The 55,646-nt window shown below is 68.0% G+C and carries 57 protein-coding genes and 2 pseudogenes (1 of these 59 running past the window's edge); 27 read left to right on the top strand and 32 right to left on the bottom strand.

Translation table 11 applies throughout. The annotated features are described in order from the left end of the window. A protein-coding gene (locus ACWDTD_RS19745; protein WP_449748828.1) for a hypothetical protein crosses the window boundary here: on the top strand, positions 1-114 show its 3' end. The gene continues 1,680 nt to the left of window position 1, outside the view; the window shows 114 of its 1,794 coding nt (coding positions 1,681-1,794); the start codon falls outside the window, past its left edge; the stop codon is at positions 112-114. 84 nt (positions 115-198) lie between these two features. Next, the gene (locus tag ACWDTD_RS19740) at positions 199-474 is read left to right on the top strand and encodes a hypothetical protein (RefSeq protein ID WP_449748827.1); all 276 of its coding nucleotides are present in this window, start codon (positions 199-201) and stop codon (positions 472-474) included. 32 nt (positions 475-506) lie between these two features. On the opposite strand, the gene dnaB is transcribed toward ACWDTD_RS19740, so the two are convergent. Further along, positions 507-2,741, bottom strand: a complete 2,235-nt coding sequence (dnaB, locus tag ACWDTD_RS19735; protein WP_449748826.1) for a replicative DNA helicase — start codon at positions 2,739-2,741, stop codon at positions 507-509. A gap of 683 nt (positions 2,742-3,424) precedes the next feature. On the opposite strand from dnaB, the gene ACWDTD_RS19730 reads away from it, so the two are divergent. Then, positions 3,425-3,991, top strand: coding sequence for a hypothetical protein (locus tag ACWDTD_RS19730; protein ID WP_449748829.1), 567 nt, complete (start codon positions 3,425-3,427; stop codon positions 3,989-3,991). 123 nt (positions 3,992-4,114) lie between these two features. Here ACWDTD_RS19730 and ACWDTD_RS19725 read toward each other — a convergent pair whose 3' ends face one another. From ACWDTD_RS19725 to rpsF, 6 genes are all read right to left on the bottom strand, one after another. After that, positions 4,115-4,720 carry a universal stress protein gene (locus ACWDTD_RS19725; RefSeq protein ID WP_449748825.1) on the bottom strand — a complete coding sequence of 202 codons (606 nt, stop codon included), beginning with the start codon at positions 4,718-4,720 and terminating at the stop codon, positions 4,115-4,117. Between the two features lie 17 nt (positions 4,721-4,737). Next, positions 4,738-4,896 (bottom strand): hypothetical protein, encoded by a 159-nt coding sequence (locus ACWDTD_RS19720; RefSeq protein ID WP_449748824.1) that lies wholly within the window; start codon positions 4,894-4,896, stop codon positions 4,738-4,740. Between the two features lie 290 nt (positions 4,897-5,186). After that, positions 5,187-5,639, bottom strand: coding sequence for a 50S ribosomal protein L9 (gene rplI / locus ACWDTD_RS19715; protein ID WP_449748823.1), 453 nt, complete (start codon positions 5,637-5,639; stop codon positions 5,187-5,189). 17 nt (positions 5,640-5,656) lie between these two features. After that, entirely contained in the window at positions 5,657-5,911 is a 255-nt protein-coding gene (gene rpsR / locus ACWDTD_RS19710; protein WP_449748822.1) for a 30S ribosomal protein S18, read from the bottom strand. A 48-nt stretch (positions 5,912-5,959) separates the two neighbouring features. Beyond that, a complete protein-coding gene (locus ACWDTD_RS19705; RefSeq protein ID WP_449748821.1) occupies positions 5,960-6,469 on the bottom strand; it encodes a single-stranded DNA-binding protein in 510 nt (169 codons plus the stop codon). Between the two features lie 131 nt (positions 6,470-6,600). Continuing rightward, positions 6,601-6,882, bottom strand: a complete 282-nt coding sequence (gene rpsF / locus ACWDTD_RS19700; protein WP_449748820.1) for a 30S ribosomal protein S6 — start codon at positions 6,880-6,882, stop codon at positions 6,601-6,603. Positions 6,883-7,113: 231 nt separating this feature from the next. Between rpsF and ACWDTD_RS19695 the strand changes: the two genes are divergently transcribed. The 3 genes from ACWDTD_RS19695 (at position 7,114) to ACWDTD_RS19685 (ending at position 9,610) form a co-directional block, all read left to right on the top strand. Beyond that, a complete protein-coding gene (locus tag ACWDTD_RS19695; RefSeq protein WP_449748819.1) occupies positions 7,114-7,512 on the top strand; it encodes a VOC family protein in 399 nt (132 codons plus the stop codon). Positions 7,513-7,581: 69 nt separating this feature from the next. Next, on the top strand, positions 7,582-9,015 hold the full coding sequence (locus ACWDTD_RS19690; protein ID WP_449748818.1) for a hypothetical protein: 1,434 nt from the start codon (positions 7,582-7,584) through the stop codon (positions 9,013-9,015). Between the two features lie 46 nt (positions 9,016-9,061). After that, entirely contained in the window at positions 9,062-9,610 is a 549-nt protein-coding gene (locus ACWDTD_RS19685; protein ID WP_449748817.1) for a GNAT family N-acetyltransferase, read from the top strand. A gap of 19 nt (positions 9,611-9,629) precedes the next feature. On the opposite strand, the gene ACWDTD_RS19680 is transcribed toward ACWDTD_RS19685, so the two are convergent. From ACWDTD_RS19680 to ACWDTD_RS19670, 3 genes are all read right to left on the bottom strand, one after another. Beyond that, entirely contained in the window at positions 9,630-11,366 is a 1,737-nt protein-coding gene (locus ACWDTD_RS19680; RefSeq protein WP_449748816.1) for a glycosyltransferase family 87 protein, read from the bottom strand. Beyond that, the gene (locus ACWDTD_RS19675; RefSeq protein ID WP_449748815.1) at positions 11,263-13,626 is read right to left on the bottom strand and encodes a transglycosylase domain-containing protein; all 2,364 of its coding nucleotides are present in this window, start codon (positions 13,624-13,626) and stop codon (positions 11,263-11,265) included. The genes ACWDTD_RS19680 and ACWDTD_RS19675 overlap by 104 nt, the downstream gene beginning before the upstream one ends. 222 nt (positions 13,627-13,848) lie before the next feature. Then, entirely contained in the window at positions 13,849-14,235 is a 387-nt protein-coding gene (locus tag ACWDTD_RS19670) for a DUF5318 family protein (protein ID WP_449748814.1), read from the bottom strand. 291 nt (positions 14,236-14,526) lie between these two features. On the opposite strand from ACWDTD_RS19670, the gene ACWDTD_RS19665 reads away from it, so the two are divergent. Together ACWDTD_RS19665 and ACWDTD_RS19660 are read left to right on the top strand one after the other, a co-directional pair. Then, complete coding sequence (locus ACWDTD_RS19665) at positions 14,527-15,264, top strand: PadR family transcriptional regulator (protein WP_449748813.1); 738 nt, start codon at positions 14,527-14,529, stop codon at positions 15,262-15,264. After that, positions 15,257-16,345: an inositol-3-phosphate synthase gene (locus tag ACWDTD_RS19660; RefSeq protein ID WP_449748812.1), complete on the top strand. Its 1,089-nt coding sequence runs from the start codon at positions 15,257-15,259 to the stop codon at positions 16,343-16,345. Before ACWDTD_RS19665 ends, ACWDTD_RS19660 begins: the two co-directional genes overlap by 8 nt. Positions 16,346-16,533: 188 nt before the next feature. Here ACWDTD_RS19660 and ACWDTD_RS19655 read toward each other — a convergent pair whose 3' ends face one another. Continuing rightward, positions 16,534-17,265 (bottom strand): MSMEG_1198 family transcriptional regulator, encoded by a 732-nt coding sequence (locus tag ACWDTD_RS19655; protein ID WP_449748811.1) that lies wholly within the window; start codon positions 17,263-17,265, stop codon positions 16,534-16,536. Positions 17,266-17,489: 224 nt separating this feature from the next. On the opposite strand from ACWDTD_RS19655, the gene ACWDTD_RS19650 reads away from it, so the two are divergent. The 5 genes from ACWDTD_RS19650 (at position 17,490) to ACWDTD_RS19630 (ending at position 21,545) form a co-directional block, all read left to right on the top strand. Then, positions 17,490-18,104 (top strand): LuxR C-terminal-related transcriptional regulator, encoded by a 615-nt coding sequence (locus tag ACWDTD_RS19650; protein ID WP_449748810.1) that lies wholly within the window; start codon positions 17,490-17,492, stop codon positions 18,102-18,104. A 32-nt stretch (positions 18,105-18,136) separates the two neighbouring features. Then, the gene (locus tag ACWDTD_RS19645) at positions 18,137-19,066 is read left to right on the top strand and encodes a quinone oxidoreductase family protein (RefSeq protein ID WP_449748809.1); all 930 of its coding nucleotides are present in this window, start codon (positions 18,137-18,139) and stop codon (positions 19,064-19,066) included. After that, on the top strand, positions 19,063-19,491 hold the full coding sequence (locus ACWDTD_RS19640) for a hypothetical protein (protein WP_449748808.1): 429 nt from the start codon (positions 19,063-19,065) through the stop codon (positions 19,489-19,491). Before ACWDTD_RS19645 ends, ACWDTD_RS19640 begins: the two co-directional genes overlap by 4 nt. Positions 19,492-19,546: 55 nt before the next feature. After that, the gene (locus ACWDTD_RS19635) at positions 19,547-20,956 is read left to right on the top strand and encodes an acyl-CoA synthetase (RefSeq protein WP_449748807.1); all 1,410 of its coding nucleotides are present in this window, start codon (positions 19,547-19,549) and stop codon (positions 20,954-20,956) included. Between the two features lie 103 nt (positions 20,957-21,059). Then, a complete protein-coding gene (locus ACWDTD_RS19630) occupies positions 21,060-21,545 on the top strand; it encodes a cupin domain-containing protein (protein ID WP_449748806.1) in 486 nt (161 codons plus the stop codon). Between the two features lie 119 nt (positions 21,546-21,664). Here the strand turns inward: ACWDTD_RS19630 and ACWDTD_RS19625 are convergent, their stop codons facing one another. From ACWDTD_RS19625 to ACWDTD_RS19600, 6 genes and pseudogenes are all read right to left on the bottom strand, one after another. Continuing rightward, complete coding sequence (locus ACWDTD_RS19625; RefSeq protein WP_449748805.1) at positions 21,665-22,399, bottom strand: DUF429 domain-containing protein; 735 nt, start codon at positions 22,397-22,399, stop codon at positions 21,665-21,667. A 52-nt stretch (positions 22,400-22,451) separates the two neighbouring features. Beyond that, positions 22,452-23,753: a TrpB-like pyridoxal phosphate-dependent enzyme gene (locus ACWDTD_RS19620; protein ID WP_449748804.1), complete on the bottom strand. Its 1,302-nt coding sequence runs from the start codon at positions 23,751-23,753 to the stop codon at positions 22,452-22,454. A 66-nt stretch (positions 23,754-23,819) separates the two neighbouring features. Next, entirely contained in the window at positions 23,820-26,222 is a 2,403-nt protein-coding gene (locus ACWDTD_RS19615) for a phosphoketolase family protein (protein ID WP_449748803.1), read from the bottom strand. A gap of 151 nt (positions 26,223-26,373) precedes the next feature. Continuing rightward, positions 26,374-27,582: a DNA polymerase IV gene (dinB, locus tag ACWDTD_RS19610; protein ID WP_449748802.1), complete on the bottom strand. Its 1,209-nt coding sequence runs from the start codon at positions 27,580-27,582 to the stop codon at positions 26,374-26,376. 131 nt (positions 27,583-27,713) lie between these two features. Next, a complete protein-coding gene (locus tag ACWDTD_RS19605) occupies positions 27,714-28,412 on the bottom strand; it encodes a class I SAM-dependent methyltransferase (protein ID WP_449748801.1) in 699 nt (232 codons plus the stop codon). 67 nt (positions 28,413-28,479) lie between these two features. Beyond that, a pseudogene (locus ACWDTD_RS19600) lies at positions 28,480-29,367 on the bottom strand (aminotransferase class I/II-fold pyridoxal phosphate-dependent enzyme); the annotation flags it as partial. A 232-nt stretch (positions 29,368-29,599) separates the two neighbouring features. Here ACWDTD_RS19600 and ACWDTD_RS19595 point away from each other — a divergent pair. Next, complete coding sequence (locus tag ACWDTD_RS19595) at positions 29,600-30,808, top strand: IS110 family RNA-guided transposase (protein WP_005193666.1); 1,209 nt, start codon at positions 29,600-29,602, stop codon at positions 30,806-30,808. Between the two features lie 9 nt (positions 30,809-30,817). Here the strand turns inward: ACWDTD_RS19595 and ACWDTD_RS19590 are convergent, their stop codons facing one another. The 4 genes from ACWDTD_RS19590 to ACWDTD_RS19575 all read right to left on the bottom strand — a co-directional run bounded on the left by ACWDTD_RS19590 (position 30,818) and on the right by ACWDTD_RS19575 (position 34,648). Beyond that, complete coding sequence (locus tag ACWDTD_RS19590) at positions 30,818-31,471, bottom strand: DsbA family protein (protein WP_005193670.1); 654 nt, start codon at positions 31,469-31,471, stop codon at positions 30,818-30,820. A 266-nt stretch (positions 31,472-31,737) separates the two neighbouring features. Beyond that, a complete protein-coding gene (locus tag ACWDTD_RS19585) occupies positions 31,738-32,253 on the bottom strand; it encodes a signal peptidase II (RefSeq protein ID WP_005193672.1) in 516 nt (171 codons plus the stop codon). Then, positions 32,250-34,250 carry a heavy metal translocating P-type ATPase gene (locus tag ACWDTD_RS19580; RefSeq protein ID WP_005193676.1) on the bottom strand — a complete coding sequence of 667 codons (2,001 nt, stop codon included), beginning with the start codon at positions 34,248-34,250 and terminating at the stop codon, positions 32,250-32,252. The genes ACWDTD_RS19585 and ACWDTD_RS19580 overlap by 4 nt, the downstream gene beginning before the upstream one ends. Continuing rightward, on the bottom strand, positions 34,247-34,648 hold the full coding sequence (locus ACWDTD_RS19575; RefSeq protein WP_010844639.1) for an ArsR/SmtB family transcription factor: 402 nt from the start codon (positions 34,646-34,648) through the stop codon (positions 34,247-34,249). The genes ACWDTD_RS19580 and ACWDTD_RS19575 overlap by 4 nt, the downstream gene beginning before the upstream one ends. A 92-nt stretch (positions 34,649-34,740) precedes the next feature. On the opposite strand from ACWDTD_RS19575, the gene ACWDTD_RS19570 reads away from it, so the two are divergent. Beyond that, a complete protein-coding gene (locus tag ACWDTD_RS19570; RefSeq protein ID WP_005193680.1) occupies positions 34,741-35,337 on the top strand; it encodes a class I SAM-dependent methyltransferase in 597 nt (198 codons plus the stop codon). A 569-nt stretch (positions 35,338-35,906) separates the two neighbouring features. Here the strand turns inward: ACWDTD_RS19570 and ACWDTD_RS19565 are convergent. Then, on the bottom strand, positions 35,907-36,269 hold the full coding sequence (locus tag ACWDTD_RS19565; protein WP_005193682.1) for an Rv2640c family ArsR-like transcriptional regulator: 363 nt from the start codon (positions 36,267-36,269) through the stop codon (positions 35,907-35,909). A gap of 97 nt (positions 36,270-36,366) precedes the next feature. Between ACWDTD_RS19565 and ACWDTD_RS19560 the strand changes: the two genes are divergently transcribed. Then, on the top strand, positions 36,367-36,852 hold the full coding sequence (locus tag ACWDTD_RS19560) for an ArsI/CadI family heavy metal resistance metalloenzyme (protein WP_010844638.1): 486 nt from the start codon (positions 36,367-36,369) through the stop codon (positions 36,850-36,852). A gap of 23 nt (positions 36,853-36,875) precedes the next feature. Here ACWDTD_RS19560 and ACWDTD_RS19555 read toward each other — a convergent pair whose 3' ends face one another. The 6 genes and pseudogenes from ACWDTD_RS19555 to ACWDTD_RS19530 all read right to left on the bottom strand — a co-directional run. Then, complete coding sequence (locus ACWDTD_RS19555; protein WP_006902069.1) at positions 36,876-37,286, bottom strand: arsenate-mycothiol transferase ArsC; 411 nt, start codon at positions 37,284-37,286, stop codon at positions 36,876-36,878. Next, positions 37,283-37,708, bottom strand: a complete 426-nt coding sequence (locus ACWDTD_RS19550; RefSeq protein WP_006902068.1) for an arsenate reductase ArsC — start codon at positions 37,706-37,708, stop codon at positions 37,283-37,285. Before ACWDTD_RS19550 ends, ACWDTD_RS19555 begins: the two co-directional genes overlap by 4 nt. 41 nt (positions 37,709-37,749) lie before the next feature. After that, the gene (locus tag ACWDTD_RS19545) at positions 37,750-38,433 is read right to left on the bottom strand and encodes an arsenate reductase/protein-tyrosine-phosphatase family protein (protein ID WP_449748800.1); all 684 of its coding nucleotides are present in this window, start codon (positions 38,431-38,433) and stop codon (positions 37,750-37,752) included. After that, complete coding sequence (gene arsB / locus ACWDTD_RS19540; protein WP_449748799.1) at positions 38,426-39,526, bottom strand: ACR3 family arsenite efflux transporter; 1,101 nt, start codon at positions 39,524-39,526, stop codon at positions 38,426-38,428. Before arsB ends, ACWDTD_RS19545 begins: the two co-directional genes overlap by 8 nt. Then, positions 39,523-39,885 carry an ArsR/SmtB family transcription factor gene (locus ACWDTD_RS19535; RefSeq protein ID WP_020173050.1) on the bottom strand — a complete coding sequence of 121 codons (363 nt, stop codon included), beginning with the start codon at positions 39,883-39,885 and terminating at the stop codon, positions 39,523-39,525. Before ACWDTD_RS19535 ends, arsB begins: the two co-directional genes overlap by 4 nt. A gap of 31 nt (positions 39,886-39,916) precedes the next feature. Further along, positions 39,917-40,252, bottom strand: a pseudogene (locus ACWDTD_RS19530) (aspartate aminotransferase); the annotation flags it as partial. A 59-nt stretch (positions 40,253-40,311) separates the two neighbouring features. Here ACWDTD_RS19530 and ACWDTD_RS19525 point away from each other — a divergent pair. The 3 genes from ACWDTD_RS19525 to ACWDTD_RS19515 are packed head-to-tail and all read left to right on the top strand — an operon-like array spanning position 40,312 to position 44,002. Beyond that, positions 40,312-41,094: an LLM class F420-dependent oxidoreductase gene (locus tag ACWDTD_RS19525; protein ID WP_449748798.1), complete on the top strand. Its 783-nt coding sequence runs from the start codon at positions 40,312-40,314 to the stop codon at positions 41,092-41,094. 4 nt (positions 41,095-41,098) lie between these two features. After that, positions 41,099-41,896 (top strand): DUF1295 domain-containing protein, encoded by a 798-nt coding sequence (locus ACWDTD_RS19520; protein WP_449748797.1) that lies wholly within the window; start codon positions 41,099-41,101, stop codon positions 41,894-41,896. A 36-nt stretch (positions 41,897-41,932) separates the two neighbouring features. Further along, a complete protein-coding gene (locus tag ACWDTD_RS19515) occupies positions 41,933-44,002 on the top strand; it encodes a TPM domain-containing protein (protein ID WP_449748796.1) in 2,070 nt (689 codons plus the stop codon). Positions 44,003-44,018: 16 nt separating this feature from the next. Here ACWDTD_RS19515 and ACWDTD_RS19510 read toward each other — a convergent pair whose 3' ends face one another. Together ACWDTD_RS19510 and ACWDTD_RS19505 are read right to left on the bottom strand one after the other, a co-directional pair. Then, complete coding sequence (locus ACWDTD_RS19510) at positions 44,019-44,870, bottom strand: phytanoyl-CoA dioxygenase family protein (protein WP_449748795.1); 852 nt, start codon at positions 44,868-44,870, stop codon at positions 44,019-44,021. 40 nt (positions 44,871-44,910) lie between these two features. Then, positions 44,911-45,132 carry a PLDc N-terminal domain-containing protein gene (locus tag ACWDTD_RS19505; RefSeq protein ID WP_449748794.1) on the bottom strand — a complete coding sequence of 74 codons (222 nt, stop codon included), beginning with the start codon at positions 45,130-45,132 and terminating at the stop codon, positions 44,911-44,913. Positions 45,133-45,227: 95 nt separating this feature from the next. Here ACWDTD_RS19505 and ACWDTD_RS19500 point away from each other — a divergent pair, with 95 nt between their 5' ends. Continuing rightward, entirely contained in the window at positions 45,228-45,686 is a 459-nt protein-coding gene (locus tag ACWDTD_RS19500; protein WP_449748793.1) for a MarR family winged helix-turn-helix transcriptional regulator, read from the top strand. 48 nt (positions 45,687-45,734) lie between these two features. Beyond that, positions 45,735-47,018 carry an MFS transporter gene (locus tag ACWDTD_RS19495; protein ID WP_449748792.1) on the top strand — a complete coding sequence of 428 codons (1,284 nt, stop codon included), beginning with the start codon at positions 45,735-45,737 and terminating at the stop codon, positions 47,016-47,018. Between the two features lie 11 nt (positions 47,019-47,029). Here the strand turns inward: ACWDTD_RS19495 and ggh are convergent, their stop codons facing one another. Continuing rightward, positions 47,030-48,370: a glucosylglycerate hydrolase gene (gene ggh, locus ACWDTD_RS19490; RefSeq protein ID WP_449748791.1), complete on the bottom strand. Its 1,341-nt coding sequence runs from the start codon at positions 48,368-48,370 to the stop codon at positions 47,030-47,032. A 69-nt stretch (positions 48,371-48,439) separates the two neighbouring features. Here ggh and ACWDTD_RS19485 point away from each other — a divergent pair, with 69 nt between their 5' ends. Then, positions 48,440-49,120, top strand: coding sequence for an SDR family oxidoreductase (locus ACWDTD_RS19485; RefSeq protein ID WP_449748790.1), 681 nt, complete (start codon positions 48,440-48,442; stop codon positions 49,118-49,120). A gap of 44 nt (positions 49,121-49,164) precedes the next feature. Here the strand turns inward: ACWDTD_RS19485 and ACWDTD_RS19480 are convergent, their stop codons facing one another. Next, on the bottom strand, positions 49,165-49,560 hold the full coding sequence (locus tag ACWDTD_RS19480; RefSeq protein WP_449748789.1) for a nuclear transport factor 2 family protein: 396 nt from the start codon (positions 49,558-49,560) through the stop codon (positions 49,165-49,167). A gap of 284 nt (positions 49,561-49,844) precedes the next feature. Here ACWDTD_RS19480 and ACWDTD_RS19475 point away from each other — a divergent pair, with 284 nt between their 5' ends. The 5 genes from ACWDTD_RS19475 to ACWDTD_RS19455 are packed head-to-tail and all read left to right on the top strand — an operon-like array spanning position 49,845 to position 55,492. Next, the gene (locus tag ACWDTD_RS19475) at positions 49,845-51,140 is read left to right on the top strand and encodes a glycerophosphoryl diester phosphodiesterase membrane domain-containing protein (protein ID WP_449748788.1); all 1,296 of its coding nucleotides are present in this window, start codon (positions 49,845-49,847) and stop codon (positions 51,138-51,140) included. After that, positions 51,137-51,802 carry a DUF4129 domain-containing protein gene (locus ACWDTD_RS19470; RefSeq protein ID WP_449748787.1) on the top strand — a complete coding sequence of 222 codons (666 nt, stop codon included), beginning with the start codon at positions 51,137-51,139 and terminating at the stop codon, positions 51,800-51,802. The genes ACWDTD_RS19475 and ACWDTD_RS19470 overlap by 4 nt, the downstream gene beginning before the upstream one ends. Further along, positions 51,799-53,118 carry a DUF4350 domain-containing protein gene (locus ACWDTD_RS19465; RefSeq protein WP_449748786.1) on the top strand — a complete coding sequence of 440 codons (1,320 nt, stop codon included), beginning with the start codon at positions 51,799-51,801 and terminating at the stop codon, positions 53,116-53,118. The genes ACWDTD_RS19470 and ACWDTD_RS19465 overlap by 4 nt, the downstream gene beginning before the upstream one ends. After that, the gene (locus ACWDTD_RS19460) at positions 53,115-54,197 is read left to right on the top strand and encodes an AAA family ATPase (RefSeq protein ID WP_449748785.1); all 1,083 of its coding nucleotides are present in this window, start codon (positions 53,115-53,117) and stop codon (positions 54,195-54,197) included. Before ACWDTD_RS19465 ends, ACWDTD_RS19460 begins: the two co-directional genes overlap by 4 nt. Beyond that, the gene (locus tag ACWDTD_RS19455; protein ID WP_449748784.1) at positions 54,197-55,492 is read left to right on the top strand and encodes a DUF58 domain-containing protein; all 1,296 of its coding nucleotides are present in this window, start codon (positions 54,197-54,199) and stop codon (positions 55,490-55,492) included. Before ACWDTD_RS19460 ends, ACWDTD_RS19455 begins: the two co-directional genes overlap by 1 nt. The last annotated feature ends 154 nt before the right edge of the window (positions 55,493-55,646 follow it).

The raw sequence follows: 55,646 nt of genomic DNA, 5'->3' as shown, positions 1-55,646 counted from the left end.
GCAGCTACCTCCGCGCTTCGCCTGTGTCGCCTCGGACCCTCGGCTCAACGGGTCGCGCACAACCCATACATCGTCGAGAGGGCTCTCGCTATGTCGAGAAATTGGTCCAATTGAGATCTACGACGGCTACCTTGCAATTGCGGAATGACCTGGCCAGGAATCCCCACCACGCTCCACAATTCCGTAGAATCCGCGAGGGTGAATGGCCTCGAGATTCCCAATGCCCCAGGAACTCTCCGCGCCGATGCGCTCCGTGAGCTTCGAGTTCGCTTGGCACAGAAAGAGTCGAACGTCGTCGAGCTCAATCGCTTGGTGTGGCGGATCAGCAAGCGCGAGAATTGCGAACGCCGATTGCCGTATCTCGACCCGACCTATGGAGGGGTCAATGCCGACGTCGTTCTACTGCTGAAGGCTCCGCAGGCTGACGCGGATCCCGGCAACCACAGCGAGCAAGCGCGCGGGTCGAGCCCGTAGCCACGAACACCTACACTACCGCCACCACCCAACTACCCCCGCGCCATATCCACGAAGCGGGACAAATGCAGTTGGTGCGCAACGGTTATCGTGGCCGTCGGTCCGTTGCGGTGCTTGCCCAAAATGATGTCGGCCTCACCCGCGCGTGGGTCGTCGCGCTCGAAAGCGTCCGGGCGGTGCAACAATATAACCATATCCGCATCTTGTTCAAGCGATCCCGACTCGCGGAGATCCGACACCTGTGGCTTCTTGTCGGTGCGCTGCTCCGGCCCGCGGTTGAGCTGGCTGATCGCGACCACAGGAACCTCGAGTTCCTTTGCGAGCAGCTTCAATTGGCGGCTGAATTCCGACACCTCCTGCTGCCGGGACTCCACCTTCTTGCCCGACGTCATCAGCTGCATGTAGTCCACCACAACGAGTTTGAGGTCGTGGCGCTGTTTGAGTCGGCGCGCCTTGGCGCGGATTTCCATCATCGTGAGGTTGGGCGAGTCGTCGATGAACAGCGGCGCCTCGGAGATCTCCCCCATCCGCCGCGCCAGCCGCGTCCAGTCGTCGTCGCTCATCGAACCGCCGCGCATGTCGCCGAGTTTGATCTTGGCCTCCGCCGACAGCAGGCGCATCACGATCTCGGTCTTGCTCATCTCCAGCGAGAACATGGCCGCGGTCATCTGGTGGCCGATGGCGCACGACCGCAGGAAGTCCATGGCCAGCGTCGAATTGTGCGTGGGCACCATCGCCTCACCGGCCAGATACAGGCACTCGGGGTTGTCCACCTGCACACACCGCACCGGCACGCTGCGCACCGCGCGCACCGCCACCACGCGGCGCACCCCGGCCCGACCGCGAAGTTCCTTGTGCCGCACCGCCTTGTGATGAACGGTGAACACGTCGTCGTCGGCATCCACCCGCAGCCAGCCGGTGGCCGACCGCTTGTAGTTGTAGCCCAGACCCGCCACCAGATCGGCCACCACCTCGGTCATGTGGCGGGTGGCCGCCGGCACGATGATCCACCCGTCCTCGTCGACGCTGGCGCGCGCATCGAGCAACCCCGCGAGCAGTGCCCGACGCTGCGCGATCGAACCCCGCAGGTACTCGTAGGGAATGCGTCCACCGAGGTCGGCCATCACCGTCATCGCATCCACCGGCCCCTCGGCGTCGATGCGCATCGCGATCTCCGGATCGTCGAACGCCATCCCCGCCAACGCGGCCACCGTGTACGGACCGTAGGCAAAATGCTTGCGCGGCAACTCCAATGGCTTGGTGTTGCGCACCACCGCGCAGCCCACGTAGGTGCGCAGCTCGCGCGTGGTCAGCAGGCGCTGCTCGGCGTCCACGTCGGCCACCCATTGATGCTCCTCGTCGGCCACCAGCACCGCGCCGTCGTTGAACTCCACCTCGTAGCACGGGCGGTCGGTGAGGACGTCGGTTGCGGCGACCACCGTGGTGGGCCGACCTTGCGCATCGAGCAGCCGGTCACCCACCGACACCCGGCCCATCGTGGTCCACCCGCCGGGCGTGGGCAGCGGGGTGTCGAGGGCGAGCGCCTTCCCGACACCGGGCCGCGCGGCCACGATGATCATCTGACCGGGATGCAGTCCGTTGGTCACCTTGTCCAGATCGGCGAACCCGGTGGGCACGCCCAGCGAGATCCCGCCACGCGACGCGATCGAATCGATCTCGTCCATCGTCGGCTGCAGCAGCTCTTCGAGCGGAACGTAGTCTTCGGCGGTGCGGCGCTCGGTGACCTCGTACACCTCGGCCTGCGCACGATCGACCACCTCGGCCACGTCCTGGCCGTCGGCCCCGGAGTAGCCGAACTGCACGATGCGTGTCCCGGCCTCCACCAGCCGCCGCAGGATCGCGCGCTCGGCCACGATCTCGGCGTAGTAGCCGGCATTGGCGGCAGTGGGCACCGTGGAGATCAGGGTGTGCAGATACGGCGCCCCGCCCACCCGGCGCAGCTCCCCGGCCCGCTCGAGCTCCGCGGCGACGGTCACCGCGTCGGCGGGCTCACCGCGGCCATAGAGCTCCAGGATGGCGTCGTAGACGGCCTGGTGCGCCGGCCGGTAGAAGTCGTTGGACCGGATCTTCTCGATGACGTCGGCGATGGCGTCCTTGGACAGCATCATGCCGCCGAGCACCGACTGCTCGGCGGCCATGTCCTGCGGGGGCTGGCGACCGAACTCCTCCGCGGGAACATCGGGCAACGGCTCGGCACCACTGGTGTCGCGCGACCCGCCACGGCCGCGATCATCCACAACTGCCACGTCTCCCCGCCTCTCGATCCATCGATCGCTGACGACCGATATCCCCAACCGTCAGCACCGTCGACACGGCGTTAGTGGAGATCTCCACCCAGGCGTCGCCGGCCGGGCGACGAGGTGGTGATTCCGGTAGTACTCGCGGGCTCCGACAATCGGCTCGGTGGCTGAACCTGTTGCTACCCGGTGGCACTGCAGGACGACATTAGGAGGTGACGAACGTCCACTCAAACCCACTTGTGCGCCAACCTGTGGACGAGCTGTGGACGCGGCGCCGTCTTCGCACGAGGGCTTGTGCAGTGGATGTGGACAACGTGAGGAGTCAGCTTGTGCGTAATCGCGAATCCGCAGTTCAGGCGGTGTGAAAACTATCCACAGCTCCAAATTTTTCTGGGCTCGGCGTGTCGTCTTAAAGGTGGTCTCGGGCGTGTTGCTCAGACCGTGCAACCACTTCCCCGCAACATTGAAGTGAACGATTGGTGTGATCTGCATTACGACTGCTCGCAGGGTGTGCACTCACTTATTCCCGGCTGCTACGGAGTCGCGATCGTCCGGTTCTGCCCACGCGGCGTGCCCCCATGTGCTGAACTGGCGCAGTGTCGAACCCGGGACTCGCACGCACACTCCGCCGCGCCGGCGCCGCGGTGATCGCCGGGTCCGCTCTCGCGGCCGGCGGGATCGCGCCGACGATGTCAGCACCGGCCCAGGCGGCTCCCCCCGGATCCCCGACGCTGCCCGCCGCCTTCGACCTCGCCCGGTTCACCCCGGTGAACCCCACGCCTTACCAATCGGTGGCCTACGCCGACAACGGCCGATGGTTCTTCACCACCGGCCGCTGGATGTGCCAGCTGGGCCCGTCGGCTCGCTCCGTCGGCTGCCAGGGGCATCCGGCCACCGCGCCGCCCCGCGTCGACGGCGCGGCGATCACCGACGACGCGCAGGGGCCGTGGTGGGTGCCGTCGCAGGGGCAGATCAACGCCCCCACCTACCGGTTCGGGTCGGCCGCGGGATTCCGCCCGCCGCTGCTCGCCGTGGGCCGTCGGATCACCGTCGGAGGCGTCACCTGCACCGTGCCGTCGCCCACCCAGGTGGCGTGCCGCACCGGCGAACGCGCACTGATCTTCACTCCCGCGTGGCACAAGTTCTACTTCCCGTCCGGTGACACCGCGCACGCGGGCAACCCGGCACCGCGATACCTGCCGCCGCCCCTGCAGTACTGGAATCAACTGCCGGCCGCTCCGCCCGCGCCGTGGTGATTCGCACCCGAGAGCGCGCGTGCCGCAGGTGAGTGGGCACGCTCGACCCGGATGTGGGCACGCTCGACCCGGATGTGGGCACGCTCGACCCGGATGTGGGCACGCTCGACCCACCAAAGTGGGTCAGCTCGCGGGAGCCCCTGTGGGAACGGTGATCCGCGCGCGTCGCAATCGCAAGTCGCCGAGCCGGCGCGGCCGTGTGGTCACCAGCGAGGCCGATGCCGCTCCGGGTGCCACCTGAACGACGGGGAGATCGGTTGTCGCGCAGAGCTTTCGGGCTAGCCAGTGCGCCGAGGGCCGGCCGCCGATCACCACGGCCCCGGCGCCGAGCTGCTGCGCCTCGCGGGCGAGCACCACGTGCGTGTCGCCGCTGCGCACCACACAGTGCACGTGCACAGCGCCCGCCGCTCGTGCCGCTTCGCGTGCGCAGCGCAGCACCTCGTCGACCATTGTCCGCTCCTCGAGCAGGTACGAATCGTCGCGCAGGGCGGTGCGCAGCATGACTTCGGAGGGCGAGTACTTCGGGCGGATCGGTGTACTGCCGACCGCGCCGACGAGGTGCAGAGCCACGGTGTCGCGGGCGCACTGGGCGGCATAGACGACGGCCCACCGCGACGACTCCGAATCGGTGACACCGACGACGACCGTCGGAAGCGCCGACGGCGGCTGGGTGTCACGCACGGGAATCGCGGTGACCGGAAGGTGTTCGATGTGCTGGCCGAGAAACATCGTGATACCTCCGGCCGTCAGTGAGCAGCCGCGTCGACTGCGCTGTTGCGCAACCGATTTCGGCGTTCACGGGCGAGCAGTTGGGAACGCTCGCCGTAGTCGAGGGAGGGCTGGCCGAACAACCCGAATGCGAGACAGAGGGTTGCGGCGAGGATGAGAAGGCAGATGGTGGGCATGGTGTACATCTCCGGGTTGAAATGACCTGCGGTGGTAGACGAATCTCTCCCCGCAGGCACCCCGATGTGACCTGCCGGATTCCGCCCCGACACAGAACAACTCGTGAGAGCAACGCTACGAACGCACACGGGAACCGTGATGCGTAGCGGACTACGCAACTTGTGTTCCGCCTGTCCCTCGTGTTGTGCGGACTACGCGATTGGCAAGTCGCCCAACGTAGACGTACGGACAACAAAGGCCGGACGGACCATGTCCGTCCGGCCTTTGCGACCAGTGATTGCGGCGAGCGTCAGTTCGCGACGACCGCCAGGTCGACGGTGGCGGTGACGTCGGGATGCAAGGTCACCACAACGGGGTACGTGCCGGTGGCCTTGATGTGACCCTTCGGCAGTTCGACGACACGCTTGTCGACGGCCGGGCCGCCGGCGGCCTTGATGGCGCCCGCGACGTCGGCTGCGGTGACCGAGCCGAACAGCTTGCCCGAATCGTGTGTCTTCACGGTCAGCGACACGTCGGTGAGCGCCTCGATGGCCTGCTTGACCTCGTTGGCGTGCTCGAGGCCGCGGATCTCGCGGGCCTCCTGCGAGCGGCGGATGCCCTCGACCTGCTTCTCGGCTCCGCGCGTGGCCTTGATGGCCAGGCCGCGGGGCAGCAGGTAGTTGCGGCCGTAGCCGTCCTTGACCTCGACGGTCTCGCCGGCCTCGCCGAGGTTCTCGACGGCGGCGGTGAGGATGAGCTTCATGTCAGTTCCCCTTCCGCTTATCGCGAGGTCGAGGTGAAGGGCAGCAGTGCCACCTCACGCGAGTTCTTGACGGCCACCGCGACGTCGCGCTGGTGCTGGACGCAGTTGCCGGTCACGCGACGCGACCGGATCTTGCCGCGGTCGGACAGGTAACGGCGCAGCAGCGCGGTGTCCTTGTAGTCGATCTGCGACTTCTTGTCTTTGCAGAAGGAGCACGCCTTGGTCTTGGTGACCTTTTCTACGCGGACCTTCCGTCCCTTCTTGTTTGCCATATGTGTTCTCCCAGAAAATGTGCGATGACGGGGCTACCGTCGTCGCGATCAGAATGGTGGTTCGTCGTCCCCGCCGCCGAAAGAGGATCCGCTGCTCGCCGGAGCGCTGCCCCACGGGTCGTCGGCCGCCTGCTGGCCCGCTCCGCCCCGGCTGCCGCCGGAGGAGGATCCGAACCCGCCGCCGCCCCCACCGCGCGAGGCCTTGTTGACCTTGGCGGTGGCGTACCGCAGCGAGGGGCCGATCTCGTCGACCTCGAGTTCCACAACCGTGCGCTTCTCACCCTCGCGGGTTTCGTAGGACCGCTGCTTGAGGCGGCCCTGCACGATGACCCGGGCTCCCTTGGTCAGGCTCTCGGTCACGTTCTCCGCAGCGTCACGCCAGATGTTGCAGCGCAAGAACAGCGCTTCGCCGTCCTTCCACTCGTTGGTCTGACGGTCGAAGGTGCGCGGCGTGGACGCCACCGTGAAGTTGGCCACCGCGGCTCCCGACGGCGTGAACCGGAGTTCCGGATCCGCGGTGAGATTGCCGATGACGGTGATGACCGTGTCGCCTGCCATGTGTGTCCCCTTGGTCGTGGTTGGGCACTCGTCGATCGATGTGCTCCGAGGTTGGTCGCGTGTGACCTCAACCCTAGGCGGGCCCACCGACGGGGTCGGTGTTTCTCGGCGTCGATCGGGGAATCTGTGGACTACTTCCGCAGGACCTTGGTGCGCAGCACCGACTCGTTCAGCTTCAGCTGACGGTCGAGCTCGGACACCGTCTTGGGCTCCGCGTTCAGATCGATGACCGCGTAGATGCCTTCGCTGTGCTTGGCGATCTCATACGCGAGTCGACGTCGGCCCCAGATGTCCACACCATCAACCTTGCCGCCATCATTGCGGACAACGTTGAGAAAGGTATCGAGTGAGGGTGCGACGGTGCGCTCGTCCAGATTCGGATCGAGGATGACCATCAATTCGTAGTGACGCATAAGACCACATCACCTCCTATGGGCTCATCGGCCACGGACTGTCCGTGGCAGGAGGGTCGCCTGCGTCGGCAACCTCTCCAAGATACACGAATGCCGCTGACCAGCGAAATCGCGATCGCTTGGGAAGAGGTCGGCCGCTTGCCCGCCGATACCGGACAGAACTTGTCCGCTATCGCTCTTAGCGTCGGTGACGACGGATAGCCGATCCGCCGAGCACCCCAGGAGGACACCATGAATCTCGCCGCCACGCGCATCTTCACCGACGACGTCGATGCTCTCGTCTCGTTCTACGAAAAGCTGACCGGCGTCGTCGCCAACCGTGTGCACCCGCTCTTCGCCGAGCTGAGCACCCCGACCGGCACACTCGCGATCTCCAGCACCCAGACCGTGCCGCTCCTCGGCGAGGACGCCGCGCGAGCACGCGACAATCACTCGATCACCCTCGACTTCCTCGTCGACGACGTCGATGCGCTCTATCCGACGTTGCGCCACACGGTCACCGAGTTCGTCAACGAACCGACGACGATGCCGTGGGGTAACCGGTCGCTGCTGCTGCGTGATCCCGATGGAAATCTGATCAACCTGTTTACCCCGCTCACCGATGCGGCGCGGGCACGCTTCGCGTCGTGATGCACCTTCGATGACTGCGCCGGGTACGTGGCGCGGACCACCCACCGGCCACCCCCTACCCTGTAGGCCATGCCCGCGCTGCGCTTCACTCCTGTTCTGAGCTTCGGGCAGTACTCACTCTCACGACGCGGCGACGCAGCCGTGGTGACGCTGACCTCGATGCTGCTGACGGCGGCGGCGCTGTACTGGTCGTACAAGTTCAAGATCAAGTGCGGCGGGGCGCCCTACTACCCGGACGGGCGTTCGCACCATTTCCCCGTCGGCGATCCCCACGCCCTGATCGCGTGCTACTCCGACCTGATGTACCTGTGGGTGGGGCGCGACATCAACAACCACGTGTTTCCCTACATCCACGGGGGCATGGGCGCCGACGGAAAACTCTTCGGCGGCGTCGTCGAGTACCCGGTGCTGTCGGGTCTGCTGATGTATCTCGGAGCGATCGGCGCTCACACCGACACCGAGTTCTTCCGACACTCCGCACTCCTTCTGGCGCCGTTCGCGTTCGCGATCACCATCATGCTGGCGTTGATGACCCGCTGGTGGGTGCTGCTGTGGGCGGCCACCCCGCCGCTGGTGCTCTACGCGTTTCACAACTGGGAACTGCCCGTGGTGGCCACCGCGGTGGGCGCGGTGGCGGTGATGGCGTGGGGATCGACGACCAGTCCCCGCACCGGTGAGCGCAGGTTGTCGGTGCGCACCGCGGCCGTGCTCGCCGCGATCGTCCTCGGCATCGGCTTCTGCCTCAAGCTCTATCCCGGCTTCTTCGTACTGCCGCTCGCGGCGTACGTGCTGACGCGCACCACCGATACCCACCCGGCGACCCGTGATCTCGACTGGGTGGGCGCGCTGCGGGTGGTCGGCGCCGCCGCGGTGACGGTGATCGCCATCCAGGCGCCCTTCATGATCGCCGGGTACGACGGGTGGAAGGCGGCGCTGACGTTCCAGGGCCGCCGCAAGTCCGATCTCGACACCAACTCCATCTGGTACTGGGGTCTGCGGCATTTCACCGGCGGCCAGAACGACACCTACAACTCTCTCGTCGGCCTGCTCTCACCCGTGCTGATCATGTGCGCCTTTGCCGCGGCGCTCTATCTCGGGTGGCGTCGCTACCGCGATATCGGCACGTATCCGTGGATCGGGGTGTCGGGGTCGATGCTCGCCGGGTTCATGCTGTTCCACAAGGTGCACTCGCCGCAGTACACGTTGTGGATTCTGCCGTTCTTCGTGCTGCTCAAGGTCCGCTGGCCGGTCATCGTCGCCTACCTGGTGGCCGATTTCATCCTCGACATCAGCATCTTCCGACTGTTCGGCATCTACACCTCCGGGTCGCCGATGCAGTGGTGGGTGATGGCCGGCGTCAACATCGGGGTGTGGGCCACCGCCGCCATCCACCTCTATCTGATCGCCGCGCTCGTGCGTGCGCCGCTGCGCGAGCCGCTGGCATCCATGTTGTCGCCGGGCCGACTCGACAAACCCGACATCGAGCTGGCGTGGTCGAAGTGAACGCGTGGTACACGTGAGAAGTGCGTGGCTGGGGGACGACCCGCTGGTGGGAGATCGTGTCACCCTGCGACCACTCACCCCCGACGACGCGCCCGACCTCGGTGCTGTGGTGACCGATCCGTCGAGGTTCCGCTGGGTGCCCGGCGTCCCCACCGACGACGAGTCGGCCCGCGCCTGGATCACCGCCGCCCGCAACGATCCCGACCATCGGGTGGCCTTCGCGGTCATCGACAACAACGACGGCCGTCTGGTCGGCACCACGAGCTACTACGACATCGATCCCGCGAACCTCGCGGTCGCCATCGGCTACACCTTCTACGGCGAAGACGTACAGGGCACCGCGGTGAATCCCACCGCCAAGTACCTGCTGCTACGGCACGCGTTCGAGGAGTGCGGGGCGGTACGGGCGGTCTGGCACACCCACGAGCGCAACACGCAATCACGCGCGGCGATCCTCAAGCTGGGCGCCACCTTCGAGGGGCTGCTGCGCAAGCATCGCCGCTTCGGTGACGGCTGGCGCACCACGGCGCAGTACGCGATGACCGACAACGACTGGCCCGCAGCGAAACCCGCGCTCTTCAAACGACTTTCGTGACTCACGTGCGCCTCGCGACTCACGTGCCCTTCGCGACGAACGCGCCGGAAGTCTCCAATTTCTCGTACGACGGCGACGCGGCGGGCACGTCACCGCGGTAGGCGCCGGGTCCGCCGTCGAGTACACCGCCCGCGGGATCGTCGAGCGGCGTGCCGATGCGATCGTGACGGACCAGGTCGTCACGCGGATGATAGATCTGCCAGATCACCACCACGCACATCGCGATCACCATCACGCCCCGTATCGCCACCGCGAGGATGAACCAGCCCTCGGGCAGCCAGCGGCGCTCGGGGTCGAGGAACAACGACATCCGCGGGATCCACACCAGCGCATCGATCACCATCCAGGTGAGCAGCAACCGCGTATGTGGAATGGCAAGCACCGCAAGCGGAACCAGCCACAACGAGTACTGCGGACTCCACACCTTGTTCACCAGCAGGAAGGCCGCCACCGCGAGGAAGGCGAGCTGCGCGAGCCGGGGTCGGGTGGGCACACGCAACGCCAGGAAGGCGATGCCGGCCAGTGCCGCGACCAACAGGCCCAGCGTCAGGGTGTTGAGAACCGTGATGTTCCAACGGAATCCGGCCGCTTCGGCGATGATGTGGAACACGGTGTCGGAGTCGGCGTTGCGTTCGGCGTTGTACCGGAAGAACTCCAGCCAGCCGTTGGGGTACAGGACGGCGATCGGAAGGTTCACCACGACCCAGGTCAGTACCGCCGCCGCCGCGGCGGCGGCGAAGTTCCACATCCTGCGGCCCCGCAGGCACAGGACCAGCAATACCACCAGCAGCAACACCGGATACCACTTGGACGCCACCCCGAGTCCGATGAAAAGTCCCGCCAGCCAGGGTTTCTCGCGTGCCCACGCGAGGATGGCCAACGCGACCATGGCGACCGCGATGGCATCGAAGTTGGTGAAGGCGTGCACCACCACCAGCGGTGAGAGTGCCACCAGCCACGCGGCCCAGATCCGCGTTCGTGCGGTCAGTGCGGTGGCCCACACGGTGACCAGCCAGAACAGCGCCAGGCCCAGTGCCACCAGGTTGAAGAACAGGACCACCGTCAATGCCGCAGGGACACCCCACTTGTCGTGGGCGCTCTGCCACGCGTCGGCGGTCTGCGCCGCGGCGTACATGTAGAGCCCGGTGAGGACCGGATACTCCATGTACCGCTTGATGGTGTTGCCGTCGGCATCCTTCTGGTACCAGTACGTCTTGTAAGGGAAGGCGCCGCGGTCGAGGCGTTCGGCTCCGAAGAGCGCGATCACGTCGGAGTAGCACAGATCGGTGAACTGCCGCTGGTTGTCCCAGTCGAGCCGAAGGCCCGCGCCGGTGTCGTTGGCCGCGCTGGTGGCAGGCGCCTGCTGCAGGCATCCCGCCTTGCCGAACCAGCCGAGTGCCAACGCGCACAGTGCGAATGCCAGCAGGATGCGCACCGGAGTCCAGCTGCGGCTGCGGCCGACTGCCGCGTGCGTACCCATCGGCCCGCCGACCACCCGGCTGGCCTCGCCGACCACCACGTCGGAGCGGCTCGGAATGATCCGCGCGCTGTCGCTACGCAGATCCTCGGCCAATGGTGCCGGACCGGTGGGCGTCGGAGTGTGGGGTGCCGGGGCAGACGTCACGGAATCGTCCGGAGCCGCAGCGCCGGTGTCATCCAATGGGCGGCTCGGGCGTGTTTTGGTTACCGCCGCCGGTGCCTCCGCCGGTGTCCCCGCCACCGGTGCCACCGCCGCCACCCCCGGTTCCGCCACCATTGCCGGTACCGCCGTTTCCGCCCGGCTCGGGCGCACCCGGCAGCGGAATGGTGACCCCCGGCGCCAGGGTGATCCCGCCGCCGCCACCGCCGCCATTGGGCAGATTGGGCGTGTTCGGGTTCTCCGGCGCCTGCCGCGTCCTGGTGCGGGTGTCGTAGTCGTTGTTGTACGACGTCTTGGGAGCTTCGTAGGGCACGCCTGCTTGTCCGCCCACTGCCGCAGGCTCGGGGAACTGCTCGATGGGTTGGCCGGCCAGGGCGTTGTCCATCGTGCGTCGCCAGATCTGGGCGGGCAGGCCGCTTCCGTAGACCGGCGAGCCGCCGTAGTTCGTCAGCGCGGTGCCCGAATCGGTGCCCACCCAGACCGCGGTGGACAGTTGCGGGGTGTACCCGACCATCCACGCGTCCTTGTTCTGGCCGGTGTCGCCGAGCTGTGCGGTACCGGTCTTGGCGGCCGACGGGCGCGCGCCGAGCTCGTCGTCGGAAAGCGAGTTGCCGTTGGAGTAGGCCGCGATCGGCTCCAGAGCCGCGGTCACGTTGTCGGCGACCTTCGCCGGGAACACGCGCTTGCCGTCGTTCTTGGGATGCTCGTAGAGCACGTCACCGCTGGCGGTTTCGACCTTCTGCACGAAGTAGGGGTCGCGGTAGATGCCCGACGCGGCGAGCGTCGCGTAGGCCGACGCCATGTCGATGACGCGCGACGGGTACTGGCCCAGCACCACACCGCCCTCGACGGAACCGTTCGGCTGCTGCAGGGTGTGTTCGGTGTTGCCGAACGACTCCGCGACGCCGGCGGCGTGCGCGGCGTCGGCCACCGCCTGCGCCTGCCCCTTGAGATCCATCATGAGTCGGTAGTAGACGGTGTTCAGCGACATCTTCATCGCGGTCGCGAGGTTGCACGATCCGCAGCTCTCGCCGTCGGAGTTCTCCACGGTGAGTCCGGTGGGCGATTGGTAGGGCGCCGAACTGTAGACCTTGGACAGCGGGACGCCCTGCTCGAGCGCGGCGATCAGCGCGAACACCTTGAACGACGAGCCAGTCTGCAGACCGGCCTGCGCGTAGTCCCAGCCCTGACCGTCGTCGCCGCCGTAATAGCCCTGAACACCGCCGGTCCGGGGATCGATCGACACCACCGCGGTACGCAACTTGGCCGGCTCACCGTTGAGAATCCCGTTGTCGCACGGATAGATCTTGTTTTGCCGGCAGGCCGCCTGGACGGCGGCGTTCTGCACCTGCGGATCGATCGTGGTGGTGATCTTGAGGCCTTCGGTGCGCACCTGCGCCTCGGAGATGTTCAGGTTGGCCAGCTCGGCCAGCACCTGACGCTTGATCAGGCCGTTGGGACCCGGGGTCTCGGCGGCCGCCGCGGGCTGCGGTGCCACCTTCGGGTACTGCATCTCGTCGAGCTCGGCCTTGGTGAGCGCCCCGATCTGCACCATGCCGTCGAGCACGTAGTTCCAGCGCGCGTACGCCGCGTCCTTGTCGACGGCCGGATCGTAGTAGGAGGGGGAGCGGATGGCCGCGGCCAGCACCGCCGACTCGGCGGGCGTCAGTTTGCTGACGTCCTTGCGGAAGTAGGCCTGCGAGGCCGCCGACACGCCGTAAGCACCACGCCCGAAGTAGATGGTGTTCAGGTAGGCGGACATGATGTCGTCCTTGGACCACTCGCCCGACATCTTGGTCGCGATCGCAAGCTCCTTGAACTTGCGCTGATAGCTGTGCTCGTCACCGACCAGCGCGTTCTTCACGTACTGCTGGGTGATCGTCGAACCGCCGCCCGCGTCGGCGTTGTTGGTGAACCGGCCGATCACGGCGCGGCCGATACCGGTGACGGAGAATCCCTCGTTGCTGCGGAACTGCCGATCCTCGGCGGCGATTACCGCATCCTGTAACGACTGCGGGATATCGGTGATCTTGACGTCGGTGCGATTGCCTTCGGGCGGAACGATTTTCGCGAGAGTCTTGCCACTGGAGTCGGTGATCGTCGCGACCTGGTTCTGCTTGATGTCGCCGGGCCCGGGCACCGTGGCCGTGAGATAGGTTGCCGCGAAAGCGATGATGCCCAGCAGCGCGATCGCCGGCACGATCGCCGCGAGGATGCCCAGCGTCCACGCCACCACGCGGTGGCGCGAGCGGGTCTTCTCGTCGGCGGATCGGGGAGCGCTGCCCCCGGCGCGCTTGGTTGCGCTGCCCGTGTTCTTGGTCCGCTTGTTCTGGGTGCTCTCGGCGCGCCCTGGCGACGACTTCTTCTCGTCGCTCATCGATTGCCCCTTTGCCACATCGTCGCGGCCATTGCCGCGGGGGTCGCAACCGCACTGGTGCTCGGTTGACCGCTCATCACTCTAAACTTCTCCATCGCCCCAGTTCCCGTCATCACTGACCACACCACTGTGACGCACGCCCCGGGCTTGGGCAAAACCTGGCAGACCGCTACGCGCACGTCGAAGCGTCGGCGGAAACCTCCGGGGCTCCGTCGACGACGCCTACTTGGCCACCCGGCGCGAACGGGTCGAGCGGGGCGGCAAACCCGCAACGTACGACTGGACGAGATGGTTCCAGCTGCAGGTCCGGCACACCTCCACGACGTGCACCGTGAACTCCTCGGCCGACGCGGCCAGGCGGGAGATCTCGTCGGCGGTGCGGGCCGAACCCGACACCTGACCCAGCCGATCGCCGAACACCCACGACACGAGCGTGACCTGTTCTTTGCGGCAGATCGGGCACAGAGTGGGCGATTGGCGGCCGTGGAACTTGGCGGCGCGCAGCAGGTAGGGACTGGCATCGCACACCTCGGCGACGGCTGTCCGCCCCGAGTGGACGTCGGACAGCCGTGAGCGTCGCTGCAAGGCGTAGTCGACGATCTGGCGCACGTTGTTCAGGGTACGTGGTCGGGTCCGGCGCCGTCGGCAGGACGTGGTCTCGACAAGCTCGACCAGCGGGAGGAAAGCCCCCGCCGCCGCGAGGACGTGGTCTCGACAATCTCGACCAGCGGGAGGAGAAGAGCCCCACCGCCGGGCTGAGGTGGCATGACCAGCCCGTGTCGACACGGTTATATCGGTGCGATACATTGGTGAACACATCGGATCGAGGTGTTGCGTTGTCAGCACATCCCGACATGTTGATTTAGTGTCCCGGCGAGTCCCGGCGAGGAGGTGTGCGCGGTGTTGGAGCTGGCGATTCTCGGTTTGCTGCTGGAATCCCCCATGCACGGCTACGAACTGCGCAAACGCCTCACCGGTCTGCTCGGCGCCTTTCGCGCGTTCTCCTACGGATCGCTGTATCCCACCCTGCGCCGCATGCAGGCCGACGGGCTGATCGACGAGACCAGTGCACCGTCGGGCGTCAAGGTGCGACGCGGGCGTCGGGTGTATCAGCTCACCGAGAAGGGGCGGGTGCGGTTCGCCGAACTCGTCGCCGACACCGGTCCGCAGAACTACACCGACGACGGTTTCGGCGTGCACCTGGCCTTTTTCAGCCGCACCCCGGCGGTGGCGCGTATGCGCATCCTGGAGGGCCGTCGGCGGCAGGTGGAGGAACGCCGCGAGGGACTGCGCGAACTCGTCGGGCGCGCCAGCCGCAGCTCGGACCGTTACACCCGCCAGCTACACGAACTCAGCCTGGAATCGAGCGAGCGTGAGGTGCGCTGGCTCAACGAACTCATCGCCGCGGAGGCGTCGGACACCGAGTCCGCCTCCCCCACCCCGACGCGGGGCGCCGACGCGCCCACCGTCGACACAGATCTCCCTCTCGCGGCACAGCCGAGCCGCGGCGGGATGCAGGAAACAACCGAGTCGCGAACCGACGCGCTCGGCCGTACACCGGTGCCACAGAGTTCACCGGCAATGCCCGGAGACAACCGAGGGCCGACAAAAGAAGAAGGAGAACCCGACCATGGGTGAGCCCAATAAGGTGCGCGTGGCCATTGTGGGCGTAGGAAACTGCGCTTCATCCTTGGTCCAGGGCGTGCAGTACTACAAGGACGCCGACGAGAACTCGACGGTTCCCGGCCTGATGCACGTGAAGTTCGGGCCGTACCACGTGCGTGACGTGCAGTTCGTCGCCGCCTTCGACGTCGACGCCAAGAAGGTCGGCTTCGACCTGTCCGACGCGATCTTCGCGAGCGAGAACAACACCATCAAGATCGCCGACGTGCCGCCGACCGGCGTCACTGTGGCGCGCGGTCACACCCTCGACGGTCTGGGCAAGTACTACCGCCAGACCATCACCGAGGCCGATGGCGACGGCGTCGATGTGGTGCAGGCGCTCAAGGACAACGAGGTGGACGTCCTGGTGAGCTACCTTCCGGTGGGCTCCGAGCAGGCCGACAAGTTCTACGCCCAGTGCGCCATCGACGCGGGCGTGGCGTTCGTCAACGCGCTGCCGGTGTTCATCGCGTCGGACCCCGAGTGGGCCGAGAAGTTCCGCGCGGCCGGTGTGCCGATCGTCGGCGACGACATCAAGAGCCAGGTGGGCGCCACCATCACCCACCGCGTGATGGCCAAGCTGTTCGAGGACCGCGGCGTGACCCTCGACCGCACCTACCAGCTCAATGTCGGCGGCAACATGGACTTCAAGAACATGCTCGAGCGTGAGCGCCTGGAGTCGAAGAAGGTGTCGAAGACCCAGGCCGTGACCAGCAACCTCAACGGCCCGCTGGCAGGCAAGATCGAGGACAAGAACGTTCACATCGGCCCGTCGGATCACGTGGCCTGGCTCGACGACCGCAAGTGGGCGTACGTGCGCCTCGAGGGTCGCGCCTTCGGCGACGTGCCGCTGAACCTGGAGTACAAGCTCGAGGTGTGGGACTCCCCCAACTCGGCCGGCATCATCATCGACGCCGTGCGTGCGGCGAAGATCGCCAAGGACCGCGGCATCGGCGGCCCGATCCTCCCGGCGTCGGCCTACCTGATGAAGAGCCCGCCCAAGCAGCTCGCCGACGACGTCGCGCGCGCCGAGCTCGAGGCATTCATCGAGGGCTGAGCGTCACCTCGCCGCACATACCCTGCGGCAGTTCCACCGGAAACCGCCCCTGAGGAGCGACCCGATCGCATTATGCGATCGCCGACCTCCTCAGGGGCGGTTTTCGGTTTGGGTGGATACGCGGTTTTCGTGGATACGCGGATTTTCGTTTGCGTGGATTCGCGGTTTTCGATTCCGTGAATCGGCACTCAGTCGCGGGTCAGCACGTCGGCGTGTCCGTGTCGGCGGCACCAGCTGGTGATGTAGCGCGCGTGGATTCCGCACCAGCGGAACACCGATGCCTGGGTGAGCGGGATGCGATCGTCGTGCTCGTTGCGCTCGCGGATGATGGGTCCGAGGTAGTGGCTGGTGAGTTTGTTGGTGGTGTTCGGTGACACCTTGGCGACGGCGGCGAGGGTGGTGTTGTCCGACGCGGTGCCGGCAGCGATGGCCCCGGCCAAGCGCGCCGCCGTGACGCCGCGTCGGCCGGTGAAAAGCTCGTAGAGCGGCGGTGCGCCGGACGGCGCGCTCCGCTCGGGGAGCCGCTGTCCCAGTGCGATATTGCGGAGTGCGGCGGCCAGCGGGCCGAATCCCTCGGATTTCGCGATCACCCCGAAGACGTCGGAACGTAGACGGGCCTCGTCGAGGTGGTCCGACTCCATCGAATGACCCTGTGCGGCGAGCAGCACGGGAGCGCTGCGGTCGGCCATCCGCAGCCCGTCGAGCACATCGAGGCCGTCGAAGAACGCCTCGGCCCTCGGGTTGTTCCAGATGAGGTCGGCGCACACCACGTCGTGGCGTACCCGACCGGAGATGGCACGCAGGAACTCGTCCTGGTCGCGCGCGACGGTCACTGTGACACCGTCGAGTGCCACGCGCAGCGGCTCGGCGACGACGTCTCCCAGCGGCCCCGCCAACAGAATCCGCAATTGGTCGGACATGACCGTACGTGGCCCCTTTTCATGCGTGATCTGACATCGGACCGAGCGTTTTGGCTCGATTCTCACCTGACACAGGGTACCGAGTGCGGAATGAGCCGCTGACTTTTGTCGGTATGGCCCGGCAAGATCAGTTCAGCAAGCGCCTCGGTCACGGAATTCGCAGCCGGCGCGCCTGCACCGTAACGTGTCCGTTTAGTTGCTTGTGCCCGTGTTCGAGGAGACCGATGACCGCTGACATCGACACCGAGCTCGACGTCGAGTTGTATCCGCTGACCACGGCCCCGGTCGCGGTGATCGCCGCCGAGCACGACGTCATCGATTCGGCCCTCGCCGCGCTGGCCGAGAGTCACGGCCTACGTCCGGTGATCATCGATCTGGACACCGCCACCGATACGTTGGGCGGCATCGAACCGCCGGTGATCGTCCTGGTGCGCAGCACGCTCAGGGTGGCGCAGGTCCGTGCGGTGCACGCGTTGCGGCACGCGGTGATCTGCGGGATCGGCATCGTGTTGACCGACCCGGACAGCATCGACATCACCGATTCCCCCGACGCCCTCGACACCCTGCGACGACGATTGGGCACCGGCACGATCGGCGTGCGCCGCTACCGACCGCGGGTACACCTCACCGAGCGTGAACGGGAGGTGCTCACGAGGTACGCGCTGGGCGCCACGCTGCGGGATACCGCGCGCGAATTCTTCATCGCGGAGAGCACCGCCCGCGAACACTACCGCCGGGTGCGGCAGCGCTACATCGATTCCGGTCGCCCCATCGCCAACAAGGCGGAGCTGCTGCTCGCGCTCATCTCCGACGGCTGGGTGCAGCCCGACCAGCTCTGATTCTGCTTCGCGCCCGCCATTAGGCTGAGGGTATGCGCGTGCAGCGATGGGTGGCCACCGGTCCCTCTGGACTCGACGATTTCGCGTTCATCGACGATCAGCTCCCCGCGCCGCGGTCGGGCGAGGTGGCCATCGAGGTGCTCGCCGCCGGGGTCAACCCGGCCGACCTCAAGCACGCACGGGCCGCCACCGACTTCCCGCTCCCCATCGGCTACGAGGTGGCCGGGGTGATCGCCGCGTTGGGCCCCGGCACCGAGATCGCGTCGGGTGCCGGCGCGGTGGGCGACGAGGTGCTCGCATTCCGCGTGCACGGGGGATACGCGACGGCGCTGACCGTGCCCGCCGAGAAGGTGTTCGCCAAACCCGCCGCGCTCGACTTCGCGGCGGCGTCGAACCTGCTGCTCGCCGGCACCACCGCCGCGGACATGTTGCGTGCCGCGAAGGTGGCAGACGGTGACACCGTCCTGCTGCACGCGGCGTCGGGCGCGGTTGGGGTGGCAGTGCTGCAACTCGCGCAGCTGCGCGGGATCACGGTGATCGGCACCGCGGGACCGCAGGGCCTCGAGCGGGTGCGCGAATTCGGTGGTGTGGCAATCGAATACGGCCCCGGACTGCTCGACCGGGTACGGGCCGCGGCACCGGAGGGCGTGGCCGCAGCCCTCGACGCCGCGGGCACCGACGAAGCCATCGACACCTCGCTGACCGTGGTCGAAGATCGCTCCCGGATCGTCACCATCGTCGCGCGAAAACGGGCGGAGACCGACGGATTCGTGGCCCTCGCGGGATCACAACCAGAAAGCGCCGCCTACCGCGACTCGGTGCGGGGCGATCTCATCGAATTGGCCGCCGACGGCAGGCTGGTGGTACCGATGGCCCGGACGTTCCACCTCCCGCAGGCGCGGGCGGCGCTGGAACTGGTGACCGGTGGGCACCCGGGCGGCAAGGTGGCGCTGATCCCATGACCGATCGGATGCGTCCCTGGCCGGCGTGGATACTCGCCGTGCTGGAGTTACTGGTGGCCTATCAGGCCGTCGACGGGGCGGCCGCACTGCTGGAGAACCGATGGGACATGCCCACCGAGTGGCTCTCCCGCACGCCCTTCGACACCTGGACCGGTCCCGGGTGGCTACTCCTGGCCCTGGTGGCCGTACCCCAGTTCGTCGCCGCGCTGACCATCATCGTGACCCCGCTGCCGGCGCGCATCGGCATCGGGTGTGGCGTCGGCGTGGGAGTGTGGCTGCTGGTGTGGATCGCGCTGCAACTGGTGCTGATGGGGCACTTCCTGTTTCTCCAGCCGGTGGTCGCCGCGATCGGACTCATCGAGGTGGGGCTGGCCCTGTGGTGGCGTAAAGCGCTCGCAGCCCGAGAGGGCGCGGCTGCCGATTGACCGATCGGGCACACGGCAGATCTGCGACTCTCCCCGAACATGGCACAGTGAGATCGTGTTGCTGCCTGATCTCACTGCCTCCGCGCCCGACCTGCCCGCGATCGTCACCATCGGCGACGAGGTGGCCTCCCGCGAGGACCTGGTGGGTGCGGCGACGGCGGTGGCCGAACGGATCGCGGGGGCGCGCACCCTGGCCGTGCTGGCCACCCCGAGCCTCGACACGATCCTCGGCGTGGTGGGCGGACTCATCGCCGGAGTGGCGATCGTGCCGGTGCCGCCCGATTCCGGGGCCGCCGAACTCGCGCACATCCTCACCGACTCCGGCGCCCAGGCGTGGCTGGGACCCGCCCACGCCGCATCGGCGTTGGGTGCCATTCCCATCCGCCGGTACGCGCGGTCGTGGCATACCCATCCGGAGCCGCCCGCCGACTCCACCGCGCTGATCCTCTACACATCGGGTACCACCGGCTTGCCGAAGGGCGTGCCCATCACCCGTCGCGCGATCGCCGCCGGACTCGACGCCCTCGCCGACGCGTGGGCATGGTCGTCCGAAGACGTTCTGGCGCACGGCCTTCCGCTGTTCCATGTGCACGGGCTGATCCTCGGCGTGTTGGGACCGTTGCGCCGCGGTGGCCGGCTGATCCACACCGTCCGACCGACCCCCGACACCTACGCGGCCGCCGCCGAACAGGGGGCGTCGATGTTCTTCGGCGTACCCACCGTGTGGACACGCGTGACCACACACGCTGCCGCCGCCCGCGCTCTGGCCCCGGCGCGGCTGCTGGTGTCGGGCAGCGCCCCGCTACCGGTGCCGGTGTTCGAACGGTTCCACGCGCTCACCGGGCATCAACTCGTCGAACGGTACGGCATGACCGAGACGATGATCACCGTGTCGACCAGATTCGACGGCGAGCGGCGCCCCGGGTGGGTGGGACTCCCGGTGCAGGGCGTGCAGACCCGGCTGCGTAGCCCCGACATCGATTCGGGTGCAACGGATCTGCCGCACGACGGGGAGAGCGTCGGTGATCTGCAGGTGCGCGGGCCGATGGTGGCGTCGGGGTACCTGAACCGGCCGGACGCCTCCGCCGAGAGCTGGTTGGGCGACGGCTGGTTCGACACCGGTGACGTGGCGGTGATCGGAGCGGACGGGATGCACCAGATCGTGGGTCGCGCCTCGACGGACCTGATCAAGTCGGGCGGCTTCCGCGTCGGGGCCGGCGAGATCGAGACGGTGCTGCTCGGGCACCCGTCGGTGGACGAGGTGGCGGTGATCGGGGTGCCCGACGACGATCTCGGCCAGCGCATCGTCGCATATGTGGTGGCCGACGGCGTCGACGACTCCGAACTGATCGACCTGGTGGCCACGCAGTTGTCGAATCACAAGCGGCCCCGCGAGATTCGTCGCGTCGAGAGCCTGCCGCGCAATGCCATGGGCAAGGTGCAGAAGAAGCTGCTGTCCCAGTGACTCTCCGGCCCGGTTCCGGTCGATCGCGACCACAGTGAGATGATCGTGACCGAGAAACGGTCATAACAGGCACGGTTTGCCGTCGTCATGTAATCCTGTACTGATGAAAACTCGGATGGCGGTCGCGGCGCTGGCAGGAGCGGTGCTCAGCCTGGCTGCGGTCATCGCGTTCGACGTCGGCCGGTTCGCCGTGCGAAGCGACGAACCCTCGACCATTGCGACGAATGTGCCGATGACACCCCAGACCATCGACCCCACCTGGATCCTCTCGGGCAACCCGACATTTCTGGCCGGCGAGATCAGTCGATCACCCGACGGCCGCTCGGACACGGGCCTGTGGTCGTGTCAGGGACCGACGACCTTCGTCTGGAAGTTCGGGATCGACGAGACGGTCCATCTCCTCGAGGGGGAGGTGAAGGTGAAGTACCTGGGGAAGAGCTTCACCCTGACGCCCGGCGACACCGCCCTGTTCCATGCCAAGACCGAAGCGGAGTGGACCATCGATCGCTACGCGAAGAAGGTCTACACGCACTACGACCCGGGACCGATCGGCCGTCAGGTGCGCAGGCACTTCCCCGCCGGGGGATGACCTCTCCCCGGTGAGGGCATCGCGATCCCCTGTGGATAGTTGTGCCGGGTTTGTGCGCGCCGACGGCGTCCGCGGCGGGGGCCGTCCTGCTATCGGAGGTCGCTCTACCGGAGGTCGCTCTACCGGAGGTCGCCGAGGTCGCCGGATGGCACATGAATCCAGCCCTCCCGCACCGCGACCGGTGTGTCGGCGAGGTCGGGCAGCCGGGTGTACCCGCGTTCGGCGGCACGCGCGACGAGTGCGGTGATGACGGCGTCGAAGGCATTGTCGTCGCGGGCCATCAGTTCGGCGTGCGCGCCGAGATCCAGCCACGGTGCCGCCACGCGGAGGGCGTCGCACAGCTCGGCCAGCGCGGCCCGGTTCACCGACCGCTTGTATCCGCGCGAGCGAAACCCCCATTGCGCCAACGCACCGGCCGGATAGGCCTCCACCGCCCAGCCGTTCACCCGGTCGGTGACGCCGAGATCGGCGAGCAGCCCGGCACAGCGGAACGCGACGTGGGCGATCTGGTCGGCCGACACGCTGAGCGGTCGGCCCAGCCCCTGCTCGACGAGGTACCGGTCGGTGCGACGGTAGGCCAGCGGCCGTCGGTGCTCGATGTGGTCGAGTGCCGCACCTGCCGGAGTCCGGCCACAGTGATGCGCGACAACGAAATCCACGAACGCGTCGGGCCAGCCGAACGGCGAGTCGATGCCGCAGCGTTGCGCGCCGGCGACGAGCTCACCGATCGTCGCGTCGTCGGCCGGGGTCACCAGCTCCGTGAGCGAAGCGCCGCCACCCGACCATTCGATACGCGCCACCGCGGTGTGCGTAGGCGCGGCCGCAAGATCCACCCCGGCAGTCGTCGAGAGCATCGGTCTCGCCGCCCCGTTCTGTCCAGAAACCCGCCGTTCAGAAACCCGCCGTTCAGAAGCCCCCGTCGAGGAACTCCGCGTAGGCGGGTAGATCGAGCTGACCGTGCCCGGAGAGCCCGATCACCACCACCTCGTCGCGGTCGCTGCCGGCGACGTGCGCGGCGCAGGCGGCGATCGCATGCGTGGACTCGGGCGCGGGCACGATGCCCTGCGTACGGGCGAACTGCACCCCGGCCGAGAACGCGTCGTGCTGGCTGATGGCCACTCCCTCCACCAGGCCGAGCTGCACGGTGTGGCTCAGCGCCGGCGCCATCCCGTGGTAGCGCAGGCCACCGGCGTGGATCGGGTCGGGCACGAAATCCATTCCGAGCGTGTGCATCTTGAGCAGCGGGGTGAGTCCGGCGACGTCGCCGTGATCGTAGCGGTACTCGCCGGCGGTGATCGACGGGCATGCGGCCGGTTCGGCCGCCACCACCCGCGGATCCGACCGGCCGTCCAGCTTCTCCCGCAAGAACGGGAAGGAGAGTCCGGCGAGATTGGAACCGCCACCGGCACAACCGAAGACGACGTCGGCGCCATCGGGTTCCACCGCCGCGAGCTGCTCCACGGCCTCCTGGCCGATCACGCTCTGATGCAACACCACGTGATTGAGCACGCTGCCCAACGCGTACCGGGTGTCGGGATCGCCCGCGGCAACCTCCACGGCCTCGCTGACCGCCATCCCCAGACTCCCTGTGGTGTCCGGATCCTTGGCGAGCATCGCCCGACCCGACGCGGTGAGCTCCGACGGACTCGAATGGATGGTGCCGCCGTAGGTGCGGATAAGATAGCCGCGGTAGGGCTTGGACTCGTAGGACGCACGCACCTGCCACACCTCGACGTCGATGCCGAACTGCGCGCCCGCGAACGCCAGGGCGCTGCCCCACTGGCCGGCCCCGGTTTCGGTGGTGAGCTTGCGGACGCCGTCGATGCTGTTGTAATACGCCTGCGCGACAGCCGAATTGGTCTTGTGGGAGCCCACCGGGCTGACACCCTCGTACTTGACGTAGATGCGGGCCTTGGTGTCGAGGGCCTGCTCGAAACGCCGCGCCCGGAACAGCGGGGACGGCCGCCACATCGCGTAGATCTCGCGGACCGGCTCGGGGATCTCGATGTAGGGTTCGGCCGACACCTCCTGGGCGATGAGTCCGCTGGGGAACAGCGCGGCGAGATCGTCGGGTCCCACCGGTTCCCTGGTGCCCGGATGCAGATGCGGCGGGATGGGCTCGGGCAACTCCGCGGCGAGGTTGTACCAGTGCGTCGGCACGTCCACCGTGATCAGATCCGGATTGGTCGCGTCCACATGCATCGTCATGCGACCCACTCTAGGGTCTGCGGGGACTCCGATCCGTGGGTACCGGCGAACCCCGTGCCTGTGGAGCTACGACCACGTCCAGTCGCGAACCTCGGGCATGTCCTCGAAGTGTTCCCGCACGTATTCGCGGTGCCGGGCGAGTTGCTGTGTGCAGTACTCGGCGAGCTCGCCGCCGCGCTCGGCGACGCGGCGCGCGCGCCGCAACGCCTCGAGCACCAGGTGGTAGCGACTCATCTTGTTGAGCACCACCATGTCGAACGGGGTGGTGGTGGTGCCCTGCTCGGAGAACCCGCGCACGTGGAAGCGGCCCGGTTCGGTACGGCCGTGCAGCAACTGGTGGACCGCGCGCGGATACCCGTGAAACGCGAACACCACGTCGGTGTCGGCGGTGAACAGGTGAGTGAACACGTCCTCGGCCAACCCGTGCGGGTGGTCGTTCTGCGGGAGCAAGACCATCAGATCGATCACATTGACAACCCGCACCCGCAGGTAGGGCACCCACTCGCGCAGCAACTGCGCGGCCCCGAGGATCTCCTGGGTCGGCACGTCGCCCGCGGCGGCGAGCACGATGTCGGGTTCGTCGCCCGGGGCATCCTCGGTGCCCGCCCAGTCCCAGATCGATGCGCCGGCCGCGGCCTGCTCGTTGGCCTCCTCCAGCGTGAGGTACTGCAGGTGGGGCTGTTTGTCGACGACGATCAGGTTCACGTGATCGCGGCTGCGGAAGCAGTGGTCGGCGATGGACAGCAGCGAGTTGGAATCCGGCGGAAGCCATACCCGCACCACCCCGGGCGAGAGCGGCAACACGAGGTCGATCAGCCCCGGTCCCTGGTGGGAGAACCCGTTGTGGTCGTTACGCCAGCACGTCGACGTGAGCAGGATGTTCAGCGATGCGACCGGTTCGCGCCACGCCAACTCGGCCGCGTGCTGCAGCCATTTGGTGTGTTGCACCACCATCGACGCCGACACCATCGCGAAGGCCTCGTAGGTGGCGAACAGTCCGTGCCGGCCGGACAGGGTGTAGCCCTCCAGCCAGCCCTGGCACAGGTGTTCGCTGAGCACCTCCATGACACGGCCCGACGCGGAAAGGCCGTCGTCGAGCGTGGTGGTGGGCAACTGCCAGGCGCGGTCGGTGACCTCGAAGACCGCGCCGAGCCGATTGCTGGTGGTCTCGTCGGGGCAGAACAGCCGGAAGATGCCGCCGCCGTCGGGGGTGGAGTTCTCGGTGTAGATGTCGCGCATGAATTCGCCGAGCACGCGGGTGGTCTCGTGTTGCACCACGCCGGGCAGATCGATGTCGAGGGCGTATTGGGCGATGGGCGGCAGGCGCAGCGGGGTGAGCAGTCGGCCACCGTTGGCGTACGGGGTGGCACCCATGCGGAGATCGCCGGTGGGCGCCAGTGCGGTGATCGACTCGACCACCGCGCCGGCCTCGTCGAAGAGTTCCTCGGGTCGGTAGGAGCGCATCCACTGCTCGAGCATCGCGAGGTGCTCCGGGTTGTCCTTGACCCCTGACAACGGCACCTGATGCGCCCAGTGTGTGCCCTCGATCCTGCGGCCGTCGACCTCTTTGGGGCCGGTCCAGCCCTTGGGGGTGCGCAGCACGATGGCCGGCCAGTGCGTGTCGGGCAGCGGACCGTCGCCGTCTGCTCCCCCGGCCCGGGCCTCGGATTGGATGTCGCCGATGCGGCGGCGCGCCTCCACGATCGCCGAGCGCAGTGCGGTGAACACCTCGCGCGGATCGTCGCCCTCGACGAACGTCGGCACCCATCCCTGCCCGCTGAGGTAGTCGGTGACCTCGGCGTCGGAGCTGCGTCCGAGGACGGTCGGCCCGGCGATCTTGGCGCCGTTGAGATGCAGGATCGGGAGTACCGCACCATCACGCGCGGGATTGAGGAAGGCGGGCAGCTTCCACGACGCCGAGAGTGGACCGGTCTCGGCTTCACCGTCGCCGACGACGCACGCCACCGTCAGCTCGGGATGGTCGTAGGCCGCGCCCGCCGCGTGGACCAGCGCGTATCCGAGTTCGCCGCCCTCGTGGATACTGCCCGGCGTCTGCACGCTGACGTGACTGGGGATGCCGCCGGGTGTGGAGAACTGCCGGCACAGGCGCCGCATGCCGTCAGCGTCACGCGAGATGTGCGGGTAGATCTCGGTGTAGGTGCCCTCGAGGTAGGTGTTGGCGACCAGAGCGGGTCCGCCGTGGCCCGGACCGGTGATGTAGAGCCACGGTGTCGCGGTCTCGGCGATGATGCGGTTGAGGACGGTGTAGATCGCCGACAGTCCCGGGCTGGTGCCCCAGTGACCGAGCAACCGCGGTTTGATGTGCTCGGGCTCGAGCGGCTCGCGGAGGAGCACGTTGTCTTGCAGGTAGATCTGGGCGACGGTGAGGTAGTTCGCCGCCGCCCACCACCGTAGGTCGGCGTCGAGGGCGGCCGGATCGTAGGTGCGGTGCTGGGTGGGGACCGTCATGTCGGTGGCCTTCCGGGTTCGGTGGCGACTGCGGACTACTCCTGGCGGCCTTCTCGAGGCGACGTTGCTCCTGCATTCCGTTCTACGCGGAGCCGGCCACCCTGGCCATCGCCTTCACCGAGTTGTTCCCTGCCGTCCTTGTTCCGTGCCGTCAATCCGGCAGCATCGGTGCGTCGTCGCCGTGGTGGCGGCCGATCAGTACCGCACGGGTCACGGCGTCGCGGCCGAACCGGTCGCGCAGGCTGTCCATCGCGGTGTCGAGTTCGATCGCGTGGCGGTCGTCGAAGGGCAACGTGAGTTGCACGGCGTCGTGGTTGTCGAGGTTGGTCAGCGAGAGGCCGACCAGGGTGCAGCCGCGTTCGCGGATGAGCGGCATCGCATCGGTGAGGAGTCCGCGCGCCGAACCCATGATGATGTCGGTGCGGTCGGTGGGTTCGACCAGCGACCGCGACCGGGTGGCGCGCGAGAAGTCGTCGAACCGCAGCCGCAGTACGACGGTGCGGCACAACCGTTCGGCGGTGCGCAGCCGCTTGCCGAGCCGTTCGACGATCGCGACGACGGTGGCCTCGATGTCGGCCTCGGATTTCGGGCGCCGCCCGAGCGCGCGCTGCGAGCCGATCGAACGTCGTCGCCGACCCGTCTCCACGCGACGCGGGTCGGTGGCCATCGACAGTGCGAACAGATGCCTCCCGGCACCCGGCCCGACGATGTGACGCAGCGACCGCTCACCGAGCTGGGCGATACCGCCCACGGTGGTGACGCCCGCGGCGTGCAGCTTGGCCTCGGTGACCGGTCCGACACCCCACAGCCTGCGCACGGGCAGCGGATGCAGAAAGGCGAGTTCGGTGCCGGGCGCCACCTCGAGCAGGCCGTCGGGTTTGCTCACCGCACTGGCCACCTTGGCCAGAAACTTTGTGCGGGCGAGGCCGACGGAGATCGGCAACCCGACCTCGACGCGGACGCGGGTGCGCAGCCGCTCGGCGATCTGCACCGGCGTGCCCGACACCCGGCGTAGGCCACCGACGTCGAGGAAGGCCTCGTCGACCGAGATGCCCTCGACGATCGGCGTGATGTCACCGAAGATGTCGAAGACGGCTCGGCTGGCGTCGGTGTACGCGTCGAAGCGTGGCGGCACCACGATCGCCTGGGGGCACAGAGCGCGCGCCTCCCGACCCGGCATGGGCGTGCGCACACCGAAGGCCTTGGCCTCGTAGCTCGCGGCGAGCACCACCCCGCCGCCGACGATCACCGGTTTGCCCCGCAACGTCGGATCGTCGCGTTGCTCGACCGACGCGTAGAAGGAGTCGAGGTCGGCGTGCAGGATGGACGCCTCCTGCCGGTCCTTCCGCTCGATGTGCATAGAACACATGTTCGCACGCGGGTGCGACAACGGCCAGGGGCCGAACCGTCGGGCTCTCGCGTACCGATTTCCTTCCCGCGGCACGAATTGGATGCGCGGGAAGGAAACGGGTGCGCGGGACCGTCCGGCGGTCAGCCGATCGGCAGACGATGCACGAGTAGCACCACGTCGTCGACGTGGTGGCCGCCACCGGCGGGGACGCCACGCGGCCGCGTCTCGTTGGTGATCACCCGCCAGCCGGGCCCGAGCAGCGGCAGGAAGTCGCCGGGCTGCACGTACTCGGCGGGGTCGATCCCGTGCGCACGCACACCTTCGAGGGCGTGGGCCACGACGAGCAGGTTGCCGCCCGGCCGCACCGCGTCGATCAGTTTGCGCGGTACGTCGACGTCGTCGGCCCGGATCGGGAAGTAGTGCGCGCTCACCAGCCCGAAATCGGTTCCCGGAATGTCGTCGACGGTGAGATCGGCCTGACACCACACGATCTCGGGACGTGTATCGGCGGCGCGGGCACGGTCGACGGCCACCTGCGAGATGTCGACGGCGGTCACCTGCCAACCGTGGTCGGCGAGCCAGCGCGCATCTGCTCCCTCGCCGCTGCCCACGTCGAGAGCGGTGGTCGCCGGGAGGTCGCTCATCTCGGTAACCAGCGCCGGATTGACATCCGACGTCCACAGCCGGTCGGCGCTGCGGTAGCGGTCGTCCCACTCGGCGGCCGAATGCGGGTGGGTGCCCTTGTGGTCGGGATCCTTGTTGTCGGTGTCCCGGTGGTCAGGCTCGTGCTGGTCTGGGTCGTCGTGGTCTGGGTCGTGGTGGTCTTGCGGCGTGCTCATGACATCGAGCGTGTCACGGGATCCCCGGGCCGTCGACAACGCGTGCGCCGCAGACCGGATCGGGCCGTCATCGGTCGACCACCCGGGCGATGCGTTCGATCGCCTCGGTGAGTATGTCCGGGGAGCAGGCCACGTTGAGCCGCGCGAACCCGTTGCCCTGCGCGCCGAACGCCGGTCCGCGGTGCAGCGCCACGCGACCGTCGGCGAGGATCGCATCGGCCGGGTCGTCGCCGAGGCCGGTCTCGCGGAAGTCGAGCCAGGCAAGATACGACGCCTCCGGACGCCGATAGCTGACCCGCGGAAGACGTTGGGCGACAAGCTGTTCAAGCAGATCGAAACTCTCGCCGATCACCTCGAGGGTGGCGTCGAGCCAGTCGTCGCCCGCGCGGTAGGCGGCTTCGGTGGCCGTGCGCCCGAGGATGCTGGTGCGAAAGGTCACCTCCTCGGGCTGGCGATCGATCAGCGCGCGCATCCGATTGGCGCCCACCACGGTGAGTGCGCACTTGGCGCCCGCCAGGTTGAAGGCCTTGCTCGCCGAGTGCGCGGCCACCCCCACCTCGCGTGCCGCGTCGGACACCGACAAGAACGGGACGAACCGCCTGCCGGGATGTGCCGGTGTGTCGGGATGTGTGAGGGGCGCGTGGATCTCGTCGCTGAGCACATACGCATCGTGTGCGGCGGCCAGCTCGGCGAGGGCGGCGAGGTCGGCGGGCGGATGGACCAGCCCCAGCGGGTTGTGCGGATGGCACAGCAGGATCGCGCGGGCACCGGCCGCAAAGGCCGCGCCGATCCCGTCGAGGTCGAGGGCGGGGCCGTCGGTTCCGGACCGCAGCGGAACCTCGACCACCCGTCCGCCCGCCTCGGGCACCAGGTCGAAGAACGGCGGATACACCGGTGGGGTGATGACCACGCCGTCGCCGGGTGCGATGAGCACCCGCAACGCCTCGACAATCACCTTTACGTTGGAGTACGTCCGGGGCGGTCGCCTCGGACGCTCGTCCGCGGTTCGGGGCGTGGCTCGACAATCACCTGTGTGCCCTCGGTGGCTCGGCGTGGAAGGCCACCCCGGACCGTGACGGGTCGTTTCGGCCGCTGATTGAGAAGTGTTCGCGAACTTGTCGCTGTGTAAAGGTGCGCCGGCGAAACAACCCCTGACGAGGTCAACAGGTTCGAGCAGAGAGGTTCATGTGGTCGAAACAATCTGGGTAGGAATCGATGTCGGCCGTCACGCACACCACGCCGCCGCTGTGGACGACGCGGGGACGGTGCTGTGGTCACGTCGGGTACCGAACGATCAGGCGGCCATCGAAGCGATTGTGGACCAGGCGTGCCGTGTCGAATCGGTGGTGTGGGCGATCGACATGACCGCGCCGGAATCGGCCCTCCTCCGAGGGGTGTTGTCCCGCCGCGGCCAACACATTCGCTATGTACCTGGTCGCGTTGTGCACAGCATGACCGGCGCTTTCGCCGGCGAAGGCAAAACCGACGCCCGCGACGCGGTGGTGATCGCCCAGACCGCGCGCCTGCGTGGTGATCTCGCGACGGTCGCGGTCCCTGATGACGTCGCGATCGAACTCGACCTGTTGACCGGGCATCGCCGCGACTTGGTCACCGAACGCACACGAGGCATCAATCGACTGCGCGGCCTGCTGACCCGCATCTTCCCCGGTCTCGAACGGTGCTTCGACTACTCGACGTTGACTGGTTTGGCGTTCGTCACCCGCTTCACCACACCGTCGGCGATTGATGGGGTCTCCGACGAGGAGATTTACGACCACCTACGCGGTCAAGGAGTCCGCCGGCCGACCATCCCGAAGATGATCAGCAAGGCGCGTGCCGCCGCGGCCGCGCAGACCGTCGCTCTGCCTGGTGAGGCGACCACGGCATTGCTGGTGCAGCAGGCGGCTACCTCGCTGATGGCGCTCACTCGCCAGATCACCTACCTGGATAAACAGATCGCCGAGGTGTTCCGCCGAGACCGCCACGCCCGGATTCTTGAATCCGTACCCGGTATCGGCACCCGAAGTGGTGCCGAACTCATCGCGTTCACTGGTGGCGACCTCACGTCGTTCGGCTCGGCTGCCAAACTGGCTGCCTACGCCGGTCTTGCTCCCGTCCCGCATGATTCAGGTAACCGGCGGGGCACATTGCGTAGACCGCAGCGCTACCACCGGGGTCTGCGGAAGGTGTTCTACATGGCCGCACTCAACAGCTCGCAACGCGACGGACCATCACGGGAGTTCTACCAGCGCAAACGACGCGAGAACCGCTCTCACGTGCATGCGCTCATCTCGCTGGCCAGACGGTTGATTGATGTTGTGTGGGCACTCATCCGTGATGGCCGAGAATGGACTCCGAGGGGCGCCGGCCCGCCCATCGCGGAGGCTGCCGCCTAGCCCCTGAGATCATTCAGACGCCGCTGCACGCACCGCCGCGGTGAGGTCGTCGATCGTGTTCGGTTGTAGCCGATTCTCGTCGAGGAAGAATGTGGGGGTGCCTTGGACCCCGAGAGCCAGACCGTCAGCGACGTCGGCGCGGATCCGTTCGAGCGTGGCCGGGCTGTTGTAGACCGTGTCGAAGGCCGCCATATCGAGATCGAGGTCGACGGCGAAGCTACGGAACAGGTCGTCAGCGGGGACTTGCTGTTCGCCCCAATGGGTTTGGGTGGTGAACATGCGCTGGTACATCTGCTCGAACCGCCCCTGCTGGGCGGCGGCTTCGACCGCGCGAGCAGCACGTTCGGCGTTGAAGTGTCCGGGCATCGGAAAGTAGCGGACGACGAACGTAACGCGGTCGCCGTAGGTTCGCCGCAGATCCTCGATGACCGGGTAGATGGCTCCGCAGGCTTCGCACTCGAAGTCCAGGAACTCGACGAATTGCGCCCGGCTCTGCGCAGGCGACGTCAGCCGATGACTGTCGGGCCGGGTCACCAGATCAGACACCGCGGCGGTATCGGACGGGGCGGGTGTGGAAGTGTCCTGATCGACGAGGACGGCGACTCCGATACCGACGATAATGGTTACGAAGAACGCCCACGCGAACTTGGTTGGTCTGGTCATACGTTCAACGTAGAGGCGATGTCGGCGGGAATGAGGATCGGTCTCATCAGGCCGGGGGTTGCCTTCGGGGTAGCGCCCGGAATGTATGAACCTGATGTCTGTTCTCAGTCTTCATGGGTGCGCGCTACAAGCGGATCAGATTCTGTATCCGGCAGCGAGGAGTCTCTGGCGTTTCCTCTGGGAGCGGACCATCGAGACTCCGGGCAGACGGTGAGCCGGGCAGTGACCAGCGCGGCCAGCCGGGCCCTGCGCCGGATCGGGGGGGGTCAGCGCTCGGGTGAATGCTGCGCTCGTTCGTCGGGACTCCTGAATGCGGTGAGGGTGATCAAGATGGCAGCGCCGCCGACGATGAATGTGTCAGCGAGGTTGAACGTTGGCCACCAACCGGTGTGGAGATAGTCAGTGACCACTCCGTCGGGGAACCGATCGATGAGATTGGCGCTTGCCCCGCCGAGGATCGCTGCTAACCCCAGCCGCCCGAGGTGCCCGGTGCCTGGCGCCATCCGCCAGGAGGTGACCGCGACGATGAAGGTGATGATTCCGGTGACTGTGGGCAGCACCCATGCCGGGGCATCGGCGGCGATCGAAAACGCCGCGCCCGGATTGAATGCCAGCCGCAGCTGCACCGGCCCCGTTCCGATGACTGCGCCGTCCGCGAGCGCGCTTGTGGCCCATGCCTTGACGGCCAGATCGGTGGCCGCGAGTCCGACAGCGACGGCCAGCAGCCCGCACCGCCGTGTGAGGCGTACGCGGCGGTGCGCCACCGGAACCGCGGTGATCACTGCCCGACCGTCACTACGGACGGAGTCCGCTGGCCAGTTCCGGTCCTCGCCCGGGCTAGCGCTTTGACCCGGCCGGCGCGGACTCCGTTGGCGATGACGACGATCTCGGCGAGTTCGTGGACGGCGACGACGGCGGCGAGGCCGAGTATCCCGAACAGCGCGAGAGGGATGAGGATCGCGATCAGGGCGAGGGACAGGCCGACGTTCTGCAGCATGATCTTCCGGGCGCGGCGGGCGTGATCGAGTGCCTGCGGGAGGGTGCGGAGGTCTTCGCCCATGAGGGCGACGTCGGCGGTTTCGATCGCTACGTCCGATCCCATTGCGCCCATGGCGATGCCGAGGTCGGCGGTGGCCAGGGCGGGAGCGTCGTTGATGCCGTCGCCGACCATCGCGGTGAACGAGTTCGTTCGGAGGTCGCCGATGATGCGGGCCTTGTCTTCGGGGCGGAGGTCGGCGTGTACGTCGTCGATGCCGGCGATCTTCGCCAGCGCGTTGGCGGTGGCGGTGTTGTCGCCGGTGAGCATCGCGACCGTGGCGCCGATGCGGTGCAGGTGCTCGATTACCGCGCCGGCTTCGGGGCGAAGCTCGTCACGGACGGCGACCGCGCCGATGACCTGACCGTCGTGTTCGATCAGGACGGCGGTGGCGCCGTCGGCCTGCATGGCCGCGACCCGCTCATCGAGCGGGCCGGGCTCGATCCAGTCGGGACGGCCCAGCCGCGCGGGCCGTCCGTCGACGAGGCCGGTCAGGCCGGCCCCGGGAACAGCCTGCACATCGCGCGCGGCGGTGGTCTCGCCGTGGGCGGCGAGGATCGCGCGGGCGAGCGGGTGTTCGCTGTGCGCTTCCAGCGCCGCGGCGACGGCGAGCACCCGCTCCTGGCCCGGAGTGCGGTCGCCCAGGCTGCTCCCGGTGCTAGGAGCAGCGGTGTCGGTGGGGGTGGTGGCGATGTCGACGACGGTGGGCCGGTTCGCGGTCAGAGTGCCGGTCTTGTCGAGGGCGACGGTGCGGACCCGGCCGAGGGCTTCGAGGGCGGCACCTCCTTTGACCAGGACGCCGATCTTGCTGGCGGCGCCGATCGCCGCGACCACGGTCACCGGCACAGAGATCGCCAGCGCACACGGCGACGCGGCGACGAGCACGACCAGGGCCCGTTCGATCCACGTGGCCGGGTCACCGAGCAGGGAGCCGAGGATCGCAATGGCGGCGGCGAAGATCATGATCGCCGGTACCAGGGGCTTGGCGATCCGGTCGGCGAGGCGTTGCGCGTCGCCCTTGCGGGACTGTTCGGCCTCGACGATCTGCACGATCTTGGCCAGCGAGTTGTTCTCCGCCGTGCTGGTGACATGCACGCTCAGGGCGCCGGTGCTGTTGATCGACCCGGCGTAGACCTGCGTGCCGGGTCCGGCTTCGACAGGCACGGATTCGCCGGTGATCGCCGAAACATCCAGTGCGGTGCGGCCTTCGGTGATGGTGCCGTCGGTGGCGATCCGCTCGCCGGGTTTGACCAACATCTGGTCCCCGACGGCCAATTCCGCCGGGGAGACGGTGACCGGGGTGCCGTCGCGGAGCACGGTCGCGGAGTCCGGGACCAGATTTAGTAGCGCCCGCAGCCCGCGGCGGGTGCGGGCGACGGCGTACTCCTCAAGGCCTTCGCTGATGGAGAACAGCACAGCGAGCATCGCGGCTTCGCCGACCTCGCCGAGGATCACCGCGCCGACCGCAGCAATCGTCATCAGGGTGCCGACGCCAATTTTGCCCTTCGCCAACCGGCTCAGGGTCGAGGGGACGAATGTCCACGCCCCGATCAGCAGCGCCACCCACTCCAGGGCGAGCGCGACCGGTTCGGGGCCGCCGGACCAGCTGGTGATGTACGCGGCGAGCAGGAACACCGCGGCCGCGGCGGCAGCCTGCAGCTCCCGCACCTGCCACCAGTGCTCCGGAGCCTGCTCGTCCTCACTGGCCGGTTCGTCGTGCCCGCATCCGCATGCGTCGCTCATCGCCGCACCCCCGCCTTCGTGTCGCCCGTTGTGCAGCAGGAGGTGGTGGCGTCGGTGCCGTAGTTCGGGCACAACACAACCGCGTTTCCGGTCGCTGCCAGGAGGGTTTCGGCGGCGGCGAGCACGTCCATCAGCTCCGGTCGGGCCAGGCTGTAGAACACCTGCCGCCCCTGCGGGCGGCCTTCGACGAGCCCACAGTCCCGTAAGCACGCCACGTGCGCGGAGACCGTCGATTGCGCCAACCCCAGCTCCGCCATCAGATCCGCCACCCGGGCCTCGCCACCGTGCGCGAGGCGGGTTGCGATTGCCAGACGGGTCCCATCGGAGAGGCTGTGGAACAACGCCACCGCGGGATCGAGGTCCGCCCCAGTCGCCACCGAGCACTCATTCATCGTCATATGACGATGATAGCGGCATTGTGTGCTGTAATCGAATCATCACGAAGAAGTGGCAGCAGGCGCGGCCGGGCGAGATGGTGGGAGCTGTTGGTATGCCGTCGATGTCGACGATCGAGTCTCTGTTCTGCCGCAGCGCACCGTGGCAGGCGGCCACCGGCAGGTGGGTACTCCCGTGGGCGCTGCAAGGCATCCATCCCCGAGGCCGGGTCCTTGAAATCGGTGGCGGCGCCGGCGCGATGACCGAACAGATCCTCACCACCAACCCCGACGAACTCGTGGATGTGACCGTCACCGACTTCGACCCGGTCATGGTCGCCGCCGCCAGCGATCGGCTGCAGGGTTTCGGGGCCCGCGCTCACGCCCAGGTCGCCGACGCCACAGCCCTGCCGTTCGAGGACGGAAGCTTCGACACCGTCGTCTCGTTCATCATGTTGCACCACGTCATCGACTGGGAACGCGCACTCGCCGAGGCCGCCCGAGTGCTCGCGCCCGGCGGAATGCTGGTCGGCTACGACCTGCTCGGCAGCGCACCGGCGCGGCTGCTGCACAACCTCGAAGGGGCACCGCACCGGTTCATCCCCCGTGGCGAACTCCGCCTGCGCCTGACGTCTTTGCCTCTGACCGACATCACGGTCCGCGAGAACCCTGCGCTCGCCCGGTTCCGTGCCCGCCGTGCCGGTGACCGATGACCACGCCACCACTGCACGGGCATCACCATGGCCCTCCCTCGGACGAGCTCGCCGAGCTCGAGCAGCGTGACGTCGCGGTGGCGTTCGTCGACCTCGCCGGATACAGCGTGTTCACCGAGTTCTGCGGCGACCAGGAAGCCGCAGAACTGGCCATACGGTTGGCCTCTCAGACCTGGCAGGCAGGCTCTACGACCGGGCACGCGGCTGGTCAAGGCCATCGGCGATGCGGTGATGCTCACCGCCGACGCCCCCCAAGTGATCCTCGCCACGATCACCGCCCCCGCGGCCGCGGCCGCCGGTCAAGACGGATTCATCGCCCTACGCGCCGGGATCGATCCACTACGGCAGCGCAGTCGTCCGCGACGGAGACCTGTTCGGGCACGCGGTCAGCGTCGCCGCCCGCATCACCGCCCTCGCTGGCGCCGGCCACGCCGTGATCACCGATCCGATCTGCCCGCCACCAGCCGAGCTGGATTGCTCGCCATGCTCGCTGACCTGCTGAAAGACACCGGAGTTGGCGTGCCAAAAGGACACCCGGATAAGGCTCGCTCAGTTCGTGCCGTCGCCGTTCAACAGCAACCCGTCGTAGCGCTGAGAACGTTGCGTAGTGCTTCCAACGAGTCCGGTTGCGCTCGGTAGTAGACGTTCATGCCGCGGCGCTCGGGGGTGACCATGCCGGCTTTGCGGAGCTGCCCCAGGTGGTGACTGGTGGTGGCTTCGGTGAGGCCGACCGCGGTCGCGAGGTCGCAGGTGCAGGTCCCGTCACCGGTGTCGGTAAGCAGGATTGAGACGAGCTTGATCCGAACGGGATCGGCAAGCGCCTTGAGCCGCAACGCGATCTGCAGCGCGGTGTCGTCATCGAGCGGTGCCGCCGATACCGGTGCGCAGCAGATCGGGGCGCTGATGTCGACCATCGGCAAGGGCTTCGGCATGACCAGATCGTACGCCTCTACTTGACATATGTCGAAAAGGTGGCACCCTGCATGTGTCAGTAGTTCGATATATGTCTCACAGGTGAAGGTGATGGTCATGTCCCGTATGCAGCTCGCGCTCAACGTCGATGATCTCGATACCGCGATCGAGTTCTACTCCAAGCTGTTCAACACCACCCCGGCCAAACGCAAGCCGGGATACGCCAACTTCGCGATCGTCGAGCCGCCCCTGAAACTGGTGCTGCTAGAGAACCCCGGCCAGGGCGGCACGATCAACCACCTCGGCGTCGAGGTCGAATCGAGCGAGAAGGTGCACGCCGAGATCGCCAGGCTGTCCGGGGAGGGCCTGTTCACCCAGGAGGAGATCAACTCCACCTGCTGTTTCGCAACCCAGGACAAGGTCTGGGTGACCGGACCGGCGAACGAGAAGTGGGAGGTCTACACCGTGCTCGCCGACTCCGACACGTTCGGGACCAGCCCGAAACTGTTGGAGCAGAACGCCAACGATGACGTCGAGCAGGGTTCGGTGTGCTGCGGTGGCAGCGCCGCCGAACCGGCTGAGGTGCGCACTGCTTGCTGCTGAGGGGTCGTGGCTTGCGCTCTCGCCTACCGCGCGATGCGGTCGGCGAGGGCGCGGATCCGGTTGGTGATGTCGTCGCGGATTAGTCGCATCCGTTCGATGCCGTCGATGCCCCGTTCGGAGGGTTCGTCGGTGTTCCACACTTCGAGGGCGACGCCGTCGGGTGGGGTGACGTCGGCGGTGCCGACCACCACGACGAGATCTGCAGTTTGCATCAGTTCGTCGGTGAGTTGCCGCGGCTGATGCCCGTCCACGGTGGCGCCGACTTCGGCGAGCGCCTGGGCGGACAGCTCGTTGACCTGGCCGCCGATTTTCGCGCTGGTGCCGGCCGAGGACGGGGTGATCCGGTCGGTGACTGTCGGTGTGAGGTGTTCGGCCATCACCGATTTGCCGCGGTTGGACACGCACACGAACAGCACCTGCGGTGGTGTGCTCACTGGCCGACCTGCTGGTTAGCGGGGAGCAGTTCGTCGAGGAGGTCCGCGACCAGTGCGCGGATCTGATCGCGGATCGGGCGGACCGCGTCGATGCCTTGGCCGGCGGGGTCGTCGAGGGCCCAGTCGCGGTAGCTGACGCCGGGGAATACTGGGCATGCATCGCCACAGCCCATGGTGATCACCACATCGGAGGATTCGACGGTGTCGGGGGTGAGGACCTTGGGTGACTGTGCCGAGATGTCGATACCGACTTCAGCCATCGCCTCGACCGCGGCTGGATTGATCGAGTCGGCGGGCGCAGATCCGGCGGAGCGGACCTCGACACTGCCCTGGCTGAGCGCGGTGAGGAACCCCGCAGCCATCTGTGAGCGGCCGGCATTGTGGACGCACACGAACAGCACGCTAGGTCGAGAGGAAGACATGAGACACAGTCCCTTTCAGCTGTGGAGGAATGCTCGGAAAGTCACACATGGTTGGCCGTGAGCTCGGCAAGGAGCTCACGAACCCGGGCGTCAAGGTCATCGCGGATCGCGCGAACCTCGCCAAGTGGACGGCCTTCAGGATCGGAGACCGTCCAATCGAGATACCGCTTGCCGGGATAGATCGGGCACGCGTCGCCGCAGCCCATCGACACCACCACGTCAGCGGCGGCGACCACATCGTCGGTGAGTGGTTTGGGGTACTCGGTACCCAGGTCGACGCCAATTTCTGACATCGCTTCGACGACGGTCGGGTTGATCGAATGAGCCGGCACCGATCCGGCCGAGCGCACATGTACCCGACCTGTGGCGTGGTGGGTCATCAATCCGGCAGCCATCTGCGAGCGGCCGGCGTTCTGCACGCAGATGAACAGGACTTCGGGCACATCCTTGGGTACCGCCCCCTCAGCCTGCGCTAGGGCGCGTAACCGATCAGCAGCGAACCGGCCCGCCAAGGTCGTCAGATGCGCATGCACCCGGGAGGTACGCCGTAACACGGTGTAGGACTCGAAAACACAGCGTTCCACCGTCTGTCGAGACACCACCCCCTCGTACTTGGCGGCCAAGTCATCTGCGGTACGGGCGAGCACGGTATGAGGCATCAACAGTTCGGGCTGCTCGCGGTGTTCACCGCGACTTAGCTGTTCGTCCAACACATTCTCAGACATCGCGAACAGGCTCCTTCGACACATCTAGGCTAGAAGCAGTGGGAGTTGTGAAGCGTTTCCGCAACGCCAGGGACACATAGACGAGGGCGACGAGAACCGGGACCTCGATCAGTGGCCCGATGACCCCGGCGAGAGCCTGGCCGGAGGTCGCACCATAGGTCGCGATCGCGACGGCGATGGCGAGTTCGAAGTTGTTGCCGGCGGCGGTGAACGCCAGCGTGGTGGTCCGTGCGTAACCCAGCCCCATCGCGGCGCCGAGGACGAATCCGCCACCCCACATCACCGCGAAGTAGATCAGCAGCGGCAGCGCGATCCGCACGACGTCCCACGGGTGAGAGGTGATCTGCTCCCCCTGCAAGGCGAACAGGATGACGATGGTGAACAGCAGACCGTAGAGGGCCCACGGCCCCAATCGCGGGAGGAACGAGGATTCGTACCATTCTCGGCCTCTGGCCCGTTCGCCGATGCGGCGGGTGAGATAGCCGGCGATCAACGGGATTCCGAGGAAGATCAGCACCGACTTCGCGATCTGCCACGGCGAGGTGTCGATGGTCGTCTGTTCCAGGCCGAGCCATCCGGGTAGCACCGAGAGGTAGAACCAGCCCAGCACGGCGAACATGATCACCTGGAACACCGAGTTCAGTGCGACGAGGACGGCAGCCGCCTCGCGGTCGCCGCACGCCAGGTCGTTCCAGATGATGACCATCGCGATACAGCGCGCCAGACCGACGATGATCAGTCCGGTCCGGTACTCCGGTAGGTCCGGGAGCAGAAGCCAGGCCAGCGCGAACATCAACGCGGGTCCGACGATCCAGTTCAGCAGCAGCGATCCCAGCAGCAGGCGACGATCGCCAGTGACCGAGTCGAGTCGGTCGTAGCGCACCTTCGCCAGCACCGGATACATCATGATCAGCAGTCCGAGAGCGATCGGCAGCGAGATGCCGTCGATCTCCACGGCCGCCAGGGCGTCACCCAGGCCGGGAACGGTGCGGCCCAGCATCAGGCCCGCGACCATTGCTGCGCCGATCCACACCGGCAGGAACCGGTCGAGCATCGACAACTTCGCCGCGACCGCGGTGTCGGTGGTGGTCACTGGTCGGCCTCGCACGAACGAGTTTCCCCCACAACCATGGCGAGATCGCCCAGCAGGACCGACAGTTGTTGCAGTGCTTCGGTGTTCACACGGTAGTACACCCAGGTCGCGCGGCGTTCGCTCGTCACCAGACCCGCCTGACGCAGCACCTTGAGATGATGCGAGATCGTCGGCTGCGACAGCTCGAACGGCCCGGAGATGTCGCACACGCACGCCTCACCTCCCGGATGCGCGGCGACCTCCGACAGCAACCGCAGCCGAACCGGATCCGCGAGCGCCTTCAGCAGCGGGGTAACCGCTCCGGTCTCGTCACCACTCAGGCCGCGGCCTGGCAAGAGAAGCAAGTTCTTATTCGACACCCGTCAATATTGACATACATCGATTCAACGGGACAAGGCCCTCCGATACCCGGGAGCGCACTTGCGTTCCCGCATTGAGATCCACGCTCACATCGGTGGTCAGATGCACGTCGTCGGGCGCCACCTCCCATCCCCACCGGCGCCGTGCGAAGCCGGCGAACGCGTCGCCGACACCTCCGGTATCGCCCGCATAGCCCAGGTCGGAGCGGGCGATCTGGTCGATCATCGTCTCCGCCACCACCGGCGCGAGCTGATAGTCCATCTCGGCGACGAAGAGCGGGAGCACGTCGTCGGGGTAGCTGCGCCATTTAGCGCTGGTGCGGGTGCGGAGTTCGTCGAGGTTCGGTGCGCTGGGTCGGTCGGCCACGCTTCCTGTTTACCCCCGGGTCATCGACGGATGGTGCGCGTGGGGGCAGACTGAAGTCCATGGCCTTTCCCATTCGCATCGGAGTTCAGCTCCAGCCCCAGCACGCCCCCGATTACTCCCTGATCCGCGACGCCGTGCTGCGCGCGGAGGACGCGGGCGTCGACATCGTCTTCAACTGGGATCACTTCTATCCGCTCTACGGCGATCCCGACGGCGCACACTTCGAATGCTGGACGATGCTGGGCGCCTGGGCCGAACAGACCGAACGCGTCGAGATCGGTGCGCTGGTGACCTGCAACTCGTACCGCAATCCGGAGTTGCTCGCCGACATGGCCCGCACCGTCGACCACATCAGCGGCGGGCGGCTGATCCTCGGCATCGGCGCCGGATGGTTCCAGAAGGACTACCACGAGTACGGCTACGACTTCGGTACCGCGGGCAGCAGGCTCGCCGACCTCGGGCAAGCGTTGCCGCGCATCGACTCCCGGCTGGCGAAGCTCAATCCGCCACCCACCCGGAAGCTGCCGGTGCTGATCGGCGGCAGCGGTGAGAAGAAGACCCTGCGACTCGTGGCCCAGTACGGCGACATCTGGCACGGCTTCAACGACGTGGAGACCTACCGGCACAAGGCGAAGGTGCTCGGCGAGCACTGCGCGGCAGTGGGGCGCGACCCCGACACCATCGAACGCTCGGCGGGACTGCAGTTCACCGGCGATGTGGACGAACTCCTGCGCACCGCCGACGCGGTGAGCGCCGAGGGTGTCTCGCTCATCACCGTCGGCACCGGGGGACCCGACTACGACCTCACCGCGGTCCAAGCCCTCTGCCGTTGGCGGGGATAGCGCCATGTCGGTACTGGTCGTCGTCGCGATCATCGCGGCAGTTATCTCGGCGCTGTGCTGGGTCGCGTCGCTGATCACCGGCGACACGTCGTGGGTGGATCGCATCTGGTCGGTCGCGCCGGTCATCTATCTCTGGGTGTTCGCGGTGGACAGCGACTTCGATACGCGCGTCACGCTGATGGCGGTGCTGGTGTCGGCGTGGGGTGCGCGCCTGACATTCAACTTCGCCCGCCGCGGCGGCTACACCGGCACCGAGGACTATCGCTGGGCGATCCTCCGTTCCCGGATGTCGGGGTGGCAGTTCGGGCTGTTCAATCTGTTCTTCATCGTCATCTACCAGAACCTGCTGCTGGTGCTGATCACGCTGCCCGCCTACACCGCGGCACAGCATCCGGGTGGCTTTGGCGTGCTCGACGTGCTGCTGGCGATCGCCTTCTGCGTGTTCCTGGCCGGGGAGACGCTCGCCGATCAGGAGCAGTGGGATTTCCACAAGCGCAAGGCGGTCGGCGCGGCGGGACAGAACAGATTCTGCACCGACGGGCTGTTCCGGTTCTCGCGTCATCCCAACTACTTCTTCGAGCAGGCGCAGTGGTGGGTGATCTTCCTGTTCGGTGCGGTCGCGGCCGGGTCGCTGCTGCAACCGACCGTTCTCGGGGCGCTGCTGTTGACGTTGCTGTTCGTCGGCTCGACGAAATTCACCGAGTCGATCACGCTGTCGAAGTATCCGGAGTACGCCGACTACCAGCAGGTGACGTCGGCGCAGATACCGCTGCCGCCACGACGGCAGGCGTCGGTGGCCTGAGCCACTCCGTCGGACGATACGGCTAGATTGGCTGTCATGTTCTCCGCGGGAGTGCCGGGGATGTTCCGGCATGTCAACCGGCCGATATCGGCTCTGGGCGCACTGCTTGCCTCCGTCGCGCTGGTGGCGTTGGTGGTGCTGCCCGGACTGTTCGCGTCCGGGCAGGCGCGCGCCGAGGCCCCGACCATGCTGCGCGAGCAGGTCACCGACCCGGCCGGCGTGCTCAGCAGCACGCAACGCAACAAGGTCCAGGGCGCCGTCGACGGTCTTTACAGCGCGCACGGCGTGCAGCTGTGGGTGGTGTACGTGAAGACGTTCAACGGGCTCGGTAGCCAGAGCTGGGCCGAGCAGACCATCAAGCTCAGCGATCTCGGTGAGCACGATGTACTGCTCGCCGTGGCCACCGACGACCGTGGCTATCGCCTCGACGCACCCCGCTCCGCCGACGGTCTGGACGCGTCGACCGTCGACTCGATCGCCCGCAACGACGTGGTGCCCGCGCTCAAGCGCTCCGACTGGTCGGGGGCGGCGATCGCCGCGGCCAACGGCATCGACGCGGCACTCACCCCGTCGCACACCGGGCTCATCACGGCCGGGGTGGTCGGCGGGATCGTGGTGATCGGCGGCAGCGGGGCGTACCTCTACACGCGTCGGCGCAGGCGCAACCGGGTGGAATCCGAACTCGAGGCGGTCCGCGAGCAGGAACTGACCGCCGACCAGCTCCTCGCCCAGCCGCTCGAGGTACTCGACCCCTGGTCGCGCGAGGTGCTCACCGACACCGACAACGCGATCCGCACCAGCGAGGAGGAGTTGCGGCTGGCCGTCGACGAGTTCGGGGCGGCGCAGACGGCCCCGTTCACCGCTGCTCTCGACGACGCCAAACGCGGTCTGGCCTCGTCGTTCGCGCTGCGGCAACGCCTCGATGACGACGTGCCGGAGACCGCCGACGAGCAACGGTCGATGCTGGTGCAGATCATCACCACCTGCACCGATGTGGACGCCGCGCTCGACGAGCAGGTGAGCGCGTTCGACGAGATGCGCAATCTGCTCATCAATGCCGACGACAGGTTCGGCCAGATCACCCAGCAGTTGGTGGCGCTGCGGGCCCGGCTGGCCGAGTCGGCGGGCAAGCTCACCGAGCTGACCGGGAAGCACGGCGCGGCGACGGTGGCCTCGATCGCGCACAACGTCGAGTTGGCCGAGCAGGAGGTCGGTTTTGCCGAGCGCAGCGCCGACCAGGGACGGGCCGCGATTGCGCAACCGGTGGGTAAACAGGGTGCGGCGGTCGCCGCGATCCGGTCGGCCGAGGGTGCGATCGCGCAGGCCGGCAAGCTGCTCGAGGCGATCGACAACGCCGACGAGAACATCAGCGCCGCGCACTCGCGGATGCCTGCGCTGATCGCGGAGGTCGAGGGCGAGTTGTCGGAGGCGGCGACGCTGTCCACCGACGGCGGACCGGCGCTGGCCACCGCGGTGAGCGCGGCGACGGCGGCGCTGGCCGCGGCCAAGACCGGTTTCGCCGACGATCCGCTCGGGGTGTTCACCGCCCTCGTCGACGCCGACGCCGACCTCGATGCCGCGCTGGCCGGTGCCCGCGACGCGTCGGCCGAACGGGCGCGGCGCACCGAGATGGTGACCGCCGCGTTGGCCGCCGCGCAGGCGAAGGTATCGGCGGCGTCGGATTTCATCGCCACCCGCCGCGGCGCGATCCAGTCGGTGGCCCGCACCAGGCTGGCCGAGGCCCAGCGGCTGCTGGATGCGGCCAACGCCGCTGCGGGCACCGACCCGGGGTCGGCGACCGACTCCGCGCGACGCGCCGGTGCGCTGGCCGATCAGGCGCTGATGGCGGCACAGGGCGACGTGGTGAGCTGGCAGCAGACGCAGCAACCGCGCTCCGGTGGTGGGTCGTCGGCGGGTGGCGCGGTGCTCACCGGCATCCTGGTGGACAGCTTTCTGCGCGGCGCGATGCGCGGTGGCGGATACCGCGGCGGGGGTGGCTACGGGGGCGGTTTCGGCGGGGGTGGCTACACCAGCGGAGGGCGCAGCCCCGGGTCGTTCGGCGGGTCGTCGAGTTCGGGGCGGATCGGGACCGGCGGGCGGTTCTGAGTTCGCCGGCCGGCGATTACCGGGCGGCGTTCTTGACGAACTCGTCCGGGGCGCCGGCGGGCGGTCGAGTGCCCGCGAAGAATCCGCCCCGCACGTGGCGGCGCGTGGTGTGGTCGTCGGTGGCCCGGGCCGCCGAATGCCAGAGGTAGGCGTCGTGCAGCAGAATGTCGCCACGTTCGAGGTACACCCCGATCTCACCGGGCACCTTCTCGAAGCCCAGCGGCATCGGGAACGGCGGTGGCTGGTCGGTCCAGCCGCCGGCCGGGCGGGCCGTGTCGGGGACGGGCACGTTGTTGGCATTGCGGTAGGGCGCCGGGGTGGCCCACCGGTGACTGCCCGGCACCACGCGGAGGAACCCGTTGGCCGGTGACGTGGCATCGAGGTGGATGGTGAACGCCGCCGACGGCCAGATGTCCATGCTGGGACTGGCCTGCCAGTCCGAATGCCAGCCGATCCGCGAATAGCCCGATTCGTGGCCGGGTCGCGCATCCTGGTAGACCACGCCGAACCCGTCGCTCTCCCGCAGCCAGGCGGTGTCACCGATCACGGCGCGCACAGCGGCGAGGAGCCGTTCGTCGGCGAGCGTCGCCCGCACCGTCGCCGACAACTCGTTGACGAATTCGACGTAGTTCGCGAAGGTGTCGGCCTTGGCGGCGTCGTCGAGAAACACCGTCGAGCCGTGGCGAGCGGGCAGCTCACCGGCGATCACCCGGCGCTGTGCGTCGACGCATTCCCGTTCGATGGCGGCGATGGTGCGGTCGGTGAGCAGGCCGCGCAGGGTGGCGAAGCCGTGGCGGCGGTAGAACTCGGCCAGTGCCCCGGTGTCGGCGGGGCCGAAGATCCCGGGTTCGGGGGGCCAGTCGGTCATACGCCCCGAGCGTAGTGCCCGGTGGCGGTGTCCGCGCGAATCACTGTCGGCGGCCGAGGGCCAGATAGGCGATCGGTCCGATGAAGTTCACGAAACTTGCTGCCACCCAAGCCTTCTTGGGGCCGCGGACCTGGCCGGCGGGGCGTCGCTTGAGATCCCGTAGCGCCAGGGCCTGCAGACCGAACTGCAGCACCGCACCGAAGATGATGACCGCCCGCGACCGTGCGGGCAGTTGCGAGAAGCGCTTCTTGTCGTGGGTCACGGGCACGAGCCTACTGAACGGTGCGGTGGCTCGAACTCGAGCTCGGTGAGGCTCGGACTTTTATTTCGTATCTCTAAGTATTAGACTTACGAACTGTGTCTGATGACAGTGCCGAGATCGCCCGCCGGTTACGCCCCGCGTTGACCCGGCTCTATCTCGCGCTGCGTCGGCACACACCGATCCCGGAATACAGCGCCGCGCAGGCCTCCGGACTGGCCGTGCTGCTCGACCACGGACCCATGCGAATGGGCGAGTTCGCCGAGCGCGAATCCATTCGTATGCCGACGGCCACCGCGCTCGTCGACGGTCTCCGCAAGAACGGACTCGTCGAAAGGCGCCCCGATCCCGACGACCGCCGAGCCGTGATCGTCGAGCTGACCGATCACGGGCGCGCAGTACTCACCCGGGTGCGCAACGAACGCGACGACGTGCTCGCCGCGGCCATCGCGCAACTCACCGACGCCGACCGGGACCGCCTCGCCGACGCCGCGCCCGCACTCCGGGCGCTTCACCAGCTCCTCGAAGGGGAGCCGACGGCGGCCCGTCAACGCTGACACAGCAACTCCCACACCACCACACGAGTTGGACCACAGAGGAAACACATGACCACAACCCAGGACACCGTCGCGGAACACACCGCCCCGGCACACACCGAAGACCACTCGCTGATGGACGCGTTCCGCGGCCAGCCGCGCACCGTCTGGGTGACCGCGTTCGCCGCCGTCATCGCCTTCATGGGCATCGGCCTCGTGGACCCCATCCTCAACAGCATCGCCGAGGCCCTCAACGCGCCGCCGGAAAAACTCACCCTGCTCTTCGGCGTCTACGTCGGCGTGCAGTGTGTGGCCATGCTGATCACCGGGTGGTCGGCCTACCGGTACGGCCCCAAACGCACCTTGACCGTCGGCCTGAGCCTGATCGTGGTGGCCGCCGGTGTGTCCACCCTGGCGTCCTACATCGACCAGCTCATCGCGTTGCGCGTGCTGTGGGGACTGGGCAACGCCCTGTTCATCGCGACCGCGCTGGCGTTCATCGTGAGCGCCGCCAAGGGCAGCCAGCACGGCGCCATCATGCTGTACGAGGCCGCGCTCGGTGTGGGTCTGGCCGTGGGCCCGCTACTCGGTGCGGTACTCGGTGAGTGGACCTGGCGGGCACCCTTCGGCGGCACCGCGCTGCTCATGCTGATCGGCGCCATCCTGTGTGCGGCGATGCTGCCGTCCGACGGCCCGCGCACTGACCGTCAGCCCGTCCGCATCGTCGACCCGCTCAAGGCGCTGCGCAACCGCACCCTGCTCATCACGTCGATCGGGTCGGCGTTCTACACCGGCGCCCTGTTCACGGTGATCGCCTGGGCACCGATCGCGATGGGTCTGCGTCCCATCTACGCCGGCATGGTGTTCTTCGGGTGGGGTCTGCTGACCGCGCTCGCCGGCGTGTTCCTGGCCCCCCGGCTGGCCCGGTGGATCGGTCAGCGCGGCGGTGTGATGGTGGCCATCGGTACCTACGCCGTGGTGATGGCGCTGGCCGGAGTGGGCACCGCGGAACACCAGGTGTGGCTGATCGGGCTGGCCGTGATCCTGTCGGGCATCCCGTCCGGTGTGCTCAACACGCTGTTCACCGGTGTCGCGATGTCGGCGGGCAACGCAGCCACGCCGCGGTCGGTCTCCAGCGCCGGCTACAGCTTCCTGCGCTGGGCGGGAGCCGCGGTGGCCGCGGTGCTGGTGGCCCACCTGGCCGAGTGGTTCTCGTCGCACGCCGCACCCTGGTGGTTCGCCGCCGGGTACTGCGTGATCGCGGTGATCGCGGTGTCGTTCGTGCAGACCACCGCCTCGGAGTCGCATGAGGTCGACGAGGATGCCGCCCTGATCGGCGCCGAAGAGTACTGAGCACCAGCGGCTCAGTCCAACCAGTCCAGCACCGACGCCGCTGTCCAGCTCTGCTGCATGCTGCCCAGCGCCTCCCCGGTGAAGGGTTCGTAGTATTCGGCGAACGCACCGTCGGTGGCCTGCCGCAGGCCCTCCTCGCGCAGCCGCGCCGACCGTTCCGGCCAGCCGCGCCGGGAGAACGCCCAGCTGAACAGCCAGGTCATCACCGGCCACACCGGACCACGCCAGTACTCGCGCGGTTTGAAGTCCATCGAGATCGGCGACGTCGACGGCGGTACCGCGTACCGCAGGTCGGGGTGCCCGCAGAACCGCGGCCCGTCGAACAGGCGCAGCAGCGCGCGTTCCCGCTCGCGGGAGAGCCCGCCGCACAGTAGCGGAGCGAACACCGCGATGGTCTCGGTGTTGACCCACTGTTTGGCGCGCAGGTCGTAGTCGCGGGCGGCGCCATTGCGTTCGTTGGCTGCGGCCACCACCCCGTTGCGGAACCGGTCGGCCCAGGCCCGCAGATCCCGCACGTCCGAGCGGGGCTTGGAATAGTCCTCGCCGATGGTGGCCAGCACGTCGCAGGCCAGCGCGAAGATGGCGCTGACGAAGACATCCTCCACCTCGAAGCTCATCACCTTGGGCAGGATGTCGTCGTCGTAGTTGGCGCGTTTCATCTCCTCGACCAGCCAGATGTAGCGGTCGTATTCGAGGTCGGTGGGGCGCATCGAGTTGTCGGAGACGTGGAGGAGGTCGGCGCGGGTGTAGGGCGGCAGGTCGTCGCCGGGCACCACCCGCGAGTACGGGCCGTCCCACCGGGGCGAGTTGTCCATCCCCGATTCCCAGCCGTGATAGATCGTGATGCGGCCGCGGCCGTTGGGGTCACGGGCATGCGCCAACCAGCGATGCCACCGCATCAGTGAACTCCACCGCCGGTCGATGAACTCGTTGGCCACCGCGCGGGTGGAGCGGCCGTGGCGGCGTGAATGGTCCAGAATGCGTTGCACCGCAATGGCATGCACCGGCGGCTGGGTGATGCCGGAGGTGTCCGGATAGTCCGGCGCACAGTCGGCGAGGCGCGCGCATTCCCAGCGTCGCGGCCCGGGAAAGTATCCGTCGCGGCCGTTGGCGAACACGATGTGCGGGATCATCCCGTTGCTCCACTGGGCGGAGAGCAAGGTGTCCATCTCGATCACCGCGCGTTCGACCGACAGCGGCGCCAGGCCCACCGTCACGAACGCCGCATCCCAGCTCCACATGTGCGGGTACAGGCGGGGTGCGGCGCTGGTCATCGTGCCGAGATCGTTGCCGCGCAGCAGGTACGCGGCACGCGCCGACAACTGCGTTGGGGTGAATCCGAAGCGGGCCACCCGTCGATTCTGCACCGCGGCGCACGATGCCGCCGCGCGAGAATGCGGCGGCGGACTACCGTGGCGATCGTGCCCATCGCCTTGATCACCGGAGCCAGCCGCGGCCTCGGCGCGCAGATCGCCCGACAGCTCGCCCGCACCCACGACCTCCTGCTGGGCGGACGCCCCTCACCCGAACTGGATGCGCTGGCCGCCGAACTCGACGGCGCGACGACGTTCGCCGTCGACCTCACCGACCACGACGAGGTCGAGGCGGCCACCGAGACGATCTCCGCGCTCGACGTGCTGGTGCACAGCGCGGGCATCGGATCGAGTCTGCTGCCCGTCGCCGACACCCCGGCCGACGAATGGCGGCGCGTTCTCGAGGTGAATCTGATCGCCGCAGCCGAACTCACCCGGCAGTTGCTCCCGGCGTTACGGGAGACCGGCGGGCACGTGGTCTTCATCAACTCCGGCGCCGGCATGCGGGCCAATCCGCGGTGGTCGGCGTATGCGGCCAGCAAGTTCGGGTTGCGTGCGCTGGCCGATTCACTGCGCGCCGAGGAACCCGGCCTGCGGGTGACGTCGGTGTTTCCCGGCCGCATCGACACCGACATGCAGCGCGAGTTGGTGGCCATCGAGGGCGGCGACTACGACCCGTCGGCGTTTCTGGCGCCGTCGACCGTGGCGGGCGCGGTGGTCAACGCGATCCACACGCCGGCCGACGCGCACCCGACGGAGATCGTGTTGCGCCCGACTGGTCGCGGCTAGAGCTGCTCGCGGTCAGAGCTGCTTGAGGTCAGAGCTGCTTGAGGTCAGAGCTGCTTGAGATCGGCCGGTTCCCACACCGCCCGCATCGAGGCCACCTTGCCGTCGGCGTCGAACACCATGATGTCGACCGGGGTGATCTCGAAGCGCATCCCCGCGGTACCGGTGACCAGGGTGAACTCGAAGACCGCGGTGTCGCCGGCGATCTTGACCCACTTCAGTGTCGCGGTGCGCTCGTCCATCCCGGTGATCACGCCGTAGAACTCGACGAGCTGCTCACGGGTGTCGCGGATCTCGGCGCCGATGGGGTCTTCCACGGTCGCCGACTCGGCGAACAGGTCGGCGAGTTCGTCGGCGGTGCCGCCGGTGAGCAGTTCGACGTAGCGGTGCACCACCGCGTCGATCCGCTGCGACATCTGCACCTGTTGGTCGTCGACGGTCATCGCGCATCTCCCCTGATCCGAAATTGGAACACGTTCTATTTCCGGTCACGGTATCAGCCGAGATGCTCGTAGATGGTCGCGTTGGCGATTCCGCCCGCCTCGCACAGCGGTGCGCCAGTTTTGCAGTGCTCGTGGCGCCCCTACGGCGTCCGCCTACTCCGGTCATCCGCGCGGTATACGACGGCGAGTGCCTGCTGCCCGATTTGATAGGTTCGCCGACAACAGACGCGCGTCCGACGGATCGGCGCGTGGTCGCTTCAGCGTTGCCGTCGGGGAGGGCGCAGATGAACGAGGGGCAGCCCGAGGACCCGTCGCACTGGTCGGCCGTGCCGCCGCCACCCGAATACAGCGGGCCGCCGGGATACGGGGCGCCACCGGGATACGGGGCGCCACCGGGATACGGGGCGCCACCGGGATACGGGGCGCCACCGGGTTACGGGGCGCCACCGGGTTACGGGGCGCCACCGGGTTACGGGGTGCCACCGGGATACGCCGAACCGCAGCCCCAGTGGGGATCCGGGGTCGGAGACCCGCCCGGCCAGGGCGGCGCCTGGTATCCGCCGCCACCCGCCCCCTACCCGGAGGGCAGGCAGTTTGCGCCCGAGTACCGGCCCGCCCCACCCGGGTACGGCGGCGGCGGCTGGCCCCCGCCCCAGATCTCCGCGCACCGTCCGGGCAGCATCCCACTGCGACCGCTCGGCGTCGGCGACATCGTGCAAGCGGTGTTCGCGGTGATCTTCCGCAATCCCCGAACCACCGTGGGCCTGAGTGCCGCGGTGTTCGCGGTGGTGGGCACGGTGACGGTGGTCCTGACCATCGGAGCGCAGCTTCTCTCCTCGACCGTCACGTTCACGCCGGCCCACTACGCCTCCGACTTCGGGGTCCGAACCTTCGCCGGTGCGTTGATCGCCGCCGCGCTGGCCGGGCCGATGGCCTACCTGGTGAATCAGGATGCGATCGGCGCGCGGCCGGGCATCACCGAATGCTGGCGGGCCATCCGTCCGGTGCTCCTCCGGCTGATCGGCACCTACCTCCTGCTGGCCGCCATCGAGATCCTGCTGTTCCTGCCCGGTCTCGCCCTTGCGGTGGCGACCTTCGCCACCATCGGATTCGAAACGGCCGCAATCCTTCCGCTGCTGATCGCGGTTCCAATCGTGATCATGGTGCCGCTGCTCTGGTTCTCGGTGCGCGCGGCCGCGGCATTGCCCAGCGTGGTCATCGAAGGCCTGGGCCCGCTCGACGCACTGCGCCGGTCGTACGCGCTCACCCGCGGATCGTTCTGGCGCTACCTGGCCGTCACGATGCTGATAGGAATCATCGTCAGCATCGTCACCCAGGTGATCGCGGGCGGATTCGGCCTTGTCGGGTCGGCGTTCAGTGGTGACCTCGCCCTCGTCGGCAGCGTGGTGTCCGTCGGCGGAACTGTGCTCGCGCTGGCGGTGGTACAACCGTTCTCCGCCACGTGCTCCGCGGTGATCCACCTCGACGCGCGAGTCCGCCAGGAAGGCTACGACCTGGTGTTGTTCGAGGCCGCGCAACGCCGGACCCCGTGGCAGAACTCGGGTCCGCAGCCACGATGATCCGGTCAGTCCTCGCCCTCGACCCGGACAACGACACCGCCCGCCGCTGGAGTCAGGACGAATTGTCGCGGGCCGAATACCAGCCACCCGACCAGCGATCGGGTGGGGTTCTCGACACCATCCGCGACTGGTTGTCCGACAGATTCGCCGACATCTTCGGTGTCGCCAAGCCGGTGCCGGTGATCATCGCCATCGTCGTCGGCGTTCTCGTGGTGCTTCTCGTCATCTACGCGCTGCGGTTCGTGCGTCGCGTCCCGACGCATGAACGGTCGGACCGCCGACGGGTGCTCGACGAGGCACCCCACTCGGCGAAGCAATTGCGCGCCCGCGCCGAAGAGTTGCTGGCCGCCGGCGACGCGGACGGCTGTGTGCGGGAGGCGATGCGGGCACTCACCCGCCGCGCCGCCGAGCGCGGCCTGCTCACCGACGCCCCGTCGCTCACCGCACACGAGGTGGCCGCGGAGTTGTCGCGGCACTTTCCCGATGATCGTTCCCGCCTCACCGAGGCGGGGAACCTGTTCGACGCCGTGCGCTACGGCGGCAGGCACGCCACCTCCGATCAGGCGAGGTCGCTGCTCGACCTGGAATCCGTTGTGGCCGAACGCTCACCGCACACCGGACCCATCGATCCGGCCGACGCCGGATTCGCGGTGCCGCGGTGAGCGCCCCGGTCGCACCACCGCCGAGCGCGCCGGGCGGCGCCCGGTGGGCGGCGCCACGGGTGGGTCCTCCATCTCGTCGGCGCTGGGTGCGGTGGGTGGTGGGCGTGCTCGCCGCGCTCGTCGTCGTGGCACTGCTGGGCATCCTGCTCGTGTTCGCCGCACCCACCGGTTCGCACCGACCGATGAACGCCGTCCCCTACGATCCGGCCAACGCCGGTCCGGCCGGCACCCGGGCATTGGCCCGGGTGATCGACCAGCACGGCGCGCAGGTGAACGTGGCGCGGGGTCTGGACGCGCTGCGGGAGCAACCGGAACCCACCGCCGACACCACCGTCGTCGTGACCAGACCCAACGACCTCTCCGACGACACCGCGCGCGACCTCCTCGACCGTGTCCGCGATGCGCACCGACTGGTGCTGATCAACCCCTCGGCATTCGTACTGGCGAGGTTGGACCTTCCGGTGACCGAGGCGCGCGGATCGACGGCGTCGTCGGCGAGGGCCGGCTGCCGTAGGGATGGCATCGCACCCACCGACGTCATCTCCAACGACGTGAACGGTTACGCCGCCCTCGACTCGGTCTCCACCAGTTGCTTTCTCACGACCGGCTACCCCGACGAGCCGCCCGGGGCGAACGTGGTGTTCAGCCCGCGCACCGCCGAACGCCCCGAGGTGGTGGTGATGACCGGCGCATCGGTGCTCAACCAGAATCTCGCACGCTACGACAATGCCGGGGTCGCGATCCGTGTGATCGCCGAAACCCCTGCGGTCCTCTGGTATCAACCCCAGATCCGCGATCAGGTGCCGGCGCGGAAGAAGCCCGGTCCGCCGTCGGACGTGCCCAACTGGATCGGTCCCCTGGTGCTGCTGTCCTTCTTCGCGTTGCTGGCCCTGATGTTCTGGCGCGGAAGGCGTTTCGGGCCGGTGGTGGGCGAACCGCTACCCGTGGTGGTCAAGGCGATCGAAACCACAGAATCCCGTGGCCGGATGTATCACCGGGCCGGTGCCGACGCGCGAGCGGCATCCATCCTGCGTATCCGCACCCTCAGCCGCCTCGCCCGCTACTTCGGCCTCCCCTACGATCCGGGGCGTGCGCTCGACGCCCTCGACGTCTCCGACGACGACACCGCGGGGCTTCCCGACGACGCCGATCCGGCACTGCGCGCGATCATCTCGGCGACCGCCGCCGCAGCGCATCGCGATCCTCGCGAGGTCCACGCACTGCTCGCCGGGCCGCTTCCGAGTGGCGACGCCGACCTCTTGGCCTTCTCCGACGAACTGTCCGCCCTCGACCAGAAAGTGCGTCGCACCCCATGACCACGCCGTTCCCGCCCCAGCCCGTTCCCCCGCAACCCGTTCCCCCGCAACCCTTTACCTCCCAGCCGCTGCCCGCGCAGGGATTCGGACCGCACACCCCGCCCGCACCACAGGGCGCTGCCGCGGTCGCCGCACCCGGGCGCGGCGCGCTCAACGCCGTGCGGGTGGAGGTGGCCAAAGCCGTGGTGGGCCAGGACGCGGCCGTGGCCGGAATCCTCATCGCACTACTGTGCCGCGGTCACATCCTGCTCGAAGGTGTCCCCGGCGTTGCCAAGACGCTGCTGGTCCGGGCCACCGCAAGCGCCCTGCACGTGGAGACCACGCGCGTGCAGTTCACCCCGGACCTGATGCCCGGTGACGTCACCGGGTCGCTGATCTTCGACAGCGCCACATCGGAATTCACGTTCCGCGAGGGCCCGGTGTTCACCAATCTGCTCCTCGCCGACGAGATCAACCGGACCCCGCCGAAGACGCAGGCGGCGCTCCTGGAGGCGATGGAGGAACGCCAGGTCACCGTGGACGGTCGGCCGCGGCCGTTGCCGGATCCGTTCCTGGTGGCCGCCACCCAGAACCCGGTGGAATACGAGGGCACCTATCCGCTGCCCGAGGCCCAGCTCGACCGCTTCCTGCTGAAGGTCACCCTGCCGATCCCGCCGCGCGACGACGAGATCACCGTATTGTCCAGGCACGCCGCTGGTTTCGACCCGCACGACCTGGCCGGGGCCGGGCTGCGGCCGGTGGCCTCGGCGGCCGACATCCGCGCGGGCGCCGGCCAGGTCCGGCAGGTGTCGGTGGCGCCGCAGGTCAGTGCCTACATCGTCGACATCGCGCGCGCCACCCGGGTCTCTCCGTCGTTGTCGCTCGGCGTCAGCCCACGCGGCGCCACCGCGCTGCTGTCCACCAGCCGGGCGTGGGCGTGGCTCAACGGCCGTGACTTCGTCACCCCCGACGATGTCAAAGCGCTCGCGCAATCCACTCTGGCGCATCGTCTCTCGCTGCGTCCCGAGGCAGAACTCGAGGGTGTGTCGGTGGCGGCGGTGCTCGACGCCGCGATCGGCTCCGTCCCGGTTCCCCGCTGATGGTGATCACCGGTCGCTTCTTCGCGCTCGTGGCGGCGGGCGCGGTGGTCACGGTGGCGTTCCCGCACTACTGGGTGGTGCTGCTCTGGGTGCTGGGCTGTGTGCTGCTGGCGGTGATCGACGTGGCCGCCGCAGGCCGGGTGCTGTCGCCGATACGTCTGAGCCGGGTGCCCACAGCACCTGTGCTGCTGGGTGATTCCACCACCTCGGCGCTGGTGATCACCAACATCTCACCGCGCCGGTACACCGCTACGGTGCGCGACGCGTGGCAGCCGTCGGCGGGCGCCGGGCGGGAGCTGCACCCGGTGAGCATCGAACCCGGCGAGCACAGCACCGTCGTCACCACCCTCACCCCGGTGCGGCGCGGCGACCGGCTGGCGGTGCGGGTCACCATCCGGCGCCTCGGACCGATGGGGCTGGCCGGTCGCCAGCGCAGCATGCCCGTCCCCGGTTTCGTGCGGGCACTGCCTCCTTTCAACTCACGTAGGCATCTGCCGTCGCGCCTGGCGCAGCTGCGTCAGCTCGACGGACGCTCGGCCGTGCGAATCCGGGGGCAGGGCACCGAATTCGACTCGCTGCGCGACTACGTGGAGGGTGACGACGTCCGCAGCATCGACTGGCGCGCCACCGCGCGCCGCCGGTCGGTGGTGGTGCGCACATGGCAGCCGGAGAAGGATCGCCATGTGGTGATCGTGCTGGACACCTCGCGCACCTCGGCGGGGCGCGTGGGCGACGCTCCCCGGCTCGACGCCGCGATGGACGCCGCGCTGCTGCTGGCATCCCTGGCAACGCATGCCGGCGACCGCGTCGATCTCGTCGCCGGCGACCGGCGGGTACACCGACGGGTGGTCGGCGCGCCGCGCACCACGCTGCTCAGTGACTTCGTGACGGCGATGGCGCCGCTCGAACCGGCTCTGCTGGAGGCGGATTGGTCGATGCTCAGCGCCGAGGTCAGCAAGATCTCCCGGCAGCGCGCGCTGGTGGTGTTGCTCACCCCGCTGGAACCGGCCGCCGTGGAGGAGTCGCTGTTGCCGCCGCTGGCGGTGCTCGCGGGACGGTATCGCGTGGTGGTCGGGTCGGTGGCCGACCCGGAGTTGACCGCCATGGCGCAGCGCGGTGGTGACGCCCGGCAGGTGTACGACGCGGCGGCCGCGGCCCGGACCCTCACGCTGCGGTCGCGCACCTCCACCGCGCTGGGCAGACTCGGCGTCGACGTCGTCGACGCCGACCCGGATCGCCTGCCCGCCGCCCTCGCCGACCACTATCTGCTGCTGAAATCGCGCGGGATGCTCTGAGCCGGACCGTTCGCGCGGCGTCGCCGCGCAGTGACGCTCAGGCGACCGGGATGGCGTATCCGGCTCTTCGAAGTTGAGCGGGCAATTCCGTTCAGCAGTGGAATTGCTGGATGCTGGCCCGCTGGGCGCGGGTGCAGTGGAATCGTATCCGGCG

Source organism: Gordonia sp. NPDC003425 (assembly GCF_053588635.1).
The sequence above is the reverse complement of the archived record's forward strand: the minus strand, read 5'-3'. Positions and strand labels throughout refer to the sequence as shown.

Coding starts and splice junctions, on each gene's coding strand:
- ACWDTD_RS19730 (WP_449748829.1), top strand. CDS start 3,425: ATGTCAGCACCGGCCCAGGCGGCTCCCCCCGGATCCCCGACGCTGCCC.
- ACWDTD_RS19725 (WP_449748825.1), bottom strand. CDS start 4,720: ATGTTTCTCGGCCAGCACATCGAACACCTTCCGGTCACCGCGATTCCC.
- ACWDTD_RS19720 (WP_449748824.1), bottom strand. CDS start 4,896: ATGCCCACCATCTGCCTTCTCATCCTCGCCGCAACCCTCTGTCTCGCA.
- rplI (WP_449748823.1), bottom strand. CDS start 5,639: ATGAAGCTCATCCTCACCGCCGCCGTCGAGAACCTCGGCGAGGCCGGC.
- rpsR (WP_449748822.1), bottom strand. CDS start 5,911: ATGGCAAACAAGAAGGGACGGAAGGTCCGCGTAGAAAAGGTCACCAAG.
- ACWDTD_RS19705 (WP_449748821.1), bottom strand. CDS start 6,469: ATGGCAGGCGACACGGTCATCACCGTCATCGGCAATCTCACCGCGGAT.
- rpsF (WP_449748820.1), bottom strand. CDS start 6,882: ATGCGTCACTACGAATTGATGGTCATCCTCGATCCGAATCTGGACGAG.
- ACWDTD_RS19695 (WP_449748819.1), top strand. CDS start 7,114: ATGAATCTCGCCGCCACGCGCATCTTCACCGACGACGTCGATGCTCTC.
- ACWDTD_RS19690 (WP_449748818.1), top strand. CDS start 7,582: ATGCCCGCGCTGCGCTTCACTCCTGTTCTGAGCTTCGGGCAGTACTCA.
- ACWDTD_RS19680 (WP_449748816.1), bottom strand. CDS start 11,366: ATGGTGGCGGAACCGGGGGTGGCGGCGGTGGCACCGGTGGCGGGGACA.
- ACWDTD_RS19675 (WP_449748815.1), bottom strand. CDS start 13,626: ATGAGCGACGAGAAGAAGTCGTCGCCAGGGCGCGCCGAGAGCACCCAG.
- ACWDTD_RS19660 (WP_449748812.1), top strand. CDS start 15,257: ATGGGTGAGCCCAATAAGGTGCGCGTGGCCATTGTGGGCGTAGGAAAC.
- ACWDTD_RS19655 (WP_449748811.1), bottom strand. CDS start 17,265: ATGTCCGACCAATTGCGGATTCTGTTGGCGGGGCCGCTGGGAGACGTC.
- ACWDTD_RS19650 (WP_449748810.1), top strand. CDS start 17,490: ATGACCGCTGACATCGACACCGAGCTCGACGTCGAGTTGTATCCGCTG.
- ACWDTD_RS19645 (WP_449748809.1), top strand. CDS start 18,137: ATGCGCGTGCAGCGATGGGTGGCCACCGGTCCCTCTGGACTCGACGAT.
- ACWDTD_RS19640 (WP_449748808.1), top strand. CDS start 19,063: ATGACCGATCGGATGCGTCCCTGGCCGGCGTGGATACTCGCCGTGCTG.
- ACWDTD_RS19630 (WP_449748806.1), top strand. CDS start 21,060: ATGAAAACTCGGATGGCGGTCGCGGCGCTGGCAGGAGCGGTGCTCAGC.
- ACWDTD_RS19625 (WP_449748805.1), bottom strand. CDS start 22,399: ATGCTCTCGACGACTGCCGGGGTGGATCTTGCGGCCGCGCCTACGCAC.
- ACWDTD_RS19620 (WP_449748804.1), bottom strand. CDS start 23,753: ATGACGATGCATGTGGACGCGACCAATCCGGATCTGATCACGGTGGAC.
- ACWDTD_RS19615 (WP_449748803.1), bottom strand. CDS start 26,222: ATGACGGTCCCCACCCAGCACCGCACCTACGATCCGGCCGCCCTCGAC.
- dinB (WP_449748802.1), bottom strand. CDS start 27,582: ATGCACATCGAGCGGAAGGACCGGCAGGAGGCGTCCATCCTGCACGCC.
- ACWDTD_RS19605 (WP_449748801.1), bottom strand. CDS start 28,412: ATGAGCACGCCGCAAGACCACCACGACCCAGACCACGACGACCCAGAC.
- ACWDTD_RS19590 (WP_005193670.1), bottom strand. CDS start 31,471: ATGACCAGACCAACCAAGTTCGCGTGGGCGTTCTTCGTAACCATTATC.
- ACWDTD_RS19580 (WP_005193676.1), bottom strand. CDS start 34,250: ATGAGCGACGCATGCGGATGCGGGCACGACGAACCGGCCAGTGAGGAC.
- ACWDTD_RS19575 (WP_010844639.1), bottom strand. CDS start 34,648: ATGACGATGAATGAGTGCTCGGTGGCGACTGGGGCGGACCTCGATCCC.
- ACWDTD_RS19570 (WP_005193680.1), top strand. CDS start 34,741: ATGCCGTCGATGTCGACGATCGAGTCTCTGTTCTGCCGCAGCGCACCG.
- ACWDTD_RS19565 (WP_005193682.1), bottom strand. CDS start 36,269: ATGCCGAAGCCCTTGCCGATGGTCGACATCAGCGCCCCGATCTGCTGC.
- ACWDTD_RS19560 (WP_010844638.1), top strand. CDS start 36,367: ATGTCCCGTATGCAGCTCGCGCTCAACGTCGATGATCTCGATACCGCG.
- ACWDTD_RS19550 (WP_006902068.1), bottom strand. CDS start 37,708: ATGTCTTCCTCTCGACCTAGCGTGCTGTTCGTGTGCGTCCACAATGCC.
- ACWDTD_RS19545 (WP_449748800.1), bottom strand. CDS start 38,433: ATGTCTGAGAATGTGTTGGACGAACAGCTAAGTCGCGGTGAACACCGC.
- ACWDTD_RS19525 (WP_449748798.1), top strand. CDS start 40,312: ATGGCCTTTCCCATTCGCATCGGAGTTCAGCTCCAGCCCCAGCACGCC.
- ACWDTD_RS19520 (WP_449748797.1), top strand. CDS start 41,099: ATGTCGGTACTGGTCGTCGTCGCGATCATCGCGGCAGTTATCTCGGCG.
- ACWDTD_RS19515 (WP_449748796.1), top strand. CDS start 41,933: ATGTTCTCCGCGGGAGTGCCGGGGATGTTCCGGCATGTCAACCGGCCG.
- ACWDTD_RS19510 (WP_449748795.1), bottom strand. CDS start 44,870: ATGACCGACTGGCCCCCCGAACCCGGGATCTTCGGCCCCGCCGACACC.
- ACWDTD_RS19495 (WP_449748792.1), top strand. CDS start 45,735: ATGACCACAACCCAGGACACCGTCGCGGAACACACCGCCCCGGCACAC.
- ACWDTD_RS19480 (WP_449748789.1), bottom strand. CDS start 49,560: ATGACCGTCGACGACCAACAGGTGCAGATGTCGCAGCGGATCGACGCG.
- ACWDTD_RS19475 (WP_449748788.1), top strand. CDS start 49,845: ATGAACGAGGGGCAGCCCGAGGACCCGTCGCACTGGTCGGCCGTGCCG.
- ACWDTD_RS19470 (WP_449748787.1), top strand. CDS start 51,137: ATGATCCGGTCAGTCCTCGCCCTCGACCCGGACAACGACACCGCCCGC.
- ACWDTD_RS19460 (WP_449748785.1), top strand. CDS start 53,115: ATGACCACGCCGTTCCCGCCCCAGCCCGTTCCCCCGCAACCCGTTCCC.
- ACWDTD_RS19455 (WP_449748784.1), top strand. CDS start 54,197: ATGGTGATCACCGGTCGCTTCTTCGCGCTCGTGGCGGCGGGCGCGGTG.